The organism is Kitasatospora sp. NPDC005856, from assembly GCF_040629945.1.
Taxonomy (GTDB): domain Bacteria; phylum Actinomycetota; class Actinomycetes; order Streptomycetales; family Streptomycetaceae; genus Kitasatospora.
In genome coordinates this window covers 1-54,153 of record NZ_JBEXWT010000054.1, presented here as the reverse complement: position 1 = coordinate 54,153, position 54,153 = coordinate 1, and the positions used below count along the sequence as shown (strand labels likewise).

59 protein-coding genes are annotated in these 54,153 nt (G+C 73.1%); 26 read left to right on the top strand and 33 right to left on the bottom strand.

The features are described 5' to 3' along the window. Positions 1-54: 54 nt before the first annotated feature. The 3 genes from ABZ449_RS27495 to ABZ449_RS27485 form a co-directional block, all read right to left on the bottom strand. Positions 55-414, bottom strand: coding sequence for a hypothetical protein (locus ABZ449_RS27495; RefSeq protein ID WP_360351183.1), 360 nt, complete (start codon positions 412-414; stop codon positions 55-57). A gap of 235 nt (positions 415-649) precedes the next feature. Next, on the bottom strand, positions 650-841 hold the full coding sequence (locus tag ABZ449_RS27490; RefSeq protein WP_360351180.1) for a DUF397 domain-containing protein: 192 nt from the start codon (positions 839-841) through the stop codon (positions 650-652). Beyond that, a complete protein-coding gene (locus ABZ449_RS27485) occupies positions 838-1,695 on the bottom strand; it encodes a helix-turn-helix transcriptional regulator (RefSeq protein ID WP_360351177.1) in 858 nt (285 codons plus the stop codon). The genes ABZ449_RS27490 and ABZ449_RS27485 overlap by 4 nt, the downstream gene beginning before the upstream one ends. A gap of 248 nt (positions 1,696-1,943) precedes the next feature. Between ABZ449_RS27485 and ABZ449_RS27480 the strand changes: the two genes are divergently transcribed. Next, on the top strand, positions 1,944-2,336 hold the full coding sequence (locus ABZ449_RS27480; protein ID WP_360351175.1) for an ATP-binding protein: 393 nt from the start codon (positions 1,944-1,946) through the stop codon (positions 2,334-2,336). After that, positions 2,333-2,599 (top strand): hypothetical protein, encoded by a 267-nt coding sequence (locus ABZ449_RS27475; RefSeq protein WP_360351172.1) that lies wholly within the window; start codon positions 2,333-2,335, stop codon positions 2,597-2,599. Before ABZ449_RS27480 ends, ABZ449_RS27475 begins: the two co-directional genes overlap by 4 nt. A 105-nt stretch (positions 2,600-2,704) precedes the next feature. Here ABZ449_RS27475 and ABZ449_RS27470 read toward each other — a convergent pair whose 3' ends face one another. After that, a complete protein-coding gene (locus ABZ449_RS27470) occupies positions 2,705-3,688 on the bottom strand; it encodes a helix-turn-helix transcriptional regulator (protein ID WP_360351169.1) in 984 nt (327 codons plus the stop codon). Between the two features lie 169 nt (positions 3,689-3,857). Here ABZ449_RS27470 and ABZ449_RS27465 point away from each other — a divergent pair, with 169 nt between their 5' ends. From ABZ449_RS27465 to ABZ449_RS27455, 3 genes are all read left to right on the top strand, one after another. Then, positions 3,858-4,997 carry an alpha/beta hydrolase-fold protein gene (locus tag ABZ449_RS27465; protein ID WP_360351166.1) on the top strand — a complete coding sequence of 380 codons (1,140 nt, stop codon included), beginning with the start codon at positions 3,858-3,860 and terminating at the stop codon, positions 4,995-4,997. A gap of 40 nt (positions 4,998-5,037) precedes the next feature. Beyond that, positions 5,038-6,135 carry an RICIN domain-containing protein gene (locus tag ABZ449_RS27460; protein ID WP_360351164.1) on the top strand — a complete coding sequence of 366 codons (1,098 nt, stop codon included), beginning with the start codon at positions 5,038-5,040 and terminating at the stop codon, positions 6,133-6,135. Positions 6,136-6,601: 466 nt separating this feature from the next. Then, a complete protein-coding gene (locus ABZ449_RS27455) occupies positions 6,602-7,153 on the top strand; it encodes a ricin-type beta-trefoil lectin domain protein (RefSeq protein WP_360351161.1) in 552 nt (183 codons plus the stop codon). 229 nt (positions 7,154-7,382) lie between these two features. Here ABZ449_RS27455 and ABZ449_RS27450 read toward each other — a convergent pair whose 3' ends face one another. Continuing rightward, positions 7,383-8,222 (bottom strand): AraC family transcriptional regulator, encoded by an 840-nt coding sequence (locus ABZ449_RS27450; protein WP_360351158.1) that lies wholly within the window; start codon positions 8,220-8,222, stop codon positions 7,383-7,385. A gap of 144 nt (positions 8,223-8,366) precedes the next feature. Between ABZ449_RS27450 and ABZ449_RS27445 the strand changes: the two genes are divergently transcribed. Both ABZ449_RS27445 and ABZ449_RS27440 read left to right on the top strand, forming a co-directional pair. After that, entirely contained in the window at positions 8,367-8,753 is a 387-nt protein-coding gene (locus ABZ449_RS27445; protein WP_360351155.1) for a VOC family protein, read from the top strand. 26 nt (positions 8,754-8,779) lie between these two features. Next, entirely contained in the window at positions 8,780-9,196 is a 417-nt protein-coding gene (locus ABZ449_RS27440; protein ID WP_360351152.1) for an SRPBCC family protein, read from the top strand. 222 nt (positions 9,197-9,418) lie between these two features. Here the strand turns inward: ABZ449_RS27440 and ABZ449_RS27435 are convergent, their stop codons facing one another. Beyond that, on the bottom strand, positions 9,419-10,216 hold the full coding sequence (locus ABZ449_RS27435; RefSeq protein WP_360351149.1) for a maleylpyruvate isomerase family mycothiol-dependent enzyme: 798 nt from the start codon (positions 10,214-10,216) through the stop codon (positions 9,419-9,421). A 467-nt stretch (positions 10,217-10,683) separates the two neighbouring features. Next, positions 10,684-11,349 carry a hypothetical protein gene (locus ABZ449_RS27430; protein WP_360351146.1) on the bottom strand — a complete coding sequence of 222 codons (666 nt, stop codon included), beginning with the start codon at positions 11,347-11,349 and terminating at the stop codon, positions 10,684-10,686. A 111-nt stretch (positions 11,350-11,460) separates the two neighbouring features. Here ABZ449_RS27430 and ABZ449_RS27425 point away from each other — a divergent pair, with 111 nt between their 5' ends. Beyond that, positions 11,461-12,132, top strand: coding sequence for a TetR/AcrR family transcriptional regulator (locus ABZ449_RS27425; RefSeq protein ID WP_360351144.1), 672 nt, complete (start codon positions 11,461-11,463; stop codon positions 12,130-12,132). Between the two features lie 415 nt (positions 12,133-12,547). Here ABZ449_RS27425 and ABZ449_RS27420 read toward each other — a convergent pair whose 3' ends face one another. Beyond that, positions 12,548-12,769, bottom strand: a complete 222-nt coding sequence (locus ABZ449_RS27420; RefSeq protein WP_360351141.1) for a hypothetical protein — start codon at positions 12,767-12,769, stop codon at positions 12,548-12,550. Between the two features lie 438 nt (positions 12,770-13,207). Here ABZ449_RS27420 and ABZ449_RS27415 point away from each other — a divergent pair, with 438 nt between their 5' ends. Next, positions 13,208-13,411 (top strand): cold-shock protein, encoded by a 204-nt coding sequence (locus ABZ449_RS27415; RefSeq protein WP_030916923.1) that lies wholly within the window; start codon positions 13,208-13,210, stop codon positions 13,409-13,411. 388 nt (positions 13,412-13,799) lie between these two features. Next, the gene (locus ABZ449_RS27410; protein WP_360351139.1) at positions 13,800-16,070 is read left to right on the top strand and encodes a helicase C-terminal domain-containing protein; all 2,271 of its coding nucleotides are present in this window, start codon (positions 13,800-13,802) and stop codon (positions 16,068-16,070) included. A 312-nt stretch (positions 16,071-16,382) separates the two neighbouring features. Here ABZ449_RS27410 and ABZ449_RS27405 read toward each other — a convergent pair whose 3' ends face one another. Together ABZ449_RS27405 and ABZ449_RS27400 are read right to left on the bottom strand one after the other, a co-directional pair. Beyond that, positions 16,383-16,904 (bottom strand): peptidylprolyl isomerase, encoded by a 522-nt coding sequence (locus tag ABZ449_RS27405; RefSeq protein WP_360351136.1) that lies wholly within the window; start codon positions 16,902-16,904, stop codon positions 16,383-16,385. Between the two features lie 217 nt (positions 16,905-17,121). Beyond that, positions 17,122-17,469: a hypothetical protein gene (locus tag ABZ449_RS27400; RefSeq protein ID WP_360351133.1), complete on the bottom strand. Its 348-nt coding sequence runs from the start codon at positions 17,467-17,469 to the stop codon at positions 17,122-17,124. A 141-nt stretch (positions 17,470-17,610) separates the two neighbouring features. Here ABZ449_RS27400 and ABZ449_RS27395 point away from each other — a divergent pair, with 141 nt between their 5' ends. Continuing rightward, positions 17,611-17,814 (top strand): hypothetical protein, encoded by a 204-nt coding sequence (locus ABZ449_RS27395; RefSeq protein WP_360351130.1) that lies wholly within the window; start codon positions 17,611-17,613, stop codon positions 17,812-17,814. Positions 17,815-17,902: 88 nt separating this feature from the next. On the opposite strand, the gene ABZ449_RS27390 is transcribed toward ABZ449_RS27395, so the two are convergent. Beyond that, positions 17,903-19,303, bottom strand: coding sequence for an ALF repeat-containing protein (locus ABZ449_RS27390; protein ID WP_360351128.1), 1,401 nt, complete (start codon positions 19,301-19,303; stop codon positions 17,903-17,905). Between the two features lie 168 nt (positions 19,304-19,471). Here ABZ449_RS27390 and ABZ449_RS27385 point away from each other — a divergent pair, with 168 nt between their 5' ends. The 4 genes from ABZ449_RS27385 (at position 19,472) to ABZ449_RS27370 (ending at position 22,512) form a co-directional block, all read left to right on the top strand. Beyond that, positions 19,472-20,416 carry an NAD-dependent epimerase/dehydratase family protein gene (locus ABZ449_RS27385; protein ID WP_360351125.1) on the top strand — a complete coding sequence of 315 codons (945 nt, stop codon included), beginning with the start codon at positions 19,472-19,474 and terminating at the stop codon, positions 20,414-20,416. A gap of 174 nt (positions 20,417-20,590) precedes the next feature. After that, a complete protein-coding gene (locus tag ABZ449_RS27380; protein ID WP_360351124.1) occupies positions 20,591-21,040 on the top strand; it encodes a hypothetical protein in 450 nt (149 codons plus the stop codon). Next, positions 20,995-21,243 carry a hypothetical protein gene (locus tag ABZ449_RS27375; RefSeq protein WP_360351121.1) on the top strand — a complete coding sequence of 83 codons (249 nt, stop codon included), beginning with the start codon at positions 20,995-20,997 and terminating at the stop codon, positions 21,241-21,243. Before ABZ449_RS27380 ends, ABZ449_RS27375 begins: the two co-directional genes overlap by 46 nt. A 192-nt stretch (positions 21,244-21,435) precedes the next feature. After that, positions 21,436-22,512 carry a helix-turn-helix transcriptional regulator gene (locus tag ABZ449_RS27370; RefSeq protein WP_360351119.1) on the top strand — a complete coding sequence of 359 codons (1,077 nt, stop codon included), beginning with the start codon at positions 21,436-21,438 and terminating at the stop codon, positions 22,510-22,512. A gap of 26 nt (positions 22,513-22,538) precedes the next feature. Here ABZ449_RS27370 and ABZ449_RS27365 read toward each other — a convergent pair whose 3' ends face one another. Both ABZ449_RS27365 and ABZ449_RS27360 read right to left on the bottom strand, forming a co-directional pair. Continuing rightward, positions 22,539-23,081, bottom strand: a complete 543-nt coding sequence (locus tag ABZ449_RS27365) for an SMI1/KNR4 family protein (RefSeq protein WP_360351116.1) — start codon at positions 23,079-23,081, stop codon at positions 22,539-22,541. A 139-nt stretch (positions 23,082-23,220) separates the two neighbouring features. Beyond that, complete coding sequence (locus ABZ449_RS27360; RefSeq protein ID WP_360351113.1) at positions 23,221-24,066, bottom strand: class I SAM-dependent methyltransferase; 846 nt, start codon at positions 24,064-24,066, stop codon at positions 23,221-23,223. Between the two features lie 139 nt (positions 24,067-24,205). On the opposite strand from ABZ449_RS27360, the gene ABZ449_RS27355 reads away from it, so the two are divergent. Then, positions 24,206-24,943 (top strand): MBL fold metallo-hydrolase, encoded by a 738-nt coding sequence (locus ABZ449_RS27355; RefSeq protein ID WP_360351110.1) that lies wholly within the window; start codon positions 24,206-24,208, stop codon positions 24,941-24,943. Between the two features lie 119 nt (positions 24,944-25,062). On the opposite strand, the gene ABZ449_RS27350 is transcribed toward ABZ449_RS27355, so the two are convergent. Then, positions 25,063-25,893: an NAD(P)H-binding protein gene (locus ABZ449_RS27350; protein WP_360351108.1), complete on the bottom strand. Its 831-nt coding sequence runs from the start codon at positions 25,891-25,893 to the stop codon at positions 25,063-25,065. Positions 25,894-25,985: 92 nt separating this feature from the next. On the opposite strand from ABZ449_RS27350, the gene ABZ449_RS27345 reads away from it, so the two are divergent. Further along, on the top strand, positions 25,986-26,378 hold the full coding sequence (locus tag ABZ449_RS27345) for a helix-turn-helix domain-containing protein (protein WP_360351105.1): 393 nt from the start codon (positions 25,986-25,988) through the stop codon (positions 26,376-26,378). A gap of 121 nt (positions 26,379-26,499) precedes the next feature. Here the strand turns inward: ABZ449_RS27345 and ABZ449_RS27340 are convergent, their stop codons facing one another. After that, a complete protein-coding gene (locus ABZ449_RS27340; RefSeq protein WP_360351103.1) occupies positions 26,500-27,021 on the bottom strand; it encodes a hypothetical protein in 522 nt (173 codons plus the stop codon). 247 nt (positions 27,022-27,268) lie between these two features. Between ABZ449_RS27340 and ABZ449_RS27335 the strand changes: the two genes are divergently transcribed. Continuing rightward, positions 27,269-28,060 carry an isoprenyl transferase gene (locus ABZ449_RS27335; RefSeq protein ID WP_360351100.1) on the top strand — a complete coding sequence of 264 codons (792 nt, stop codon included), beginning with the start codon at positions 27,269-27,271 and terminating at the stop codon, positions 28,058-28,060. Between the two features lie 148 nt (positions 28,061-28,208). On the opposite strand, the gene ABZ449_RS27330 is transcribed toward ABZ449_RS27335, so the two are convergent. Beyond that, positions 28,209-28,760, bottom strand: a complete 552-nt coding sequence (locus ABZ449_RS27330; RefSeq protein ID WP_360351097.1) for a hypothetical protein — start codon at positions 28,758-28,760, stop codon at positions 28,209-28,211. Positions 28,761-28,926: 166 nt separating this feature from the next. Here ABZ449_RS27330 and ABZ449_RS27325 point away from each other — a divergent pair, with 166 nt between their 5' ends. Next, positions 28,927-29,412: a hypothetical protein gene (locus ABZ449_RS27325; RefSeq protein WP_360351094.1), complete on the top strand. Its 486-nt coding sequence runs from the start codon at positions 28,927-28,929 to the stop codon at positions 29,410-29,412. A gap of 96 nt (positions 29,413-29,508) precedes the next feature. Further along, the gene (locus ABZ449_RS27320) at positions 29,509-31,344 is read left to right on the top strand and encodes a beta-galactosidase family protein (protein ID WP_360351091.1); all 1,836 of its coding nucleotides are present in this window, start codon (positions 29,509-29,511) and stop codon (positions 31,342-31,344) included. Between the two features lie 109 nt (positions 31,345-31,453). On the opposite strand, the gene ABZ449_RS27315 is transcribed toward ABZ449_RS27320, so the two are convergent. The 8 genes from ABZ449_RS27315 to ABZ449_RS27280 form a co-directional block, all read right to left on the bottom strand. Further along, entirely contained in the window at positions 31,454-32,713 is a 1,260-nt protein-coding gene (locus ABZ449_RS27315; RefSeq protein ID WP_360351204.1) for an SLC13 family permease, read from the bottom strand. 154 nt (positions 32,714-32,867) lie between these two features. Next, positions 32,868-33,680, bottom strand: coding sequence for a DUF4253 domain-containing protein (locus ABZ449_RS27310; protein WP_360351089.1), 813 nt, complete (start codon positions 33,678-33,680; stop codon positions 32,868-32,870). A gap of 238 nt (positions 33,681-33,918) precedes the next feature. Next, the gene (locus tag ABZ449_RS27305; protein ID WP_360351086.1) at positions 33,919-34,929 is read right to left on the bottom strand and encodes an aldo/keto reductase; all 1,011 of its coding nucleotides are present in this window, start codon (positions 34,927-34,929) and stop codon (positions 33,919-33,921) included. An 877-nt stretch (positions 34,930-35,806) separates the two neighbouring features. Then, positions 35,807-36,391, bottom strand: coding sequence for a hypothetical protein (locus ABZ449_RS27300; protein ID WP_360351084.1), 585 nt, complete (start codon positions 36,389-36,391; stop codon positions 35,807-35,809). Between the two features lie 102 nt (positions 36,392-36,493). Continuing rightward, complete coding sequence (locus ABZ449_RS27295; protein ID WP_360351081.1) at positions 36,494-37,015, bottom strand: AAA family ATPase; 522 nt, start codon at positions 37,013-37,015, stop codon at positions 36,494-36,496. Between the two features lie 160 nt (positions 37,016-37,175). Continuing rightward, positions 37,176-37,676 carry a nucleoside deaminase gene (locus tag ABZ449_RS27290; RefSeq protein ID WP_360351078.1) on the bottom strand — a complete coding sequence of 167 codons (501 nt, stop codon included), beginning with the start codon at positions 37,674-37,676 and terminating at the stop codon, positions 37,176-37,178. Between the two features lie 150 nt (positions 37,677-37,826). After that, entirely contained in the window at positions 37,827-38,297 is a 471-nt protein-coding gene (gene cynS / locus ABZ449_RS27285) for a cyanase (RefSeq protein WP_360351075.1), read from the bottom strand. A 122-nt stretch (positions 38,298-38,419) separates the two neighbouring features. Further along, positions 38,420-39,007: a carbonic anhydrase gene (locus ABZ449_RS27280; RefSeq protein ID WP_360351073.1), complete on the bottom strand. Its 588-nt coding sequence runs from the start codon at positions 39,005-39,007 to the stop codon at positions 38,420-38,422. A gap of 126 nt (positions 39,008-39,133) precedes the next feature. Between ABZ449_RS27280 and cynR the strand changes: the two genes are divergently transcribed. After that, positions 39,134-40,042, top strand: coding sequence for a transcriptional regulator CynR (gene cynR, locus ABZ449_RS27275; RefSeq protein WP_360351070.1), 909 nt, complete (start codon positions 39,134-39,136; stop codon positions 40,040-40,042). A 485-nt stretch (positions 40,043-40,527) separates the two neighbouring features. Here cynR and ABZ449_RS27270 read toward each other — a convergent pair whose 3' ends face one another. From ABZ449_RS27270 to ABZ449_RS27260, 3 genes are all read right to left on the bottom strand, one after another. Next, complete coding sequence (locus ABZ449_RS27270) at positions 40,528-40,938, bottom strand: sigma factor-like helix-turn-helix DNA-binding protein (RefSeq protein ID WP_360351067.1); 411 nt, start codon at positions 40,936-40,938, stop codon at positions 40,528-40,530. A 126-nt stretch (positions 40,939-41,064) separates the two neighbouring features. Continuing rightward, positions 41,065-41,850: a helix-turn-helix transcriptional regulator gene (locus tag ABZ449_RS27265; protein WP_360351064.1), complete on the bottom strand. Its 786-nt coding sequence runs from the start codon at positions 41,848-41,850 to the stop codon at positions 41,065-41,067. Between the two features lie 18 nt (positions 41,851-41,868). Next, complete coding sequence (locus ABZ449_RS27260) at positions 41,869-42,117, bottom strand: hypothetical protein (protein ID WP_360351061.1); 249 nt, start codon at positions 42,115-42,117, stop codon at positions 41,869-41,871. A 491-nt stretch (positions 42,118-42,608) separates the two neighbouring features. Between ABZ449_RS27260 and ABZ449_RS27255 the strand changes: the two genes are divergently transcribed. The 4 genes from ABZ449_RS27255 (at position 42,609) to ABZ449_RS27240 (ending at position 44,429) form a co-directional block, all read left to right on the top strand. Next, complete coding sequence (locus ABZ449_RS27255; RefSeq protein ID WP_360351058.1) at positions 42,609-42,911, top strand: GNAT family N-acetyltransferase; 303 nt, start codon at positions 42,609-42,611, stop codon at positions 42,909-42,911. A gap of 160 nt (positions 42,912-43,071) precedes the next feature. After that, positions 43,072-43,632: a hypothetical protein gene (locus ABZ449_RS27250; RefSeq protein ID WP_360351056.1), complete on the top strand. Its 561-nt coding sequence runs from the start codon at positions 43,072-43,074 to the stop codon at positions 43,630-43,632. A gap of 34 nt (positions 43,633-43,666) precedes the next feature. After that, positions 43,667-43,945 (top strand): hypothetical protein, encoded by a 279-nt coding sequence (locus ABZ449_RS27245; protein WP_360351053.1) that lies wholly within the window; start codon positions 43,667-43,669, stop codon positions 43,943-43,945. A gap of 133 nt (positions 43,946-44,078) precedes the next feature. Then, entirely contained in the window at positions 44,079-44,429 is a 351-nt protein-coding gene (locus ABZ449_RS27240; RefSeq protein ID WP_360351050.1) for a hypothetical protein, read from the top strand. 40 nt (positions 44,430-44,469) lie between these two features. Here ABZ449_RS27240 and ABZ449_RS27235 read toward each other — a convergent pair whose 3' ends face one another. From ABZ449_RS27235 to ABZ449_RS27225, 3 genes are all read right to left on the bottom strand, one after another. Then, positions 44,470-45,495 carry an SDR family NAD(P)-dependent oxidoreductase gene (locus ABZ449_RS27235; RefSeq protein WP_360351047.1) on the bottom strand — a complete coding sequence of 342 codons (1,026 nt, stop codon included), beginning with the start codon at positions 45,493-45,495 and terminating at the stop codon, positions 44,470-44,472. A gap of 201 nt (positions 45,496-45,696) precedes the next feature. Further along, entirely contained in the window at positions 45,697-45,921 is a 225-nt protein-coding gene (locus tag ABZ449_RS27230) for a holin (protein ID WP_360351044.1), read from the bottom strand. A 196-nt stretch (positions 45,922-46,117) separates the two neighbouring features. After that, on the bottom strand, positions 46,118-47,131 hold the full coding sequence (locus ABZ449_RS27225) for a questin oxidase family protein (protein ID WP_360351041.1): 1,014 nt from the start codon (positions 47,129-47,131) through the stop codon (positions 46,118-46,120). Positions 47,132-47,228: 97 nt separating this feature from the next. On the opposite strand from ABZ449_RS27225, the gene ABZ449_RS27220 reads away from it, so the two are divergent. Next, positions 47,229-47,690: a hypothetical protein gene (locus ABZ449_RS27220; RefSeq protein WP_360351038.1), complete on the top strand. Its 462-nt coding sequence runs from the start codon at positions 47,229-47,231 to the stop codon at positions 47,688-47,690. Between the two features lie 18 nt (positions 47,691-47,708). On the opposite strand, the gene ABZ449_RS27215 is transcribed toward ABZ449_RS27220, so the two are convergent. From ABZ449_RS27215 to ABZ449_RS27205, 3 genes are all read right to left on the bottom strand, one after another. Next, positions 47,709-48,374, bottom strand: a complete 666-nt coding sequence (locus tag ABZ449_RS27215) for a hypothetical protein (protein ID WP_360351035.1) — start codon at positions 48,372-48,374, stop codon at positions 47,709-47,711. Between the two features lie 355 nt (positions 48,375-48,729). Next, on the bottom strand, positions 48,730-49,140 hold the full coding sequence (locus ABZ449_RS27210; protein WP_360351032.1) for a hypothetical protein: 411 nt from the start codon (positions 49,138-49,140) through the stop codon (positions 48,730-48,732). A gap of 5 nt (positions 49,141-49,145) precedes the next feature. After that, on the bottom strand, positions 49,146-54,153 hold a 5,008-nt coding region (locus ABZ449_RS27205; RefSeq protein WP_360351029.1), incomplete at its 5' end, for an RHS repeat-associated core domain-containing protein.

Sequence of the window (54,153 nt, the reverse complement as noted above, 5' to 3'; positions counted from 1 at the left end):
TTCCCAGAAAGGCGGCCCCGCCCGGCACGCGGGGCCGCCGGCAGTACTTCGTCCCTACCAGGCGTGCCAGAGCGCATCGTGACGGTGGCGGACCGGAGGGATGTCCGCACCGTCGATGTCGTGGCCGGCGCGGTGCAGTCCACGGATCCGCTGGGCGTCGAGCCGGCCCTGGAGCCGGGCACGGCTTTCGGCCGTGGCGATCTCGACGGAGAACGAGCCCGTCCTGCAGTCGAGCGCCACCGACCGCCGGAAGGTGATCCGATGCCGTGTCTTCTTGGGGGCGGGGCGGCGGCCTTCGCGGGCAGCCCGGCCCAGTTCAGCGCGGGTGTAGCGGAGGTCGTACAGGGATATGGACTCCGATGCGCGTTCCTGGACGCGGAGTTGCCTGGGAGTCGTGCGGACGGTTCGGGACATCAAGAGCCTCCGTGAGGCCCTCTGGGCTCTCCAGAGGTACCTACGGCGGGTGCGGTCTGGTCAGCACGACTCGGCCCCTCATCGGTCGGGAGGATCTACCCGGCAGCACGGTAGTCACGCGGAGGCGTGGAGGCCCGGGTTTTCCGCTCGCCCCCGTTGCGAGGCCAAGGCACTCCACACCGGAAAGGCCCGGGCGGCCCCACGCACTCCGCGGGGCCGCCCGGTAAGAAGCGCTTCAGGACCCGGCCGGAAAGTCGCCCGCCTGGACACCCGCGACGAAGGACTGCCACGCATCGGGAGTGAACGCGAGAGCCGGCCCGTCAGGATCCTTGCTGTCCCGGACCGGAACGATGCCGATGGCGCCCTCGGCGACCTCGACGCAGTCGCCACCAGAGGGGTTGCTGTAGCTACTCTTACGCCAGTTCATGCTCCGTACCCTTCTGTCACCAGCTTCTGCATCCAGGAGATGGAGTCCTCCGGAGCCATCGCCAGCGACGTTAGTTGGTTGAAGACAGTCTCGTATCGAACGATGTCTACCTTCTTCTCGATGTAGAGGCTGCTGCTGACCGACTCACAGAAGGCAACCTCGCCAGGCACGTCCGAGAAGGAGAGTATGCGGAAATTCGTGCCCATCGCCGCGTGAGCACCCACGCTGAACGGAATCACCTGGATGGTGATATTGGGCAGTTGCGCAAGCTCGACCAGGTGGCTGACCTGCTTCGTCATCACCTGAGCGCCGCCGACCTCGCGCCGGAAGGCGGCCTCGGAAAGCACGGCGTGTACGGCGAGTGGTTCCGGATTCCGGATGAGCTCTTGGCGTTGCAGCCTGAGCTTCACCCGCCGTTCGATGTCTTGGCCGTTGTTCTGCTCCGACCAGAAGGTCCGAAACACTTCGCGCGCGTAGCCGGCGGTCTGAAACAGCCCAGGAACCAACTCGGACTCATAGGAGCGAACCCGGGCAGCGTCGGCCTCAAGACCCACGTAGGTCTGGAACCAGTCCGGCAGTGTGTCCGTGTAGTCGTGCCACCAGCCGCGTTGTGTGCTGCGGCGAGTCAGCGAGATCATCTGCCGCAACTCGGCCTCGTCGCGCACGCCGTACAGTTCGAGCATCGCGCGAACATCGGATTCCTTCAGGGGCGTCTGACCCGACTCGATCCGCGACACCTTGGATGCACTGAAGCCGAGTTCGTCAGCAACCGACTTGGCCTGACGCCCGGTCCGTTCGCGCAATCGCCGCAGCTCGGAGCCGAGCCTACGGCGCAGCACAGTTGGACTGTCCACGCTCGCCGCTCCCTCTTGGTTGACGTCGGGTCACAGTCTGCCACCTCCCTGGGTGATCACACGAATCTTGCGACACCATGCAATTGCACGGAAGTGCGCTTGCACAATTTAGCCATTGCAGAGCATGCTACAGGGAGTAGCACTTCGGGTCTCCTGAGTGACAGAAGCCCGGCCTACTGCCGGGCATCCCCATGCCTCCGCCCGGCCCCGCATGGCTTCAAACTTCGTGCCTGGAAGGTGACTTCGCCATGTCCTCCCACTCCTCCACCGCCTGGCTGCCGCGCAGCCGCCGCGCTCCCGGCGAGGGGCGCCTGTACCTCGCCGAACTCCTCGGCTGCGCCCCGAACGGGGCCCGTTTCCTCGACCCGGGGCTCCTGATCGTCTCGGAGCTCGTGACCAACGCCCTCCTGCACGGCACGCCGGCGGGGCACCTCATCTACCTCGCCCTCGACCTCGACCCCGCGCGCCTGCGCATCGAAGTGCACGACGCCCGGCGGGACCGCGAGCCCGTCCTGCGCGCCCTCACCTTGGACGGGGAGGCCGGGCGCGGCCTCCACCTCGTCAAGTCGCTCTCCACCCGCACTGGTTGCTCCTCGCGCGAGCACACGGGCAAGATCGTCTGGTGCGAGGTGGCCGCGTGAGGGACGACCACGACATCCTCGTCGAACTGCCGGGCCACCACCCGCCCGCCGTCCACACCCTCAACGCCGACACCCTCGAACGGATCTGGGACTCGGTCTGCCACCTGCCGATGTCCCGCTTCCAGCACTACGTCCTGGAGCGCCGCCTCACCGGCCCCTGCGCCCGGCGCGACATCATCCGCGACCTCGCCGACGCCCCCGCCCTCTCCCTCCCCCTCGGCGAGCGCGAACTCCGCATCAGCTGGGCGGACACGGGCCGGTAACCATCCGGCCCGGACTCCGCCAAGCCGCTCCGACGGCGGCCGCGACCACTACCCCGCGTGAGAAGTCGGCCGATCCGACTTCTCACGCCGAACCGTACCCGCCGCTCACAGCCACCCCCGGCGCGCGGCCTGCACCCCCGCCTGGAAGCGGGTGGTGGCGCCCAGGTGCGCCAGCAGCGTCGACACCCGGCGCACCACGGTGCGCCGCCCCAGCCCCAGCCTGCGGGCGATGGCGTCGTCCGTGGCGCCGCCCGCCATCAGCGTCAGGATCCGCCGGTCGCGTTCGTCGATCCGCAGGTCCACCTCCGCCATCGACGCGGGCACCGCCAAGCGCCACAGCGTCTCGAACACCGCGCTCAGGGCGTTCAACAGTCCCGAGGGCCGGATCAGCAGCGAGACGACCCCCGGGCGGTCGTCGGCGGGCAGCGTGACGATGCCAAGGTCGTCGTCCCCGATGGCGAGCTTGAGGGGCGGTTCGTCCAACGTCCGGGCCTGCTCCCCCGCCTCGACCATCCGCGCCATGTTGGGCCCGACCACCGGGTCCTGGAACGCGCACCCCTGGTAGATCACCCGGTAGTTGACCCCCGCCGCCATCCGGCGGCGCTGCAGCACCTCCTGGTCGAGGTAGTGGGCGCGGCTGCCGGAGTACGGCGGCACGTCGATGACCCGCACCTGGTGACGGGCCGCCAGCTGGAGACGGCGGCTGGCGGCCAGCACCCCGGCGGGGTCGTCGACCACCTCCAGCGCGCCGTAGCTTCCGGTGTCGCGCCGCGCGAAGCGGTAGAGCCGCTCCAGTTCGGCGCCGGCCCGGCGGGCGGTGGCCTGGCGCAGCGCGTCGTGCTGCAGCACCGCCTCGACGACCCGGGCGGGCGGCAGTGCCTCCCAGGCGTGGTCGCGGTCGTCGGCGCTGTCGGTGGTGTCGAAGGCCACCGCCACGCCCTCGTCGGCGAGGTCGCGCAGGACGGCGAGCACGGCGTCCTCGTCCAGGCCGCTCTCCCGCGCCAGTTCGGGCACGCGGGCGCGGGGCCGGCCGACCAGGGCGTGGTAGACGCGGCCGCGTTCGGAGTCCGGTTCCAGCACGTCGTGCACGAAGCCTCCTGTCGTCGAGCGCCCCGGTCGGGGCCGGGGGAGGCTACCCGCGCGGGTGGCGCACATGCGCCGGTGGCCCAGGTGCGCCGCCGGAGGCTCTGGCGTCGGGGCGTCGCCCCTGGCAAGAGTTGTCGGTGATCAGTCAGATCACAGAAGATCGAGGACGCCCATGCCCCCTGCCCGGCTCCGGCGCGCCCGCGCGGCAGCACTCGCCGCCCTGGCCACCTGCCTGCTCCCGCTCGCCGCGCCCGCCGCGGCGGCCTCCGCCGCAGCGCCGTACGTCGCGCCCGCCGTACCCGCCGTACGCGCCGAGGCCGCCGAGGCCGACGCGCCGCCGCCCCTGACCGACGGCTTCGGGCTGACCCAGGTCGGCGCCGCCACCGGCACCGCCACCAACTTCGTCGTCACCGTCACCACCCCGCAGGTCGCCGGAGCGCACACCATCCGCATCCTGCTGCCCGCCGACTACGCCGCCCGGCCCGACAAGCGCTACCCGGTGCTGTACTTCCTGCACGGCGCCTCGGACAACCCGAGCGACCCGGCGCTGGCCTACCCCGCGCTGACCGCCGCCCAGTCGATGATCACCGTCATCCCGGACGGCGGCCTGCGCGGCTGGTACACCGACTGGCTCGACCAGAACACCGCCGCCGGCGCGCAGAACTGGGAGACCTTCCACCTCACCCAGGTCCTGCCCTTCGTCGACGCCAACCTGCGCACCCGCACCGACCGCGCCCACCGGGCCGTCGGCGGGCTGTCCATGGGCGGCTTCGGCGCCCTGCACTACGCCCAGGACCGCCCCGACCTGTTCGGCCAGGTCCTCACCATGTCCGGCGCCAACGACCTCTCCACCGACGAGATGATCATCCGCGGCGCCGTGGTCGCCACCCTGACCAACGTCGGCACCGTGCTCTGCGGCCCCAGCGACGGCCGCCCCTGCGGCCTGGACTTCGGCCCCACCGTCTCCAGCGACGCGATCTTCGGCACCCCGTACCCGGTGTTCAACGCCGACTGGCGCTGGAACGCCGCCGACCCCGTCGCGCGCGCGGCCACGCTCGCCCACACCGGCATCGCCGTCTACACCGGCAACGGCAACAACAACCCCGCCGACATGGAGTTCTGGGCCGAGGGCACCGCCAAGCGCCTCAAGCAGCGCCTGGACACGCTCGGCCTGCCGTACCGCTACGTCGACTACGGCGACGGCACCGGCTGGGGCGCCGACTGCCACGGCGGCCACACCCCGGGCTGCTGGGCGCAGGACCTCGCGGACTACGTCCCGCGCCTGGAGGCGGCCTTCGCCGCCGCCCCGTGAGCCCCTCCCGCCCCTCCTCTCCCCGACGAAAGGAAAACCCTTGCCCACCACGACACCCGGCCGCACCGCGCCCTGGCTGCGCCTGTTCGCGGCCCTCCTGGTCACCTGTTGCGCCGCCCTGGGCCTGACCGCTGCACCCGCCCGCGCGGCCGTACCCGCCTCTCCCGCCCCGCTCGCCGCCTGCTCCTCACCGCAGCAGTGCCTGACCATCAAGTCGCTCAGCAACGGGCGCCAACTCGACGTCCAGAACGGCAACACCGGCGACGGCGTCTACATCGTCACCAACTCCGCGCCCGGCTACCACCAGTCCTGGCGCCTGAGCGTGAACCCCGCCGACTCCACCTTCGCCATCGTCAACAACGACACCGGCAAGTGCGTCGACCTGGCCTTCTTCACCCCTGCGCTGCGCCAGCAGACCTGCGCCGGGCAGGCCAGCCAGCGCTGGTACTTCCAGCCCGCGCAAGGCGGCGGGGACGCGTTCATGATCCGCCACGCCGGCGACAACACCTGCCTGGACCTGCTGCTCGGCGGCAACTACGACGACGCCTGGACCGACCAGTACGCCTGCAACGGCACCGTCAACCAGCAGTGGTCCACCGGCTTCCCGACCGCCGCCCGCAACCTGGCCGTCGACCACGGCGCCAAGCAGTGCCAGAAGGACCCCTCCAGCTGTTCCTGGGCCACGAAGAGCGAGGCGCCGGCCGCGCCGCTGCCGCGCACCTGCGTCTCCGCGGTCTGGTTCAACAACACCAGCAGCGCCGTCCAGCAGTCCTTCGGAGTCACCGACGAGAGCGGCTGGTCCAACTCCATCGGCGCCGACATGGGCACCCAGATGTCCGCCGGCGCCCCCGGCAACGTCCTGACGGGGACGGTCAGTTCCTCGCTGAACTACACCAACGAGTGGCACGGGTCGAGGAGCGTCAACAACAGCGTGACCGTCACCGTCCCGCCCCAGGAGTACGGCTGGGTGACGCTCGCCAAGGTCGCCCGCAAGGTCACCGGCACCTGGACCTTCGACGCCCACGGCATCCCGTGGACGGCCGAGGACACCGTCACCGTCCCGCTCAGCTCCGACCCCACCGCCGGCGCCACCCTCTACATCGCCAACACCAGCGCGACGTTCAACAGCTGCTCCTGACGCTGCGCCCGCTCCACGGCCGCCGCCCGCGCACCGCGCCGGGCGGCGGCCGCGCCTTTCCCACCCCTCGCCCACCCCTCGCCCACCCCCTCCATCCCCTCCGCCCCGAAGCGCCCCCGCCCCTCCCGGACGTGCGGTGCCGCGCAACTCGCCGTACAGTGCCCCGGCTCACCCCACCCCCACGGCCGTGACCTGCGCCTTCATCCGAAGCTGCGAGCGGGCGGACATCTGGCTAGCCTGGTCGGGGTGGCTACGAAGCGCCACCGGGCACAGGAGGCCCGGCGGCCGGGGCGCAGCGCGAACCGCCCCCTCGGACACCCCCGGCGCGGCCCCGCACCGCGCCGCTCCAGGCGACCGGCGGGCCCAGGGGGACCCCGTGGACCCGCAGGGCTTCCGGCGTCATCCGCCGAGGAAGCCGCACGCCTCTCGGACACCCCACAAGGGAAAACACATGAGAGTGATAACCATGTCTCCTGCGAAGCGCATCGCGACCGCTGCCGTCACCGCCGTGCTGCTGGCCGGCACGCCCGGGCTGGCGCTGGCGGCCACCGGAACCGCCGTCTCCCAGGCCCCGCAGCAGACGACGGATCCGTCCAAGCAGACCGGGAACTGGAACCAGCTCCGGGTCTGGCCGCGGGGCGACGACTCGGCCAGGAACCTGGCCGCCGACCGCGGCGGCCGGGTCGTCGTGGCCGCTCCCGAGCGCAACAACGACCGCCAGCTGTGGAACCTGAGCACCATCGCCGGGAAACAGCTCATCAAGAACAAGGCGACGGGCACCTGCCTGACCGCGCCGAGCGGCTCCCGCGGCTCCGTCACGCTCCGGCCCTGCGACCAGAACGACAAGAACCAGCAGTGGAGCGTGCGCAACGTGGGGCAGGGCAAGGTCAGGATCTCCCCCGCCACCCACCCCGACCTCGCCCTCACCGACGGCATGCGCCTGGGCAGCGCCGTCGCCCTGCGCATGTACGACGGGGCGCGCTCCCAGCAGTGGAGCACGGTGCCCCCGGGCTCCTGACCCCGGCCGAACCGTCGGCCCCTCCCCGGGTCGGCCCCGCGGGGGAGGCAAGCCTGACGCCCTCCTGCCCGGCACTCACGTGGAAAGCGTGTCGGGGGCAGCCCCGCACGAGTTCGCATCTCGTCTCCTCCGCCTCTGCCCGCGAGGGTGAACGACGGCCCGGACCGCTCGGCGGTCCGGGCCTTCGTCGTCTCGTGGTCTCGGTTCTGTTCGAACCCGCTGCGGCCCGTCAGCCCACCGTCGCCTGGCGCTCGCCGCGTTCGCCGGGTGCCAGCAGGCGGCGCAGGGCGGTCGGGGTGTGGCCGAGGTGGCGGCGCAGGGTGCGGGTGAGGTGGGCCTGGTCGGCGTAGCCGAGGTCGGCGGCCAGGGCACTGAGGCTGGTTTCGCCGGCCTCCAGGCGGTCGAGGGCGCGGCCGATGCGCACGCGGTGGCGGTAGTGGGTCACCGAGACGCCGAGTTCTCGCGGGAAGGCGCGGCTCAGGCGGTAGGGGGAGGCGCCGAGTAGGTCGGCGAGGGAGACGAGGTTGGTCGAGGCGGGGTGCTCGTCGGCGATCGCCTCGCGGGCGGCGGTGACGAGCGCGCGGTCGCGGGCCGAGGAGCCTGCCGTGGGCGTCGGCCCGGGCACCGTGCGGGCGACAGTGGTCGCGAGCAGGGTGAGCAGTTCCTCGGTGACGGCGTAGTCGACGTCCCCGGAGCGGGCGGCCGTGAGCATGCGCCGGTGGGCGAGGTCGAGCGTGGGGTCGACGTAGACCGTCCCCGCCGACGGCCCGTTCCCGTCCCCGGCCAGGGAGCGCCAGAGCGCCGGCGTCACGCTGATCGACGTGCAGTGGTCGCCGCCCGCGGGATGGGCGAAGCTCTCCTCCTCCCCCGGGGTGCCGACGTAGGCGAGGCTCGTGTCGAGGTCGGCGGCCGCCCCGGCGGCCTGGCGGCGGAAGCGGCCGCGCCGTACCAGCACCACCCGGTAGTCGCCGCGGACCTCGGGAGGTGACCAGCGGGTGTGGTCGCTGCGGCAGGCGACCACGCTGATGTCGAAACCGGGCCGGGCGGCGACGGGTTGGATGGAGAGCACGGTCCGTACGGTACGGGGCGGGTCCGACAACCCCGCCCCCCGCAAGGATGTTCAAGACCTGGGCGGGGCGGCCCGGCGAGGATCTTCCCCGAAGCCCGCGGGGCTTCCGGTCGTTCACGATTCCGCGATGTCAGGAGTTCGCTCATGCCCGCTCTCGAACAGCTCACCACCATGGTCGTCAACTGCGCCGACCCGGTCGCGCTCGCCGACTTCTACCAGAAGGCCACCGGCTGGGAACTCACCCACAGCGACCCGGACTTCTCCTCCCTCAGCGCGGGCAGTGCGGGACCGGGGCTGTCTTTCGTCCGCGTCGAGGGCTACCAGGCGCCCGGGTGGCCCGAGGGGAGCACCCACCTGCACCTCGACTTCACCGTCCCCGACCTGGACAGCGCGGTCGGGGAACTGCTCGCCCTCGGGGCCTCCCAGCCCGCCTTCCAGCCGGGCGAGGGTCAGTGGGTCGTCCTCACCGACCCCCAGGGCGGCCCCTTCTGCCTGATCCCCGCCACGACCGCCACGACCACCACCAACTGACCGTCCGAGACGAACGGAGATTCCCCGTGGCAACCATTCATCGAGATGTCCCGATCGACGCCGCCCCCGAAGAGATCTGGGCGGCGATCCGCGACTGGGGTGAGGTCCACCACAAGCTCGCCCCCGGCTTCGTCACCGACACCCGCGTCGAAGGCGACGTCCGACTGGTGACCTTCGAGGATGGCACGCTGGTGCACGAGCTCATCGTCTCGCTGGACGACGACGCCCGGCGTATCGCCTACGCGGTGGTGGGCGGCTCCCTGAACGTCTTCCACCACCACGCCTCCATGCAGGTGTTCGCCGAAGCCGGCGGCCGCAGCCGCTTCGTCTGGATCATCGACGTACAGCCGCACAGCCTGGCGGAGCCCATCGCCGCGATGGTCGACCAGGGAATCCGGACGATCCGGAAGACACTGGAGGCCACGGCCGCCCCCGCCTCCTGATGGCTCCGGGGTCCTGCGCCGGGCCGGTGGCGGGGACGTGCGCGGTGTAGAGCCGCTGGAGCGGACGGTCGGGTGCGAACCCGCCTGGACAGTGCCGAGGAGCATGGGAAGGCGTGTTGGGGGCCACCCCGCGCGAGTTCGCATCACGTCTCCTGCGCCGGCAGAAGGTCAGGACCGCTCGACGGCAGTGCCGTTGCGCGAGCCAACCGCCCCCGCTACGTCCTAGTGCCCCGGCTCCCAGGCGCGGAGCAGGTCGAGCAGCCCTGCGTCTCCGTCAACGTGCAAGGATTCGGCCGGGATACGGTCGTACAAGTAGATGACCAACTCACTGGCCGTGCCATGGACGGAGGCGCCGGCTGCGTCCGAGTCCTCGCCGGCCGCGCCGGTGGGCGCGGGGATGCGGGCGGAGCGTGCGCCGTCGCCGTCGACCGTGAGGCGCCAGGAGCGGCCCTCGGCGGCGTGGAAGTCGAAGGCCGTGGGCTTGTGCGGCCAGGCGCTGGGCGTCGCGACGCAGGTGAACAGGAACTCCTCCACACCGTCGAGGGCCACCTCGACCGGCAGCGGCTGCGGGGCGCCCCCGGCGAGCTGGGCGTCGTACGTGTGCACCGCGCTCTCCTGGGCCCGGTGCCGGGCGACACCGCCGGAGGTCCGCGGCGTCTGCAGGCCACTCCACCACGCCCAGCAACCGCTCTCCGGTCCTGCCTCGCGCAGGGCGCTCAGCAGCAGCTGCGTCGACGCGGCCAGCCAGGCCACCAGGGCCTCACGCTCCCGCGGCACTTCCAGAGCGGCGCGCGCAGCGGCGGCCTCGGCCGGGGGAGCGTCGGCAGGCCCCGCGCCGACGATGGCGGCCCAGAAGCGGTCTCCCCCACCCAGGTGCTTCACCAGATCGAACAGCGTCCACCCGGGGCAGGTCGGCACCTGCGCGTCGAGACTGGGCGCGGCGGTGACCGCGGCGCGGAAGGCGGTCGACCGTTCATCGATCAGTCGCAGCAGGTCGGGGAACTCAAGATTCTTTTCCACGCCGGATGTCTATCACCGTGCTCCGGTGGTCGGACAGCGATTTTCACAGCCGCCGTCGGCCGGCCCTTGCGGACGACGTCCTCGCCTCCCACCGCTCGGGTGACAAGCTGCGCACCGCTGCGAGGACGCTGGTGGTGACGGTACGCCAGGCGTCGCGCCCGTGGGTGCTCCGGCCTCGCCGCGCGGCCGGAAGCCACCGGCACCCGGCGGAAGGCGCCCCGCCCGCCGTCCGGCCGGACGGAGCGAAGCGGGTGCGGCACCGCCGGATCGGCCGCAGGCCGGTGCCCCACCGCCCGCCTGGAGCAACGGCATTGCCGCTCGACGGTCCTGGCCTTCGTCGTGTGTCGGGGAGGCGATCCGCCGTGGAGCCCTGGGGCCGCCGTGGAGCCCTGAGGCTGCCCCGTGGTGCAGCGGGGGCCGCCGATCCGGGCTTCCCGCCGTACCGCGAGCGGCCGCAGCGCCCCGGGTCAGGCCGTCCGGCCGGCTGCCGGGCGGACCTGGCGGCGAATGGCCCACGCCGCGGCGGCGAGGGCGAAGCCGTAGACGGAGACCAGCCCGTGGCCGTTGTCCTGGGCGAGCCACATCGCGAGGCCGAGCACCGGGACGCCGGCCGCCAGGGCGATCTCCTTGGGGAGGCGGGTGCGGGCGAGGAGGGCGAGGGCGAGGGTGGCGCCGAGGAAGTAGGTGGCGCCGGAGCTGCCGGCGAAGTTGCGGGGGTCGCTGCTGGGGCCGTCGCCGAGGCCGAGCAGGGTGTCGATCCGGCCGGGCAGCACGATGCCGGCGAGGAAGAAGGCGAGGGTCAGCGGGCCGCCCCAGTACCACTGGGCGAGCGCGGCGACTGCGGCGAGGGTGACGAGGTTCCACAGGCCGCCGAAAAGGCCGCCGTTCTGCATGAACACCGAGGTGTACTCGCGCCACCAGCCGGACTTGGCCGGGTCCGCGTCCAGCGCGTCCATGGCGCCAGACCACACCAGCTGGAGCAGCACGCCGCCGACGGCGACGGCGGTCAGGGCGATCGCCGCCCACGGGAGCGGCCGCGAGCGCAGCGTGCCGCGACCGACGACGCCCAGCCCGCAGTTGACCGCCATGACCATCAGCGCGGCCGTGGTCACGTTGAAAAGGATCGCCCCCATGGTCCTGCTCCTCCCCCGCCCCGGCGTTTTCCAACGCCGTTAGAAAACCTGTCGGAGCGAAGCTAGCACAGTTTTCGAACGGTGTTGGAAAACGCTGTTACGGTGGACCGCATGAAGCTCACCAAGGACCGCATCGTCGACGCGGGCATGGCCGTCTTCGCCGAGGTCGGCTACCACCACCTCTCCATGCGCCAGGTCGCCGACCGGCTCGACGCCCACGCGGGCAGCCTCTACTACCACGTGCGCGGCAAGGACGAACTGCTCGCCCTGATGGCCGACCGGGTCTGCCGCCAGGCCTACGACGCCGGCACCGAAGCCCTGACCGCCCTGCCCGCCGGCGCCACCTGGCAGGACCGCGTCGAGGCCCAGGCCGCCGCCCTGCGCCGGAGCATCAAGCAGCACCCCGGCGGCGCCCAACTCCTCGCCGAGAGCCCCGGCACGCTCAGCACCGGCGCCCTCTCCCTCATGGAACGCCTGCTGGGCACCCTCCTCGACGCCGGGCTGCCCGCCGAGCACTGCGGCATCGCCGCCGACACCCTGCTCAGCCACATCACCGGCTTCGTGCTCCAGGAGCAGAACCAGCCGGCCGCCCCGCCGACCGTCACAGCCGAGCTCCACGCCGAGCTGTGCGAGCGATTCCCGCTGGTCATGGGCGACTTGATCCCCCGCATCAGCCAGGACGAGAAGTTCACGCGAAGCCTCCGCCTGCTCTGCACCGGCTTCGCGGCGCTCTCCCGGTCGATCCCGCCCCGCCGGCCGGTGCCCCGTTCGGACTCCGCTTGAACCCTCGGACGGCGGGAACCGGGCTCGCATCGAGATCGTTTCGAACGATGTTCGAATGAGGGGACGGCCGCGCGCCGGCCGTCCCAGGGAGGGAAACCGTGCCGAAGGACGGCCGACCGGTCTCGTTTCTGGTCGCGTTCACCCCCGTCCGGCCCGGTTCGGCAGCTGCCCAGCGGTTCGCTCCGTAGCAGGTCAGGACGGGTTCGAGCCCTGACGGATACCGTTCGGGAGAATGGGAAAGCGTGTCGGGGGCGCCCCCGCACGGGTTCGAATCCCGCATCCTCCGCCTCTGCCCGGCAAGACGGTTGAAGGCCCCTACCGGGAACCCGGTCGGGGCCTTCTGCGTGTCGTGGCCCCGGTTCTGGTGCCACCATGAAGCAGGCGGGCGACGGAACGCCGCCCGCGGCGGTGCGGGTCAGAGGTTGTACATGCCGGCGTACGGCTGGACGACGCGCTCCTGTCGTGATCCGAAGTCGACCAGTACCGCGGTGTCGCCCTCGACGCCGATGACCCGGCCGAGGCCGTAGGAGTCGTGGGTGACGCGGTCGCCGACGGCGAAGTGCTTGCGCGGTGCTTCGGTCCTGGCTTTGAAGGGGCTGGTGGGCAGGTGCCGGCGGACTGCTTCAGGTTTCTTCATCCAGGCCAGTATGCGCCGCGGGGACCGGGGTCGGGCCACCCCGGGCCACCCGAATTCCGTGGCGCCCGAAACGCCGGGCGCGCCGCCCGGAAGCCGGCTTCAGGGGGCTCCATCGACCCGGGAGCACCCCAAGAGGCGACCAACTCACTGCCGCGCGAAGCAAGTTGACCGATGCGGCGACCCAGGTCGCGACACCGGGGCGGTCCCGCCGAAAAATCGGAGTGGAGATTTCCGCCCACCGCGGGCTCGGGGCTGCTACAGTCGAGGTAGTTGCAGTAGTGGTTCCCATGAACTTTGTGTGCGCCTGCTCATGTATCGCAGGCGCATTTTTGTTTTCCGGCATGTTTTCGGACGTGTTTTCCGGGCGGGCGCTCATCGCGGTGACTCGGCATCCGTATCGTGCGAATGCCGGAAAGTCCCTTGAAGGAGATTTTTTACATGGCTAATGGCACCGTGAAGTGGTTCAACGCGGAAAAGGGCTTCGGCTTCATCGAGCAGGAGGGTGGCGGCCCGGACGTCTTCGCCCACTACTCGAACATCAACGCCAGCGGTTTCCGCGAGCTGCTCGAGGGCCAGAAGGTCGAGTTCGACGTCACGCAGGGCCAGAAGGGCCCGCAGGCCGAGAACATTCGCCCGCTGTAGTTCCCACCGCCGCGGCACCCGCCCGGCGGCGAAGGGCCCGCACCGCATGCATCATGCATGCCCGGTGCGGGCCCTTCGGCATGTCATCACTCGTCCCCGACCGTTCCGGAACGGACCGGACCCGCCGAGGACGTTTCCCGCGCTGGACACTCACCCGCCTTCGTACGTCATCCTTGTGCTCCTGGCCTGCTCCGGCAGGCAATCGACGTCCTCCTCTGTGGTGAGGTGCCCCATCGGTAAGAAGAACGGATCGGCACTGGCCGCATGGCTTCGCGGTCTCGACGCGGCCGAGTTGGAACGGCTCCTGGCGGCTCGCCCGGATGCTGCGGCGGCTCCGGAGCCGCGGTCGGTCGGGGAACTGGCGGACCGCCTCCAACGTCCGGCGTCGGTGGCGCTGGCCCTGCCCCGGCTCACCCTGCCGTGCCTCCAGGTGGCGGAGGCCGCCGCCGCGCTGACGACCGTGTCGCGGGACGATCTGGCGGGCCTCCTGGACGCGACGCACGGTGACCGCGCCCACGGACTGGACGCCGTCCTGGAGGCGCTGGCCGATCGTGCTCTGGTGTGGCCCGCCGACACCGGGCTGCTGCACATGGCGGCTCCGCTGCGAAACGCGTGGCGCTCGCCCCTGGGGCTCGACGCGCCGCTCCTACGACTGGTCACGGGCTCGAACTCCGAGGAACTGGGCCGCATCCTGGCGAAGCTCGACGTCAAACCCGCCGCCAACAGGAAGGAGACGCGGCTGGCGGCGCTGATCGAGCATCACAGCGATCCGGCTCGGGTCGCCGCGCTGGTGGCCACGGCCCCCGCGGCCACCCGGAAGCTCCTCGAGCGGCGGGCAGCCCAGGCTCCGGAGCGAGCGGGCTTCATCGTGTTCGGGGCTCCGGTCGACTCCGCTCCGGGCGAACAGTGGGCGCTGGAGCGGGGGTTGCTGATCCGGGACCACAACCGGTACGGGCCGTCACGCATGCCCGCGGAGGTGGCACTCGCACTGCGCGGCACCGACTGGCACGCCCCGTTCACGCCCCTCCCGCCCGGCGTGCGATCGGTGCCTGCCGCGGTCCCGGACACCGAGCGGGAAACCACAGCCGCCTCGATGGCGTTCGCCGCCCATGCCGCGTCCGTCCTCGGGGTGTGCGCCGCCGCTCCCCCGGCCCGGCTGAAGGCCGGTGGGGTCGGTACCCGCGAGCTGTCCCGGATCGGCAAGGCGGCACAGTGCGACGAGATCGTGGTGCGCCTCGCGCTCGAGGCGGCGAGCGCGGCCGGACTGCTGGCCCGGGACGGCGACCGGATCGCGGCGACCGCCGACTACGACACCTGGGCAGGGGAGGAACCGGCCGATCAGCTCGCCGTCCTCCTCCGGGCCTGGTGGACACTGCCGCTGACCCCGGGCGAGAGCCGTGACGAGGACGGGAAGGCCCTGCCGGCACTCGCCGGGACACCGGCCCGCGGGGACTGCCTCCAGGCTCGGCACGGACTGTTCGAGGCCGCGGCGCAGCTCCCGGCGGGCGAAGGCGCGGCGGACCCGGCGGAACTGGGGGTGCTGCTCGGGTGGCTGCGCCCGCTCGTCGACCAACTCCCCCAGGACTCCACGCCGTTCGCCACCCTCGTCCGCGAAGCGGAGCTGCTCGGCGCACTCGCCCTCGGGGCCCTGTCCCCGATCGGGGCCGCCCTGCTCGCCGACGACACCGAGGCGCTGACGGAGGCCTGTCGGCGGCTGCTGCCCGCCGCCAGCGCGAGCGCCCGGTTCGGCAGCGATCTGACGGCCGTGGTCACCGGAACGCCGTCGACGGCCCTGGTCACGCTGCTGGACTCCGTCGCGGACCGGGAGACCGCCGGTGCGGCGTCCGTCTGGCGGTTCAGCCCGGTCAGCGTCCGCCGTGCCCTCGACGCGGGCCTGACCCCCGACGCCTTGACGGCCGATCTGGCCGACGTCGCCGTCGAACCGCTCCCCCAGCCGCTCACGTACCTGATCCACGACGCCGCGCGCGGCCACGGCCGGGTGCGCGTCGCGTCCGCGGCCTGTGTGATCCACGGCCAGGAGCCCGCCCTCCTCGCCGAGCTGGCCGCCCATCGCAAACTCGCCCGGCTCGGCCTGCGACAGCTGGCACCGACGGTGCTGATCAGCCGGACCCCGCCGGACAAGACGCTCGCCGCGCTGCGGTCCGCCGGCTACGCCCCCGTCGCCGAGAAGCCGGACGGTGCCGTCCGGATCGAACGGGCCCAGCGTCACCGTGCGGCGAGCCCGGTCCCGTCCCCGCGCCCGCCCGGAGAAGGGTCCCGCCCGCGACGGACGGACGGCCGCACCACGGACGCTCGGGCGGCCGTCGATCTGCGCGCCCTCGCCACCCGTCTGAAGGACGCCCCGCCGGAGGTTCCGGAGCCCGACCCTTACGACGGCCGCCCCTACGACAGCGACACCGAGGAGATCATCGCCGGGTACGCGCGCAACCTCTCCTTCACCGACATCCGCCAGTTGGCCCACGCCGTCGACGAAGGCCGGGCCGTCACGATCGAGTACGTGGCCACCTCGGGCACCACGACCGTCCGCACGCTCAGCCGGCTCGAACTGGACGCCCCCTACCTCCATGCCTGGTGCCACCTGCGCGATGACGACCGGATGTTCACCCTCTCCCGTATCCACGAGGTGATGCCCTCGTAGCCCCGGGCGGGATCGGCAGCGTCTCGAAGAGGGAGCAGAACGACGGTCCATGCGGTGGCCCCCAAGGACTGCTGACCGCAAGGGCGGTTCCGCGACTCGACGCGTGTCCCGGGTGCGGGGAGCACCCGGGACACGCGACGACCCCGGGTGAGGGCAGGCGGGCGGCTGATGGGACGACGCGAGGCTCCGCCCGATCCCGCGCGGGCAGTGGCCGAGCGGTTCACCGCAGGTCTCCGAGCGGCGCGGGTTCAGGCCGGGGGAACCCACACGCGGACAGCTCGCCGGGGCGACCCGCTTCTCGGCCTCACCCGGTCAGGAGTGCTCGATCTCGACGGAGGTGATCACCACGTCCTCGAGCGGGCGATCGTTCTCGGTGGGGGTGGCGGCGATCGCGTCGACGACGGCCTTGGAGGCGGCGTCGGCGACCTGGCCGAAGATGGTGTGCTTGCGGTTGAGGTGGGCGGGGGTGCCCACCGTGATGAAGAACTGCGAACCGTTGGTGCCCGGGCCGGCGTTGGCCATCGCGAGCAGGTACGGCTTGGTGAAGAACAGCTCCGGGTGGAACTCGTCCGCGAAGGAGTAGCCCGGGCCGCCGGCGCCGGTGCCGGTCGGGTCGCCGCCCTGGATCATGAAGCCCGCGATCACCCGGTGGAAGAGCGTGCCGTCGTAGTACGGGCCCTTGCCCGGCTCGCCGGTGCGCGGGTCGGTGTACTCCCGGGTGCCCTCGGCGAGTTCGGCGAAGTTGCGGACCGTCTTCGGCGCGTGGAACGGGAACAGCTCCAGGCGGATCGGGCCCGCCGTGGTGTGCAGGGTGGCGAACCGGGCAGTGGCCACGGGTGACTCCTCGGGTGCGGTTGATGCGGTTGATGCGGTTGGCGCGGTTGATGCGGTTGATGCGGTGATGCGGCTGGTACGGCCGGCCCGGTGATCGGGACCGTCCGGCCACCGCATCCTGGCACAGCCCCCGGGCGCGCGGCCGAACCGGGTGGGCGGTCCACGATCGGCGCCCGGCCGATCGCGGGCTGTGCCCGACAGGTGTTCAGGCTGTCCGTCACCCCTCGGTGGCGGCGCCCTGGCGCTCCTCGCCGGTGTCGAAGTAGCGGTCCAGGTAGGCGTCCCCGTCGAGGCGGCTCTCCCGCAGCAGCGAGAAGACCTCGTCCCCGTCGCCCGGCCGCCCGTCCGTGGCCAGGGCGTAGCACTGGGCCAGTTCCAGGTAGCTGTGGCCGTTGTCGTGCGCGTAGGTCCGGGCCTCGTCCTCGGCCCGCTCGATGGCCTCGTCCATCGACCCGGCCCGCCACAGTGTCAGCCGCTCCTCGTAGAGGGGGTTGTCGGAGGTGTCCCACCGGAAGACGCAGCGGACCGCGTACCAGGACTTTCCGGTGGCCGTGTTCGTCGGCATGGTGATCTCCTCCGTCCGTGGGGCCGGACCTGCCAGCGTGATCATCCGGCCCGTTCACGGATTTCCCGTGGGAGTCCGGCCGGAACCGGTTTGTGCCCGCATCAGGTGATTCCATGGAGCAGGACGTCGGGAGAAGGGCGGGTGGTCGTGGTGGTCGGTGCGGTTCTGGTGGGCGTGCTGGTCCTGGTCGTCGCGGGGTGCGGCTGTGTGGTGTGGGCCGACCGCGGTGGGCCGCGCTGGGCGCGTGTGGTCGCGGCCCTCACCCTCGGCGCCGGGAAGGCGGTGCGCAGCTACCAGCGCAACCGGCCCCGCCGCCAGGTGGGCGGCGGCGGGGACGGTGACTGAGCCGCCGGTCGGGGGCGGGCGGTAGCGGGATGTGGCGCGTCCCCGGCCGCCGGGGTGTGTGGTGGGCGGCCGGGGACGCGAGGGGGTGTCAGCTCTCGGTGGAGGTGGAGGTGGAGCGGCGGCGGGCGGCCACGACCATGGCCGCGCCCGCGGCGAGGGCCGCGGCGGCGCCGCCGGCCTCCCAGCCGAGCCCGTCGGTGCCGGTGGCGGCGAGGGCTCCGCTGCCGGTGGTGGTGCCGGTGCCCGTACGGGTGCCGGTGGTGGTGGTGGTGCCGGTACCGGTGCCGGTGGTGGTGGTCTGGGTGAGGCCGGCGGGCTGGACGGTCTGCGGCTGCTGCCCGGCACCGTCGGTGCCCGCGCCGGTGCCGTTGCCCGTAGCCGCGCCGGTGCCGTTGCCCGTGCCGGGCTTGGTCGCCGCGGCCTCGTCCTCGGCCTTGGCCTTGGCCCAGCCCTCCTTGAGGAAGGCCAGGACGTCCGCGTAGCTGCCCTCCCAGGCGGCCAGGGCGGCCTTCTTGACCGCGGGGCCGCCGGTCTCGGCGATCTGGGAGACCTTCAGGCGGTTGTCGCTCTCGCGCAGGACGGGCAGCTCGACGGTCAGGAAGCGCCGCACGGCCTCGGCGTTGCCGTCCATGGCCTTCTGGGCGGCCGCGGCGGTGGCCGGGCCGGTCTCCTTGTCGGCGATGACGCGCAGCACCTCGACGCGGTCGTCCTCGAACTGGGCCTTGGCGAAGCCCTCGTTGAGGAAGGCCTCGACGGCTTCGTCGGTGCCGGCGTCCAGCGCCCGGCTGGCCGCCTCGCGCACGGCCCTGCCGCCCTTGTCCATGAGCTGGGCGAGCTTGACCCGGTTGTCGTCGCCGCGCTGCTTGGGCAGCTCGACGGTCAGGAAGTGGCGCAGTTCGGCGGCGCCGCCCTTGAGGGCCTTCTCGGCCGCCTCGCGCACGCCGCGGCCGATCTTCGGGTCGGCGAGGATGGCCTCGACCTTGGCGCGGTCCTCGTCCTCGGCGCGGGCGGTGTACTGGCCGGTCTTCAGGAACTCGGCGATGGCGTCGTCGCCGGCGCGCAGGGCGGCCGTGGCGGCGGCCTTCACGGCCGGGCCGCCGGTGGCGAGGATCTGGAAGGTCCTGACCCGGTCGTCGATCTTGCGCTGCTCGTCGAGCTCGACGGTCAGGAAGTGCCGCAGCTCGGCGGCGCCGCCCTTGAGGGCCTTCTCGGCCGCCTCGCGCACGCCGGGGCCGCTCGCCGGGTCGGCGAGGATGCGCCGCACCTCGGCGCGGTCGCGCTGCTCCTGTGCGTCGCCGTCCTCGGGGGTGGCGTCCTTGACGGAGTCCGAGGCGGTGTCGGGACCGGAGACGCCGGTCGGCTTCGGGGCGTCGGAGGCGGAGGCCGTGGAGGGGAAGAGGACGGCGGGGGCCAGGACCGCGGCGGCGACGACGGCGGACACCCGGGGCAGCTTCATCGAGAGCAGACCTGCTTCGTGTGAAGGGATCATGAACGACCCACAGCATAGATCCACTTCTACGATCGCCATACCGATTATGTGGCGGCCCCGGCCTCCCTCCGACCTGCCCTGACCTGCCCCGATGTGTCCGGCTTCGCCTCCGGCACCGGAGCGCGCCACGCCTCCTGACGGTCCCAGGCCGCCGCTAGGGTGTGGCGGATGAGCTTCCACCTGGTCGTCGGACACGGGCCCGCCGGGGCCGCCACCGCCCGCCTGCTGGCCGAACAGGGCCACGAGGTCCGGGTCGTCACCCGTACCGGGCGCCCCGCCGGGCCGGACGTCCCCGGCGTCGAGCACCTCGCCCTGGACGCGAGCGACCCCGCGGGGCTGGCGCGGGCCGCCCGCGGCGCCGCCGCCATCCACGGCTGCGCCGCGCCGCCGCTGCCGCAGTGGGCGCGGCTGTGGCCGGCGCTGAGCGCCTCGCTGTGCGCGGCGGCCGAGGAGAGCGGCGCGGTGCTGGTCATGCTCGGCAACCTGTACGGCTACGGGCCGGTGACCGGTCCGATGACCGAAGGCCTTCCGCTCGGCGCGACCGGCCCCAAGGGGCGGGTACGGGCGGCGGCCTGGGAGCAGGCGCGGGCGCTGCACGAGGCCGGGCGGATCCGGGCGGTGGAGGTGCGGGCCTCGGACTTCTTCGGCCCCGGCGTCACCGACGGCGGCCACCTGGCTTCGCGGGTGATGCCCCAGGTGCTGAAGGGCCGTCCGGTCGCGACGCTCGGCGACCCGGACACCGCGCACAGCTGGACCTACCTGCCGGACGTGGCCCGGGCGATGGCCGAGACCGCCGGCGAGGAGCGGGCCTGGGGCCGGGCCTGGCACGTGCCCACCGTCGCCGCCCTGTCGGTGCGCGCGATGGTCGACCGGCTGGCCGCCGAGGCCGGCGCCGGACCGGTCTCGGTGCGGCGCCTGCCGGCGGCCGTGCTGGCGGTGGCGGGGCTGGTGTCCCCTCTGCTGCGCGAACTGCGGGAGGTGCGTTACCAGTTCGACCGGCCGTTCGTGGTGGACTGCTCGGCGTACGAGGCCGCGTTCGCGGTGCGGGCCACGCCGCTGGAGGAGCAGCTGCGGGCGACGGTCGCCTGGTGGCGCGAGCGCGAGCGGCCGTAGCCGCGGCTGAGGCCGCGGAGGCGCCGGAGCGGGGGTGCCGGAGCGGGGGTGCCGGAGGGGGTGCCGGAGGATCCTAGAAAACACGGATACCCGCGATTGACCGGGTACTGACAGGCTGACGGTGGCGGACGACCGGCCGTCCGCCACCGTCGTCTCCCCCTCGCCAGCACCGGCATGTGCGCCGTCAACGACGCCCTCCAGAACTGGCAGGTCACCCCGTTCAACGCCTCCGGCGAGACGGCGAAATGGGACATGATCGGGGTGCGGCCGAAGAACGAGAGCAGCTCCAAGTACCTGGACAACCGCAGGAAGAACTTCGGCGGCTGGACGCTCTACATGGTCGACTGCTTCGACAGCCCCTACCAGCAGTGGGACATCGACAAGGCCTCCTACGCGGCCGTGTTCGGCCCGATCGGCGCCCACAAGGGCATGACCTGGGCCAACCTGGAGCAGCGCGCCGACGACCTGGTGCACGTCGGCTACGAGGGCAGAGCGACCCGTACAACGGCGACACCTGGGCCGGCTTCCAGCTGCCGGTGCTGTGCATCAAGAAGGACGGCCGGCCCGCGCCGGTGGGCATGCCGCCCACGCCCGGCTCCCACGCCTGGGGCGGCGGTGAGCTGAAGGCCACCGCGCCGGTGGCCGGCACTTCGCTGACCAGCCAGGCCGTCGCCGACCAGCTGTGCGCCTCCTCCTTCGGCGCCGACTTCCGGATGACGGAGTTCCACGACGCCGGGGGCTGGGGCATGTGGGCCAACGGCACCCTGCCGACCGGCACCCGCTTCTGGACGGCCATCAACGACCAGCCGGCCAACCCGTGGAGCTGACCTCGCCGTCCGAGTGACGCGGGGGGCGGTGAGCCGGGCACACGGACCACGGGGGGAACCGGGGAACCGGGGAACCGGGGAACGGGGCGGGCGCGCCGAGCAGCGGCGCGCCCGCCCCGCGTCCTGCTCCGCCTGCGCCCTTCCTCGTCCGTTCACCGGACGCCGGACCCCGGCTTCCGTAGTATTCCGTCCGTGGCCAAACGACGTGAGATCGAGCGGGAAGTCCTGGGATCCATCGGCGAGTTGGCGGCCTCCGGATTACCGGCGGCCGAGCTGTTCCGCCAACTGCACGCCGTGCTGCTGGAGCCGCTCGGCTTCGACGGCGGCTGCTGGCACGGCAACGACCCGGTCACCGGGTTCCCCACCTCCACCGTCGCCGACGGTCTCGACCCCGCCCAGTTCGAGCAGGCCGTGCACCTGGAGCTCCAGGGCGAGGACGCCACCACCTTCACCGCGATCCGCACCGCCGGCCACCGGGTGCAGACCGTCGACCGGGCCACCGACGGCCGCCCCGAACGCAGCGTCCGCTACCGGGAGTTGCTCCACCCCTGCGGCTACGGCGACGAACTGCGGATCAACTTCGACCTCGGCGGCGGCCGCTGGGCCTCGGCGGCGTTCATGCGCGAACACGCCCGCGGCCGCTACGACCTGCCCGACCTGCGCCTGGCCGAACGCGTCGCCGCCCCCATCGGCGCCGCCCTGCGCGACACCCACCTCGCCGCCCTGCGCGACACCCGCCCCCAACAGCCCGCGCACACCCCGGCGGTGGCGGTCCTGGACGGGTACGGGCGGCTGCGCTCGGCGGACGCCGCGGCCCGCGAACTGATCGGACGGATGGCCGAACCCATCACCCACACCAGCGGGGTGCCCAGCGGTTTCCTCACCGTCGCCCGCCTGGCCGCCCGCCGCGACTCCCCGGCCGAGATGCGGGTGTGCACCCCCGACGGCCAGTGGCTGGCCCTGCACGCCTCCCCGCTGGACGGCCGCCGCGGCGGCGTCGCCGTCGTCGCTTCCCCGGTCTCCGCCGTCCAGCGCCTGCCCCTGGCCCTGCTCGCCCACGGCCTGTCCCCGCGCGAACAGCAGGTCGCCCTGCACGCGGTGCGCGGCGCCAGCACCAAGGACATCGCCGCCCACCTCCACCTGGCCGTGCCCACCGTCCAGCAGCACGTCACCGCCATCCTCCACAAGACCGGCGTGGGCAGCCGCCGCGAACTCGTCGCCCTCCTGATGGCCGACCACCTCCCCACCCTCGGCCTGCCCCCGGCCTGACGGCGCACCGCCCGGGCCCGCCGCTGCTACGGAGCCCGCCAGTGGACGAAGCGGGGCGGCTCCTCGCCCCAGGTGACGACGGCGCCGACGGGGCTCGGGCCGATCCCCCCGGAAATCACCCCGTGGAGGAACTCGACCATGCCCATGTCGAAGACCAGGGGCGCGCCCCCGTTCCGGTCCAGGACGAGGACCGGCCACTCGTCGGGGTCGTCGCCGACGGCCAGCCACCCGAGGGTGTCCGCGGTGCAGGATCCTCCCCAGGCGATGATGTGCTCGGCGGAGCGCACCTCGTCGGTGGGCTCGCCGTCCTCCTCGAAGAGCCAGCGCGCCTCCTCCGTCATGTCGCGCATGCCCGGCTGCGGGGCGTCCGGCGGCATCAGCTCGTCGGGGGCGAACACGCCGAGGGACCGATCGATCTCCCCTTTCCCGTACCGCGTGACGAACTCGGTGTAGTCGCGCGGGAATCGGAAACCCCACGCCTGCTCGACCGCGGCCCAGTCGCCGGATTCACCGGCCCCCTCGGGCGGGGGCATGAGCTCCAGAAGCCTGCTGATGTCGAATGCGCGCATCACTGATCCCCTCATGCGTGCGGGGGCACCGGGGCGAACCCGCGCGCCCCGCCCCTGGCGCGCCCCCGGTCGACACCGCCGCGAGGCCGGGTCCACCCCACCTCGGCCGCGAGCCGCTCGGTCCACCCGGACACGGTGATCACCGGGCTGTCCGACGGCTCTGCGGGGGTGACACCGCCCGCAGCGAGTAGAGGACCGGCAGGTGGGTGTCGCCGAACGGGAACCGGTAGGTGCCGTCGGGCCCCTGGGGCAGGATGCGGCGTGCGTCGAACGCGGCCTCGGTGTGTTCGACGAGCCGGTCCACGATCAGTCCCGCTCCGGCGGCCGCCGTCACGATCTCGCCCACCGAATGCGGGTACTGCACCACTTCCTGCGCGGCCATCGGCAGGTTGGGATCGGCGTACGTGCCCGTCACGGCCTCGCGCTGGGGCTGCCCGCCGCCGTAGGGCCAGTCGGCCACGAGCGGCTCGTAGCTCGCCAGGGTCTGGAACGCCGGATGCAGGTCGACCAGCACCAGCCTGCCGCCGGGGCGCAGCGCCGTCGCCGCACCGCGCATCCACGCGTCGAGGTCACCGATCCAGCACAGCACCCCGTAGGTGGCGATCACGAGGTCGAACCGGCCGGCCAGGCCGGACGGCAGGTCCTGCGTGTCCGCCTCGATGAAATCGGCCGCCAGACCGGCGCGCCGGGCCAGCTCGCGCGCCCGGGCGATGGCCACGGGCGAGAAGTCGACCCCGGTCACCCGGGCCCCCAGACGGGCCCAGCTCAGTGTGTCCATGCCGAAGTGGCACTGCAGATGCAGCACGTCCCGGCCGGCCACGTCACCGGCGAGCTCCCGTTCGATCCCGTGGAGCGTCTGGCGCCCGGCCAGGAAGGAGTCGACGTCGTAGCACACGTCGTCAGGGGTCGTCCCGTGCACCTCGGCCCGGGTGTCCCAGAGGGCGCGGTTCGCGGCGAGCCCGTCGTCGAGCGGTTGTCCGTTCATGTCCGCAGTCTGACAGGGCCCCTCCCGCCGGTCCCCGTGCGGGCCGGGCGCAGCGGCGGGGGCCCGGGGCCGGTTCGGGTTCGGGTCCGGGTTCGGGTCCGGGTTCGGCCGGTGGAAGCGCCCGTGAGAGCATCGGCCGGTGCGCAGACTGACGGTCCTGGGGACGTGTGGCGCCTGGCCCGAGGCCGGGCGCGGTGCCAGCGGGTTCCTGCTGGAGTACGACGGGTTCCGGCTGGTGCTGGACCTCGGCTACGCGACGTTCCCGCGGTTGTCGGAGCACTGCGCGGGCGGGCGCGTCGACGCGGTGGTGATCACTCATGAACACCCCGACCACTGCGCCGACCTCAGTGCGCTGTGTCGCGCGCGCTACTTCGCCGAGGAGCGGGGTGCCCGCCTGCCGTTGTACTGCACTCCCGGAGTGATCGGGCGGGTCCAGGCGATGGAGCCGACCGAGGACCTGCTCGACGTCTTCGACGTGTACGCGCTTCCTTCGAGCCACCGGGTGGGGCCGTTCCGGCTCGATGCGGTGCTGCTGCCGCATCATGTTCCGCACGCGGGCGTGCGGTTGACCGCGCCGGGCCTGACCGTCGCCTACAGCGGTGACGCGGGAGCGGACCCGGCCCTGGCCGAGCTGGCCGCGGGAGCGGACCTGTTCATCGCCGGAGCCACGCTCCAGGGCCCGTGCGCCGACGGCGGCGACCCCCACCTGATGAGCGCCGCGCAGTCCGGGACGTGGGCGGCCCGTTCCGGGGCCCGGCGCCTGCTCCTCACGCACTTCTGGCCGGGCAGCGACCGCGCGCGTTCGGTCGCCGACGCCCGCGGCCGGTTCTCGGGCGAGGTGATCGCGGCCGAGGAGGGCATGGTGCTCTCGTTCTGAGAGTCCGTCCGACCGTTTCCGCCGGGATCGCACGCCCGGCACGCACGCCCGGCACGCACGCCCGGCACGCGCACGCACGCCCGGCACGCACGCACGGGTGGGGCCTGCCCCGGTCAGTCCTAGCGGAAGGCGGCGACGTTGCGGGCGGCCCAGTCGGAGAAGGGGCGCGGGGCGCGGCCGAGGACCTGCTGGACGTCCGGGCTGATGCGCAGTTCGGCCGGGTTCGGTGCGCCGAGGATCTCCAGGGTGTCGTCGGCGAGCGCCGCCGGCATGGCCTGGCTCATGGCGGCCCTGGCCTCGGCGCGGGTGAGTTCGTGGAACCGTACCGGCGAGCCCAGCGCGTCGGCGATCGCGGCCGCCTGCCGGCGCGGTGTGATCACCTCGGGGCCGGTCAGCTGGTACACGCTGCCGGCGTGCCGGTCGTCCAGCAGACAGGCCGCCGCGATGTCCGCCGGGTCGACGATCGGCACGCCGACGTCGCCGAAGGGCGCGGCGACGAGCCCCTGCGTGCGGACGGATTCGGCCCACCAGAGAGCGTTGGAGGCGAAGCCGCCCGGCCGCAGGATCGCCCACTCCACACCGGATTCCCGCAGCGTGTCCTCGAGTTCGCGCATCGCGATCCGCGTCGACCCGAAGGGCCTGGTCACCACGCCCTGGCTGGAGAGCAGCACGATCCGCCGGACCCCGGCGGCCGCGGCCTCGCCGATGAGGTCGGCGGGGTCGGCCCCGGCGGCGTGCAGGTCGCCGGGGAGCAGCAGGAAGAGCGCCGCCGCCCCGGCCAGTGCGGGCCTGAGCTCGGCCGGCCTGGCCAGGTCGGCCGCCAGGTGGCGGACGCCGTCGGGCACCGCCGCCGGGTGCCGCGACACCGCCGTCACCTGCTGCCCCGCCCCGGTCAGGGCCTGCGTCAACGGCCGGCCGATGTTCCCGGTCGCCCCGGTCACCACGATCATGATCAGCTCCTCGTCAGATGTCCTCGGTGGCTCCGACGTTAGGAGGACGGGCTAACTCCTGGTAAGGGCATACCTGGAGGTAAGCTCATGGCATGGCGGGAGGGGTGCAGTACAGGGGGACCGAGGCGGGCGGCCGGTATGACGTGTTTCACACCGACTGCCCCGCGCGCGACGTGGTCGACCACGTCACCAGCAGGTGGGGCGTCTGGGTGCTGATCTCCCTGCGGAGCAACGACCTGCGCTTCTTCGAGCTGCGCGAGAGCATCCACGGCATCAGCGAGAAGATGCTCGCCCAGACCCTGCGGGCTCTGGTCCAGGACGGCCTGCTCTGGCGGAAGGTCGAGCCGACGACGCCGCCCCAGGTCTCCTACGGCCTGACCGAGTTCGGCCGTGAGGTGAGCGAGCCGCTGAAGGAGTTGTTCGACCGGATCACCCGACGGCTGCCGCCGGGCGGCGGCGCGGACCGGGACCCGCCCGGTCGTTGATTGTGCGGCAGGTCGGCGTGAGCTGAGGGACGCGGCGCGGGAGCGGATGGAACCGTTGCCGCCGAAGCATGACAGCGCCGGCCGGCCCTGGCGAACCCCCTGAGCGCAGGAGCCCTGGAGGTCAGGCCGACGGAGAGGTGCCGATCGGCCTCCATGCCGGTTCCATGTGCGGCCATCCCGGGGGCACCGCCGTCCCGGTGATCACCCCGGTGAGGAGCTCCAGGAACCCCGCGTCGTAGAAATGCACGCCGGCCAGCTGACGGAACACCAGGAGTATGCGCCAGGAGGTGCCCCCGCCCGGCACAAAGAAGCATCGGTCCCCGTCCCAGTTCGAATATGCCCAGGGCACCACCGACGCCGGGTCGACATTTTCCCTGCCCAGCTCGTCGGAAAAGTGTCGAGACAGCTTCTCGAACGCCCTGCGGCCGCTCTTCATGAAGTCAAGAAGCGACTCGTCGTCGCACGGGTGCGGCACGAACAGGTGCCCCCTGATCAGCCCGCCCCCGTAGCGTTCGGCGAATCCCTTGAAGTCGGCCGGCAGTCCCCTGCCGGCCCATGCTTCGATGTCCTCCCAGGCTTCGGGCGGGACCCTTCCGGACCTGGCCTCCACGCCGATCAGCTGACGGAAGTCGAATGCAGACATGGCTCAGCACCCTAGTCCTCCAGCAGCGGATCGCGATCACGGCTACCGGTGAACTCGCCTGCTCCCGCTGCTGCCCACCCTGCTGTCGCGGGGCTGCTCCGAGTCGGTGCCGTCCGGTACGCGGTGGAGGTCTTCGGCGGTTCGCCCGTGAACTCCTGGAATTGTCGTATTGGGTGAGGGAGTTGATGATCCGGCTGGTACCGTCGTGGTCCGGTTGGTCCGGGTTTGCCCTGAAGGAGGAGGAGTCATGGCGCTTCTGCCGCAGTGGGCGCGCAACGCCGCGATGCCGCTGTACGAACGGCGCGTTCTGAAGGGCCTGGAGGGTCTGCCCCGGCCGCAGCACGTCGGCATCATGCTGGACGGCAACCGGCGCTGGGCGCGGGCGAACGGGCACGGCCACGACGTCGTCGAGGGCTACCGCGTGGGCGGCGCCAAGGTGGAGACGTTCCTCGGGTGGTGCGCCGAGGCGGGCGTCGGCCACGTGAGCCTGTTCATGCTGTCCGACGACAACCTGTCCGGCCGCCCCGCGCACGAACTCGTCCCGCTGCTGGACATCATCCAGGACACGGTCACCGGACTCGCGCAGCCCGGAAAGCCGTGGCGGGTCCAGATCATCGGCTCCGTGGACCTGCTGCCCGGTGAGCGCGCCCTCGCGCTGAAGGAGGCCGCGTCCGCCACCGTCGGGCGCCCGGGTCTCCTGGTGGACGTCGCCGTGGGCTACGGCGGCCGGCGGGAGATCGTGGACGCCGTGAAGACGGCGTTCCGCCGCCACGTCGCCGGCGGAGGTGATCCGGCCGAGTTCGCCGACGCCCTCGACACGGACGACATCAGCGCCAACCTGTACTCGCCCGCGGGTGCGGACGCGACCGACCTGGTCATCCGCACCAGCGGTGAGCAGCGCCTGTCCGGGTTCCTCCTGTGGCAGTCGGCCTACAGCGAGTTCTACTTCGTGGATGCGAACTGGCCCGCGTTCCGCAAGGCCGACTTCCTGCGGGCGCTGCGTGCCTTCGCGCAGCGCGACCGCCGGTACGGCAAGTAGGCGGCGGGCTCGGCCGGCGGGGCCCACGGGCGCATCCGCTCGTGGCCGGGGGCCGCCTCCAGCCCCGCCGGCCAGGCCACGGCCGGGGCGCGATCAGCACCCGTACGGCCTTGTCACCTCACGGCCGGCGGAGGTCTCCGATGCGGCGCTAGAAGGCGTGGAAGGAGACCTTCCTGTCGCCCTTCGGCAGCGAGGCCGGCAGGCCGGGGACGGCGATCCGTCCGGAGTACAGGCCTTCCAGGAAGGACACGGCCCCCTCGGGGTACGACCACCAGCCGCCGCCGCGGCCCCGGACCACGACCGGCCATGCGTCGGGGTCGGCGGCCGCGGTGTGCCAGAGGATCTCGTCGCCGTCCGGAGTTCCCGCCCACGCCAACAGCGCGGGCCGCTCCCCCGCCCCGTCCCCGGTGGCGTACTCCGCCGGGATCTCCCCTTCCCGGAGGTCGTCCTCCATGGTCTCCCGGTCGGAGCGGACGCCTGAGACGAACTCGTGCTCCGATCCCGGCACCGGGGTCGACACCAGGACGAACTCGTCGACCGAGAAACCGGGGCAGCGGGTGGACAGTTCACGGTAGTCGGAGGGCAGGCCGGTGCCGATCCCTTCGCGGATCGCCGCCCAGTCGATGTCGCGACCACCGGCGGCGGCTTCCAGCCCCGGAAGCCGGAGCATCAGCCGATCGATCGCCCGCGGCACGTCCATGGCCCACCTCCGTGATGTCCGCACGCCTGCCGAGTGGAGGAGAGCCCTCGGCCGGGCCCTGCACGTGGCGGACCCTCTGACTACCGCACCCGCACCGCCGGGCGCAACACCGGTGCCCATGCCCCGACGGGGGGCGTTGTCGCAGGTGGGGCCTAGGGTTCGGGGCATGAACATTCCCGAGGTCATTCCGATCCGCCACGAGCCCGGCTACCGCACGGACACCATCGGCCGGTATGAGGGCGGCCAGTTCTACGCGTCCGTCGTCGCGGCGTTCCCCGAGGGGTGGAGCGGCGACGACTGGCAGGCCGTGAAGCGCTGGCACGCCGTGCTGCACCGGTTCGACGAGGCCGGCCGCCACCTGGACTCGCGCATCGAGTCCACCGGCACGACGGCGGACGGCGAGCGGCAGGCGATCGCCGCGGCCGATCTGCTGCTGCAGCAGTGGCTGGACGCCCTGCCGGGGCGCCACTACCAGGGCATCGCCATCGCACCCTTCGAGGTGCGCTTCGAGGGCGCCCTGTTCGGCCTGGTCCTGGAAGTGGACGAGGACGAGGAGGAGGACGACGAGGACGAGGAGGGCGGCGTCTGGATGGAGCTCTACCCGGACGGCCTGGGCTTCACCGCCCCGTGGGACGGCTGCTACGACACCTGAGCACCAGCGGCCCGCGCGGCCCGTTCCTCGCTAGGCTCGACGGTGCCGGGGCCTGCGGGGCCCTCGGCGCCTGTGGCGGGAAGCGGGAGTGTGCGCATGCTCGGGTACGACGCGGACGGGTTCGTGCGGGACGGGGTGCCGCACCGGGTGGTGGCCGGGGCGGTGCACTACTTCCGGGTGCATCCGCGACTGTGGGAGGACCGGCTGCGGCGGGTGCGGGCACTGGGCGTGAACACGGTCGACACCTACGTGCCGTGGAACTTCCACGAACTGCCCGACGGCACGGTGGACTTCACCGGCTGGCGGGACGTGGCCCGCTTCGTGCGGCTGGCCGCCGGCCTGGGGTTGGACGTGATCCTGCGCCCCGGCCCGTACATCTGCGCGGAGTGGGACTTCGGCGGGCTGCCGGCCCGGCTGCTGGCGGTGGACGGGCTGCGGCTGCGCTGCGCGGACCCGGCGTACCTCGCCGAGGTGGACGGCTGGTTCGACGCGCTGGTACCCGAGCTGCTGCCGCTGCTGGCGAGCCGGGGCGGGCCGGTGGTGGCGATGCAGGTGGAGAACGAGTACGGCAGTTACGGCGACGACGCCGCCTACCTCGCCCACCTGCGCGACGGCCTGGTGCGCCGCGGCGTGGACTGCCTGCTGTTCACCACCGACGGCGCCCACGACACCATGCAGCAGGGCGGCACCATCCCCGGCCAGCTCGCCACCGCCACCTTCGGCTCGCGCGCCCCCGAGCGGCTCGCGGTGCTCCGCCGCCACCAGGGCGAAGGCCCGCTGACCGCCATGGAGTTCTGGATCGGCTGGTTCGACCAGTGGGGCCTGCCGCACCACGTCCGCGACCCGAAGGAGAGCGCCGCCTCCCTGGACGAGCTGCTCGCCACCGGCGCCTCCGTCAGCCTCTACATGGCGCACGGCGGCACCAGCTTCGGCCTGTGGGCCGGCGCCAACCACAGCGGCGCCCACCCCCTGGACGCCGGCTACGAGCCGACCGTCACCAGCTACGACTACGACGCGCCGATCGGCGAGGCCGGCGAGCTGACCGAGAAGTTCCACGCCCTGCGCGAGGTCATCGGCCGCCACCTGCCCCTGCCGGACGGCGAACTGCCCGACCCGCCGCCCCGGGTGGCGCCCCAGCGCCTGGAGCGGGCCGACGGGCGGGCACGGCTGGCCGAGGCGCTGGACGCGCTGTCGCAGTCGCGGCGGCACGCGGCGCCGCTGCCGATGGAGCAGGTCGGACAGGACCGCGGCCTGATCCACTACCGCACCCGCGTGCCCGGCCCGCGCCCCGAACTGCCGCTGCGCATCGACGGGTTGGCCGACCGGGCGCAGGTCTTCGCGGACGGCCGCCCACTCGGGGTACTGGATCGCAACTCCCCCGGCGCGACACTGCCGCTGGCCACCGGCTCCGACGGGGTCGTGCTGGACATCCTGGTCGAGGCGCTGGGCCGGGTGAACTACGGCCCGCAGATGGACGACCGCAAGGGCATCACCCGCGGCGTCTCGCACGGCCACCAGCGGCTGTTCGACTGGCAGATCCGGCCGCTGCCGCTGACCGACCTGTCCGCGCTGCGCTTCACCGACGGCGACGAGGCCCACGGCATCGAGGCGCACGGCGCCGGGGAGGACGACGCCGAGACCCGCGACGGGGAGCCGGCCTTCCACCGCTTCACCGCCGAACTCCCCTCCCCCGCCGACGCGTTCGTCGCCCTGCCCGACTGGGGCCGCGGACTGCTGTGGCTCAACGGCTTCCTGCTCGGCCGCCACTGCGCCGCCGGCCCCCAGCGCACCCTCTACGCCCCCGCCCCGCTGTGGCGGGCCGGCGCCAACGAACTGGTCGTGCTGGAACTCGAACGCCACGGCACGGTGGTGGAGTTGCGCGACGAACCGGACCTCGGCCCGGTCACGGCGGCACCCAGCTCCGAGTACTGACCGGCCGGGTACTGGCCGGCCGGGTCGAACGGTTCCGCTTCCGGTCCCGACGACGGGATCGGTGCGGGCGCCGGCCCCGGCCGGGTCCCGGTCAATCCGGCCACCCCGGTCAGGTCCCGATCAGGCGCAGCGAGGCCCACAGGGCCAGGACGGCGGCGGTGAGGGTGGCGGGGACGGCGAGCAGGCCCAGGCGGGTGAACTCGCGCAGGTCCACCGGCACTCCGCGGTCGCGGACGATGCCGCGCCACAGGAGGGTGGCCAGCGATCCGGCGTAGCTGAGGTTGGGGCCGATGTTCACCCCGAGCAGGACCGCGAGGACGGCTCCGGGCCCGGCCGGGGCGGCCAGGGGTACCAGGGCGAGGGTCGCGGGCAGGTTGTTGATGACGTTGGCGAGGACGGCGGCCAGGGCGGCGGTGGCGAGCAGGGCGGGCAGGGTGGTGCCGGCGGGGACGAGGTGGGCCAGGGCGGTGGCCAGGCCGTTGTCGACGACCGCGCGCACCACGATGCCCAGGGCGAGGACGAAGGCCAGGAACGGCAGGGCGGCGGAGCGCACCACCGTCGTGGGGGTGGCGTGGCCGCGGGCCAGGGCGCGCACGGCCAGGACGGTGGCGCCGGCGGCCGCCGCCCAGGCCGGGTCGACGTCCAGGGCGGAGGCGAGGACGAACCCGGCGAGCGTGCAGCCGACGGTGGTCAGGGCGAACAGCGGCATGGCGGGGGCCGGTCCGGCCTCGGTCGCCCCGGTGGGGGCGGTGTCCAGGTCGGTGGCGAAGGAGCGGCGCAGGACCAGGTACTCGACGCCGACCGCCGCGAGCCACGGCAGTGTCATCAGGGCGGCGAAGCGGGCGAAGCTCAGGCCGCTGGCGGTGAAGGCGAGCAGGTTGGTCAGGTTGGAGACGGGCAGCAGCAGCGAGGCCGTGTTCGACAGGTGGGCGCAGGCGTAGAGGTGTGGTCCGGGGCGGGCTCCCAGGCGGGCGGCGGTGGCGAGCACGACGGGGGTGAGCAGGACGACGGTGGCGTCCAGGCTGAGCACCGCGGTGACCACCGAGGCGACGGTGAACACCTGGACCAGCAGTCGGCGCGGGCGTGCGGCGGCGCTGCGTGCCATCCAGGCCCCGCAGGCGCGGAACAGGCCCTCGTCGTCGCAGAGTTTGGCCAGGACGAGGACGGCGGCCAGGAAGCCGATCACCGGTCCGAGGCGGGCGGCCTCGGCCGTGGCGTGGTCCGGTGGGACGGCGCCGGTCGCCACCAGCAGGGCGGCGGCCGGCACGGCGGCGGCGGCCTCCGGCCAGCCCCAGGGGCGGGCGACGGCGCAGACCAGGACGAGTATCAGCAGGCCTGCGGACAGGGCTTCGGCGCAGGCGGTGTTCAGGGCGGGCTCCTCGGGCGGGGGTGTGGTCGGTGCTCGGGCCCGGTTCGCGGCCCGGCGCAGCATGCCACACCGGTGGGCCGCGGGTGCCGGCCGGGTCCGCGGGCGGCGGTCGGGTCCGGGGGCGGCCGCGCCGGACCCGCGCCCCCGGGTCAGGTCAGTCCCACCAGAAGGACCACTGGTGGGCGCCCACCAACTGCCCGGCGTACTCGGTGAGGCTGCCGGTGCCCTGGAAGACCAGGTCGGGGCAGAAGGCGGTGTGCTCGGCGGCCAGCGGGAGCGCCTCGGTGAGCGTGGCGGGCGGCACGGGGACGCTCAACTCCAGGGTGTCGAAGCCGGCTTCGACGACCTGGGCGCCGAAGCGGCGTTCCCAGTCGGCGAGTACGGCGGCGATCTTGTCGATGTCGGCGTGGTTCGTGGGGCCGCTCCAGCCGCACACCGCGAGTGCGTGGGCGCCGCTGTCGGCCCGTACCAGGCCGAGGCGGGTGTCCTTGAGGGACTGCAGCATCTCCGCGAGTTCCCGGGCCTCGCTGCCGGCGGCGCCGTCGGGGACGGTGGCGGCGGGGGCGGGGCCGGGCCAGGTGCGGCCGTAGGGGGCGAGGGCTTCGTCGAGTATCTCGGCGTCCTCGCTCACGTCGCCGTCCTCGTCCTCGTCGACGTGCTTCCACCAGGTGCTCAGCAGGGCGGCCGGGTCGTAGAGGTCGGGCATGGCGGCGTCGGTCGGGTACAGCTCGCCGGAGAGCCAGGGCCGGTAGTCGGGGCCGGTGCGGTCGAGCGGGGTGAGCAGCAGGGGCCACAGCCCGGTCTGCGGGTGGGCTCGGTGCAGCTTCCGGAACAGCCCGGCGGGGGCGGGGGCGTCGCTGATCCACAGCAGCGGTTCCCGTCCGTCGTCCTCGGCGACCGTGCGGCCGGGCGGCAGGTCGAGGGGCAGGGTGGCGAGGGCGGCGGCGAGGTCCGGGTGCGCGGTCATGCGGCTCACCGTAGGGGCGGGCACCGACACCGGGCGGCGGACGGTGTCGGGCGGTGGCGGGCGCCCCGCCCGGAGCCGGGCGGCCCCGCCCACGGGCGCCCGGCGCCCGGGAAGTCGGACCTGCCGACTTCCCGTGCGGCACGCCCCGAGCCGCCCGGTGCCCGCTCGGCGGCGGGCACCGGTCAGCAGGCGGCGGCCCTCAGGACCAGCCCCCGCCGCGGGCTCCCCCGTCGGCCCCTCAGGACCAGGGCAGCCCCGCCCGCGTGCGCCAGTACGCTTCGGCGGGCTCGGCCATGGTGGCGAGGGCGGCGAGGTCCTCGGAGGTGGGGCGCAGGCCGGTGGCGGCGAGGTTGGAGGTGAGCTGGTCGGGGGTGGCGGCGCCGGAGAGGACGATGTCGGCCCAGGGCTGGGCGGTGGCCGCGGCGAGGGCGAGGGCGTCGGGGGTGGTACCGGTGCGGTCGGCGAGGGTGCGCAGCGGGGCGGTGTCGGGGCCGGTGGCGTTGCGGCCGGCGAGGCGGCCGTTGGCCATGCCTTCCTTGACGACGACGAGCCGGCCGGCCGCGTGGGCTTCGGCGAGGGCGGGGGCGGCGGAGGTCTCCAGCAGGTTCCAGGTGGCCTGGACGGCGGTGAACAGCGGCCGTCCGTCGGCGGTGACGGCGAGGGCGCGGCGGATGGTGTCGCCCTGGGCGGGGCCGCTGGTGGACAGGCCCACCCGGACGCCGTCGGCGGCGAGGGCGGCGAGGCGCTGGTGCAGGGCGGGGTCGGTGAGGGCGGGGCTGTCGGGGGTGACGGAGTGGACCAGGTAGACGTCCAGGTGGTCGCCGAGCAGGGCGCGGGTCTCGTGGATCTGGCGGTCGTAGACGGCGGTGGAGTGTTCCTTGACCTCGTGGGCGGCGACTCCGCTGGTCTGCCAGCCGGCGGTGTAGGTGTAGCCCCATTTGCTGCCGACCGTCACCTCGGCCGCGGCCCGGGGGTGTTCGGTGAGCCACTGGCCGAGGAACTCCTCGGCGCGGCCGTAGGAGCGGGCGGTGTCGAAGTAGCGCACGCCGGCGGCGTACGCGGCGTCGAGCAGGGTGTGGGTGCGTGCGCGCAGGGCCTCGACGGTGCGTTCGGCGGGCAGGTCCGCGTCACGCCCGAGGTTGATGTAGCCGGGCCGGCCGACGGCCGCCGTGCCCAGGCCGAGGCGCGCGGGGTGTGGGCGCGCGGCGGCGGGGGCGGGGGTTGCGGTGGCGGCGGGGTCGGTCGGCATGGCGGGCTCTCCTCGGGCGCGACGGTTCTCACCTGGGACTTTAGCCGCGCTGCGGGGCCGGGCCGTCAACGGCCGTTGATCGTGCCGCTGATCCAGGAGGCGTAGGCGGGAGCGGCCCGTCCGATGCGACGGCCGGACCACCGGCATTGCCGGCCATCAGCCCGAACAGCCGTGACGGCCCGCCAGTGAACTGACGGACCGCCGCGGAAGATCGAGGTTGGCGCCACCGGATGGCTCCGGGGTCACCTATGTTGGCACGCGTAGATGAACTTTCCGCCGGCGCCTGCGTTCAGGTCCACGGGAATGCGCTCCCACCCTGCCTCAGGCTGAATGTTGGGAGAGTCACCCGCGATGACCTTGAGATCCCTGACCGGCGTTTCGGGGCCGCCACGGCGAGTGCAGAAGTAGATGAACTTCCCTCCCGATCCCTGGTTCAGGTCGGGAAGGATGCGCTCGTACCCCGGCGGAGCGGGCACACCGTCGTCATCGCCCCAGACGACCGTCAGATCGGTGATGGGGTTCGGGGTGTCCGAGAGCTGGTAGGCGAGGTAGAGATACGAGCCACTGCCCCCCAGTTCAGGTCGATGGGATCCTTCTGGTAGCCGGGGACCGTCTGGTCCCCGATAAGGACGATGACGTTTTCGACTGCAGACATGAACGTCCCCTCACTGGAGCCCAGCTGCCCCGTTCCGGATGATTCCTCTGGTCGCGGAATCATCGCAGGCACTCCTGGGCCGGGAGATCGCTTTCGCCGACGGGGCCACTGATGTCATCCGACCGGCCGCACCGGCAGTTCGAAGCCGGTGGTCACCGCCCCGCACCGACCGCCGCGCCGCTCACCTGCCGCTCGTCCCCGCTGCGGACGCGCCCTGGCCGGCTACCGCGGCTCGAACATAGCCCGCCCCCTCTGCCCCGGCAGCGGCGCCGTCACGGGGGCGGTGCCGCGCCCGCGTTCACGCTCGGGCGCGGGCTCGGACGCGGGCCTGGACGCGGGCTCGGAGGTGGACGCGGGTTCGGGCCAGCCCGAGGAGGAGGTGCGCACGGCCTGGACGGGCGCGGCGATCGGCGTCCCCAGCGGACGGGCGGCGCGCACCGGCGCCGCGGTCCGCTCGGCAGCCCGGGTGACGGCCGGGGCGACGGCCTGGTCCAGGCGCAGCACGAAGTTGACGTAGTCGAGCGGCTTGCCCGGCCAGTGACAGTCGTTGCTGGTGAGCAACTGGCTGCGCAGGCCGTCGTGTTCGGTGAGCGGTCCGGGGGTGGTGCGCAGGTTGGGCTGCCAGCTGCGGCCCCACAGGTGGTGTTCCAGGGAGAGCGTCCAGCTCTCCTCGTCCACCTCGATGGTGGCGCCGACCCGCCCGGGCAGCACCCGCAGCCCGTACGCGCCGCGCACGACGGCCCGTTGGTCGAAGTCGGCGCTCTTGCCGACGACGGTGATCCGCCATGCACCGTGGAACCTGAGCATGCCTGTCTCCTGACGCCTCGGCGCCCGCTCCGAGCAGGGGCGCCCCTTCCACGTCTACGGATCCGGCCCCGCCTTCGGCTCAACGGTGTTGCGGCCGGCTCCTCAGCCGGTGACGGCCGCCGCGATCCGTCGGGCGGCCTGGGCGGGCGTGAGGTGGGTGGTGTCGACGACCTCGGCCTCGGCGTGCAGCCAGGTGCGGGCCGCCTCGGCGTAGGGTTCGAGGTGCCTGAGACGGAAGGCGGAGGGGCCGAGGACGGTGTCCCCCTCGATCCGACCGCGCAGGGTTTCCTGGTCGGCGTGGAGGACGAAGTGCCGCACCGGGATGGCGTGTCGGGCGAGGCCCGCGCCGATCTCGCGCCAGTACGCCTCGACCAGGACGGTCATGGGCATCACGAGGGTGCCGCCGGTGTAGTCGAGTACGCGGTGGGCGGTCTCGACCACGAGCTGACGCCACGGCGGCCAGTGCTGGAAGTTGTCCGTCTCGGGCAGCCCGGGTGTGATGTCCATGAGGGTCTCGCCGACCTTCTCCGCGTCGAACACCCTTGAATCCTGGATCAGTTGCTGCACGAGTGTGCTGGTCGTCGTCTTGCCCGCGCCGTGGGTTCCGTTGAGCCATACGATCACGGGCCCGATGCTAGCGCCCGCCTTCTCTTCGCACTCACACCTGCGGGACGGCGGGGGCGGCGGGGCGGGGCGATCGGGACACGGGCGCGGCCGTGGCTGCGGGCGGCCAGGAGCCGGCCGTCGTCCGGGTGGGCCCGGGCCGCCTTCTCGATCACCCGGTTCACGCGGCCCTCGGGGCGCCCGCCACGCGGCGCTCACCGCCGTTGCGCTCCTGCCAGAGGCGGTACACGTCGACGGCGTCCTCGCGCGGCTCGTGGCGCGTCGGCAGCCGGCGCTCCTGCCAGGGCTTGGCGAACTCGCCGTAGAAGGTGTCCAGTTCGAAGTACTTGCGGTCGTCGACGTAGTGCGGCTCGTAGGCGTCGCGGGTGGTGAGGAAGACGACCTCGTCCGGCGAGCAGTAGTAGAGCGAGCCCAGGCACATCGGGCAGGGGTGGGCGAGCACGTAGATGGTGGTGCCGGTCAGGTGCTCGGTGCCGAGCCTGGTGCAGGCCTCGCGGATGGCGAGGATCTCCGCGTGGGCGGTGGGGTCGCCGCTCTGGGCGACGCGGTTGGGGCTCTCCGCGAGGATCCCGCCGTCCTTGACGATGACGGTCGCGAACGGGCGGCCGCCCTCGGTGACGTTCTGGCGGGCGATGTCGATGGTGCGCTGGACGAAGTCCATCAGGGCCTCCGGGGTGGGATCGGGAGGTGAGGGGGGGCGGGCCGGGTGGGGTCCGGGCCCGCCCCTCGCTCGGGGGAAGCTCTCGGGGGAAGCTCTCGGGGGGATCTGCCGGAAGGGGCCGGCCGGAAGGGCCGGGTCGGGACGGACCGGTCAGAAGGGCTTGGTCGGCAGGTACTTGCCGTCCAGGGTGATGACCGCGCGCTCGCCGCCCTCGGGGTCGGCGACCTTCTTCACGTCGAGCTTGAAGTTGATCGCGGAGATGATGCCGTCGCCGAACTCCTCGTGCACCAGGGCCTTGAGGGTCGTGCCGTAGACCTGGAGCATCTCGTGGAAGCGGTAGATGGTCGGGTCGGTGGGGATGGCGCCGGGGATCGAGCCGCGGGTGGGGACGGTCTGCAGCAGCAGCGCCGCGTCCTCGTCGAGGCCGAGCAGTTCGGCGACGGCTTCGGCGGACGCCTTGGGCAGGGCGTGCTGGCCGAGGACGGCGGCGGTGGTGAAGGCGACCGACAGGCCGGAGGCCTCGGCGATCCGCTGCCAGGAGAGGTTCTTGCGGATCTTGGCGTCGACGGCGGCGGCGGCGAGCGTCTGGCGGGCGGTGGGGTCGAACTGGGCGTGCACCATGGTGGTTGCGTCCTTCTCTCGGGTGGGGGCCACGTCACCCCGCGGACGGGGGCACGGCGGCCGGGTGGCGATGAGGGGGTACCGGGGGTACGGGGAGTGCGGGAGGTACGGGGCCGGGGGTGTCAGGCGGCGAGCACGGGGGCGCCCGCGGCGAGGACCTCGACCCGGCCGGTGGGGATGTCGTAGACCCAGCCGTGCAGGGCGACCCCGCCCTCGGCGAGGGCACGGGCGACCGAGGGGTGGGTGGCCAGGTTCGCCAGCTGGGCGAGCACGTTCTGGCGGACCAGGGCGGGGACGTCCCCGTCGGCGGCGGTGCGGGCCACGGAGGCGTCGGCGTGGCGCAGCCAGGTGGCGACCGCGGGGGCGCGGCTGAGGTCGTGGCCCTCGGCGAGGGCGGTCATCGCGCCGCAGGCGGAGTGGCCGCAGACGACGATGTCCCGCACGCCGAGTGCGGCGACGGCGTACTCGATGCTGGCCGCGACGCCGTCGGCCTCGGGTGTGTGGGCGGGCACCAGGTTGCCGGCGGTGCGGATGACGAACAGGTCGCCCGGCTCGGTGCCGGTGATCAGCTCGGGGACCACGCGGGCGTCGGAGCAGCTGATGAACAGGGTGTCCGGGGTGTGGTGCGTGGCCAGGCGGGCGAAGAGCTCCGCCTTGGCCGGGAAGACGTCCCGCTGGAAACGGGCGACGCCGTCGGTGAGGTCCTGCACTGGTCACTCCCTTCGGGTGGTGGCCGACCCCTGTGGGCCGGCGAGATCCACGATGCATGACCTGCTCCTATAGTGTCCAAGAGCTGTAATCCATGGAAGCCATTGGTCGGATCTATAGTTCTTGGCATGGCTGCTCTCGAACTGCGTCACCTGCGCTACCTGCTCGCCGTCGCCGAACACGGCGGTTTCACCCGCGCCGCCGAGGAGCTGCACGTCTCCCAGCCCACGCTCTCCCAGCAGATCCGGCAGCTGGAGAAGACCCTGGGCGTGCAGCTGCTGGACCGCACCGGCCGTACCGTGCGACTCACCGACGCCGGCGCCGTCTACACCGACCACGCCCGGCGCGCGCTGCGCGACCTGGCCGCCGCCGAACGCGCCGTCCACGACGTCCAGGACCTCTCCCGCGGCCACCTGCGCCTGGGCGTCACCCCCACCTTCACCGCCTACCTGGTCGGCCCACTGTCCGCCGAGCTCCGCGCCCGCCACCCCGGCGTCGGCCTCACCCTGACGGAGAACGCCCAGGACCGCATCGAGGCCGCCCTGCTCGCCGACGACCTCGACGTCGGCATCGCCTTCGCCGGCGCCCACCCGCCCGGGATCACCGCCACGGCGCTGTTCACGGAGAACCTCAGCCTCGTCACCGGCGCGGCGCGCGCCCGGACGCTGCCCGACCCGCTACCGGTCGAAGCCCTCAAGGACGAACAACTCGCGCTGCTCAGCGGCGACTTCGCCACTCGCGGCCACATCGACGACTACTTCGCCCACCACCGGGCCGCCCCGCGCATCACGGTCGAGGCCAACTCCGTCCAGGCTCTCACCGAGATCGTCCGGTGCACCGACCTGGCCACCGTCCTGCCCGACGCCCTCGCCCACGACCACCCCCACCTCGCCCCCGTCCCCCTCGCCCCGCCCCTGCCCAGCCGCACCGTCACCCTCCTGCACCGCGAGGGCGCCTACCTCAGCGCCGCCGCCCGCGCCTTCACCCGTCTCGTCCACGACCTCGCCCGCACCCGCGCCTACCCACCGGCCCCGTAGGACGGGGGCGCCTACCGCATCACCACCACCGCCACCCACGACCACCCCCGCCGCACCCCGCAGGACGGGCCTCCCGGGCCGCCCCGTCCTGGCCGCGCCAGGCCCGAGGCACCGGGGCCGGTGGTGCGGCGGGCCCGTCAGGACGCGCGATCCTCGCGGGCAGTCCCCGGGCCGGGACATCGGCTCCGGGCCGGTCGTGACTGCCACCGGTCTTCGCACTCGGGCCCCGGGGCGGTCCGACGGCGAAGCGTCAAACGTCGCTGAGACGGGTCGGTGGAGGGCTCTGGGCGGCCAAGCGGCGGGCGGCCGGCGGGCGGGCGGCCGGCGGGCGGCCGGCCGACGGCGGGCGGCGACTCCGGCAGGCGGACAGGCGGTCGAGCGACGAGCGGCCGACTCCGGCCGCAACGGACGCTCGCCCTCCACCCACGCCCGCGGCACACCCGCCGAAGTGCCGCGGCTTCACCGTCCGACAGGCCGACGGCCGGTCAGCGGCGGGCGGCGGCCAGGGAGCGGAGCTGGACGTGGACGGCGGCGGGTTCGGTGCCGGTGAGGGCGGCGATCTCGGCGGCGGACAGGTCGAGGACCAGGTGCAGCAGCAGGACGTCCTGCTGGGTGGCGGTGAGGTGGGCGACCGGGCCCAGCGGCCGGGGGCCGGCCAGGGTGCAGACCCGGCGGCGCACCGCCTGCCAGGCGCAGGCGGCCGGGCTGGCGGTGGCGAGGGCGTCGAGCCAGTGGCCGCCGAGTTCCTCGAAGGCGGCGCGGACGGCCAGGGGCGCGTCGGCGGGCGGCAGGAGCAGTTCGGCGTAGTCGAGGTAGTGGCGCAGGTGGAGGTCGTGCAGCGCCCACAGGCCCAGGGCGGGCCCGGGGGCGGCCGAACGGCGTGGTGGTGTCGGCATGGTGGTTTCCCGAGGTGGCGCGGGTGAGTGCGGGGGCGCGGGTGAGCGCGGGGGCGCCGGTGGGCACCGGGGCACGCCCTGGTCCGCGGCCGGGGCGCGGGTGGCGCGTCCCGGCCGCGGACCGGGTCACACGAGCACCGACGGGTTGTCGTCGGTGCCTTCGCGGCCCGCCGCGGCGGGGTGACCGGGGCCCTCGTCCCGTTCGGCGGCGAGGCTGGTGCGCAGGGTCGCCCACAGGCGGAACAGGATGTCCGTCGGGGTGCCGGCGCTGGAGGACTGCATGGCGCGGACGAACTCGGCGTGGTGCGTGCGCGAGTTGACCGGCAGCGGGGTGCGGGCGTTGTTCGTCCGGTCCCAGGCCGCCGCCCACAGGGCGCGGCGGGCCTCCCTGACCCCGCAGACCTCCATGTAGGCGAGGAAGACGGGTTTGCGCAGCGGGGCCTCGCCCTTGAGGACCAGGGCCAGCGTGCTGGAGGGCAGGCGTCCGCCCCGGTCGCGGGCCCTGCGGTCCAGTTCCCGCAGGGAGGGCCAGTCGGCCTTGCGGCGCATCTCGTGCATCGCCCGGCGCAGGTCGGCGAAGGAGTCGACCTGTTCGGGGTCGACCCGCCGGGGTGCGCGCAGCCTCCGGCTGCCCGAGGGGCGGGGCACGTGGGCCCAGTAGTTGGCCTGGATCCACTTGCGCCGGGCGGTCTTGAGGTCGCCGCCGCATTCGCGGACGACGGCCTCGACGACCTTCCAGCTCGGTACGGAGCGCCCACCGGCTGCCCGTTGCAGGGTGGTGGGGTGGTAGTTGGTCCGAGCGGCGAGCTGACGGTACGTCAATCCCGCCTGCTCACGCTGCTGTCGCAGCCAGACGGCCAGCCGGCCCAGCGCCGGCTCGGTCGCCTCGATCGGATTCTCTCGGCGTCCCATCGCGGGCAGGTGCTCTTCCTAGACCCGCTCCCGTCGGAGCCTGACGGCCAACAGGCATCCGCCGGTGGCCAGTTCGAGCGCGGCCCCGGCCGACATGCCCGTCGCCACCAGGGCGGCGGCCAGCGCGACCGTCAGGACGACCACGACGACGACCACGGCCGTCCCGCCGGCCGCGAGCGGCCGGTACGGGCGCGGGCGCGGCGGTGCCGGTTCCGCTGCCGCGCAGTGGGTAGGGGTGTGGGCGCGCTTGTTCCGCTTCCTCGCCATCGAGGATTCCTCCATATCACTGTCCACTCCAACTGGCGGGCAGTTGTGCGGTTGGCGTCGCACTGTGTGCCCGGTGGGCACACTCTGTCAGGCGTATGAGTGAATCCCAATCGGTTCGGTGAACATCGCGCGGATTGATGCGCCACGGTCCCGGCCCCTGGCCGCAATCTCGTGAACGCCCTATCAGAAACGCACAGTTCAACGAAGTGAAACCGAATTTTGATGCGCCTTTGTGCAGCCTGCCCTTGTGAGGGTTCCTGGCTGGATGTGACGATTTGCAGCGGCGTCACCCGGACCCGCGGGTCCGGAACCCGGGGCGCTGTGCACTCCAACAACTCGGGAACATCGGAAGCGGGCCGTGTTGGCGCATGGGTCCGTCCGAACAGCAGAGACCGCCCGGCCCTGGTGGCCCGAGCGGTCTCTGTGCGTTCCGGGCCCGGATCGGCGCCGGGGCGCGGGCCCGCGCGGACGTCGCGTTCCACCGCGACGCCATGTCCGGGGACCGCTCCTGGTGGCGCACCGCCCGTACGCCCGGCGGCGAGGTGGTCGGCTTCGCCGTCCCCTCGCGCAACCACGCCTCCCCCGTGGTCGGCTACCTCGGGGTGCTGCCCGAGCACCGGGGCCGCGGGTACGCGGCCGAGATCCTCGCCGAGACCACCCGGATCCTGGCGACGGAGGCCGGTGCGCGGCGGGTCCGCGCGGACGCCGACCTGACGAACACCCCGATGGCCGCGACCTTCGAGCGCCTGGGCTACCGCACCGACGCCCGCCGCCTGGTGCTGTCCGCGCGGTGAAGGCGCCTGTCACTACCCCCAGGCCATCATTTGAACACGTTCAAAGCATGTGGCAGGCTGGCTCCGAAATCGCACTGGGCGGTCACTGCGCACTGCCCCCTGCTGGGGCGCACGCATGCGGCGGCGCTCCCGAACCGAGGGGCGGGACATGGACAGGGACATGGACACAGCGGACGAGAGACCGGCCGGCACCGACCACGCCGGGCGGCCGACACCACCGCCCGGCGGGCCGGCGCGCCGAACGGCCCGCCGGCGCACCTGGCTCCTCGGGCTGACGGCGGCAGTCGTCGGCGCCCTGGTCCTCGCGTGCACGGATTGGGCCGGCGCCGGCGGCGACGCAGCCGTGATCCGGCAGGCCGAGCTGGTCGGGGACTGGAGCAACGCGGCCGGCGCCACGATGCACGTCTCGGACGACCACGGACTGACCGCCAGTGGGATCCGCCACGCGGTGCCCGACTACACGTGCACGCCGACGCTGACCGCCGGCACGTGGCAGTTCTGGGTGCGGAACGGCTCGCCGAACAGCTACACGGCTTCGGCCTCGGCGACCGAAGGCACCTCGTTCACGATATCGGCGACGCACAACGGCGGAACCCGGTGCGACCTCGAAGCCCAGGTCCAACGGGACGGCCACGGCTTCGACATCTGCCTCGTCCTGGACCCCGACCAGACCTGCACGGAGAAGGAACTCCTCCGCAAGGACCCGGCCCGGCCCCGGTGAGCTCGTGCGGTCCCGCAGCCGTAGAGTGCGTCCCGTGTCCGATGAACGGAGAGAGCCGCACGCGCCCGGAAGCGCGGGGCCTGCGACCTACGAGAGCGTGCGCGCCGCGATCCTGCTCTCGCTCGACTTCGCCAACCTGGACATGGAGTTCCCGCGCATCGCGCACCGACTGGGGCAGCTGCCAGCGACGGACCGCGACCGCCTCCTGCGCGAACTGGAGGCGATCGCCGCCACCGGCACGGTCCGCGGCGTCGACGCGACGTACCTGCTGGACGACCTCGGGCTGCGCCGTGTCCACTGGGAGCGGCCCTAGGGTCCGCAGGCCCCGCCCGGCCGGTCTGCGGGCTGTGGCAGGATGCCGTCCATGACGTGCGTGCGAAGGGCCAGTGCCTCGTAGAACACCTGCTTCGCTTCGGTCGCGGGCACGCGGCCGGGGAAGCCCCTGGGTGCGGTACCGCGATGTCCCCGGGCTGTCGGGAGCGGCGAACGCCGCCGTCCGTGTGCTCGAACGGGAGCGGTTGTCCCCGGGCGTCGTGGCGGTGGCGCTGAGCGTGTGGTCCGTGCGCGTCCACGGCACCGGGCGCCGGTGGAGGCCGTGGGAGGCCGAGTTCACCTGCCCTTGCTGCGGCGAGGGCTGGGCCCGCGACAAGCTGCAGGAGGCCCTGTTCATGCTTCCGCCGCGGGCCGCCGGCGAACTCGGGGCGCTGGTCGGACGACTGGACGCGGTGCTCCTGGGGCGAACCCGTCACGAGCCGGCGGCGGATCCCTCCTTGGCGTGGTGGCACCGCCGGTGCTGACCGCGCCCTGTCGCCCACGGGTTCGCAGGCTCGGGCACCGTCACCGGTCGCGGCGAGCGTCGTCCGGTTCCGGGCCCGACCGGCCGGGGCCCCGGGAGTCGTCGCACGTGGCGGGCGCCGGGTCGAGGCCGGTCAGCTCGCGGCTGGCCGCCCACAGCCGCCCGGCGGTCGCGGTGTCGGTCAGGTGGCTCCAGAGCGGTTCGGCCCTGGGCGCGCCGCGCAGCCCGAACGCGCGGGGGCTCCACATCCGGCCGCCGCGCACGGCCGGGTCGAGCACGGCCGGGTCGAGCACGGCCCGGACGGCGGGCCAGGCGGCGGCGTCCTTGCCCTGGACGACGAGCCCGAGCGGCAGGTGGCGCAGCCGCTCGCCGGTGGTGCGGACGTGGACCGGCGGGCGTGAGGGGGTGAGGGAGTCGAGGGCGCCGCCGGGGTGGACCAGCAGGCTCGGCGTCGTGCTGCCGGCGGCGCGCAGGCGGCGGTCGAGTTCGACGGCGAAGAGCATCTGGGCCAGTTTGGAGCGCGCGTAGGTGCGCTTGGGGCGGTAGTCGCGCGTGCTCTGGAGGTCGTCGAGGTCCAGGTGCTCGGTCTTGGCGGCGAAGCTGCCGGTGGTGACGATCCGGCTCCCGGGTGTGGCCGCGAGCAGGGGTGCCAGGTGGTGGGTCAGGGCGAAGTGCCCCAGGTGGTTGGTGGCGAACATCAGCTCGTGCCCGTCGACGGTTTCGCGGCGCGGCGGATGGTCGAGCGCCACGCCGGCGTTGTGGACGACCGCGTCGAGGCGGTCCAGCCCGAGCGCGTCCACGGAGGGGCCGAGCGAGGCGAGGTCGGCCAGGTCCAGCGGCAGGTGCCGCACCCTGGCGCCGGGGACGCGCGAGCCGATGGAGGCGATCGCCGCCTCGGCCCGCGCCCGGTCGCGGCTGCCGAGGACGACCGTGGCCCCGGTGGCGGCGAGTTGCTCGGCGACGAAGTACCCGATGCCCGCGTTGCCGCCGGTGGCCAGGAAGTTCCTCCCCTCGGCGCGGGGCAGCCGGTGGACGTCCCACGGCGGGGGCGGGGGCAGGGAGGTCATGGCGGGCTCCTGGAACTCGGAGTGATCCGGGGTGCGGGCGCAGCCGCGCGTCGCAGCCCGTCGCGCCCGGTTCCCAAGATCCCGGAGGCCGCTCACATCCCACCGGCAGCTCACCGTCCGCGCTGTCGGCCCACCGGCACGGGGCGGATCCGGCCCGTGCGGGCCGTCGGCCCCGCCGACGTCCCGCGCGGGCCGGTCCCGCTACTCGCGGGGGCGGCCCAGCAGGGCGGCGGAGGCCGGGTCGCCGACGCGGGTCGCCACCGCGCCCTTGAGTACGCTCAGCGCGGCCGGCAGTGCCGCCACCGCCGCCGCCTTGAGCGCGCCGATCGAGGTCAGGTCGAACTTGTCGGCCAGCAGCAGGCCGAGGAACGCCGCGGCGTACGTGGCGACGGTGCGCTCGACCAGGTCGAGGATGAACTTCCGCATGGTCAGGACTCCTTCGTGGCGGAGGCGGTGGGGTGCACGGTCACGGTCTGCGCGCGACGGTCGCGCGGGCGTCGGGGTCGGCGTCGGAGGCATGCGGCATGCGCCGTCGGGGAGTTGCCGCCCTCATGTACACGTTCGCGTCGTCGGATCCGACGACGGTCCCGGTGGACGAATCCGGCGGCCCCTCCCGCGCGCCTCATCCCAGCGGGGTGCTCAGCTCCACGGCCCGCAGGGCCGCCGCCAGGGCCCGCGCGTCGCCGACGTCGAGGGCGGTGTCCGCCAGCTTGACGACGTGTTCGTCGCCGTGCGCCAGCGCCCGCTGGAAGACCTCCTCGGGGGTGAGCGCCCCGGGCGGCACGTAGGCGACCGGCTCCGCGGGCGTGTACATCGCCGTCACCGCCGCGCAGGCCGTCCAGGCCGCCCGCAGGCTCGCCGGCCACAGCGCCTGCGGGAGGGCGGGCAGCGTGCGCAGCACGGCGTTGGGGGCGGTGGCCGCGTGGACGAGCATCGTCTCCTCGCCGTGGCCGTAGGCGGCGTACCGGTGGGTCGCCGCCCGTACCAGTTCGGTGAGGCGGCCGTGCGCCTGCCCCGGTTCCGTCGTCTCGCCCCCGGTCCACACCGGCAGGGCCGTGACGCGGCCGAGCCGCTGCGGGAAGCCCCCGTCCTGGACGGCGATGGCCGGCACCGCGTCGAGGGCGGTGGCCGCGCCGTCGGCGCCGGGCAGTCGTGCGGGCACCGCGGCCGGCCGGTGGCGGGCGACCCAGTAGCCGAGGCCGTGGGCGAGTTCCGCCAGGCGGGGTCCGGTGCTCTCGCCGGCCAGCAGCGTGCGCACCGCGTGCCCCACCCGGATCACCGGGTGCGTGGAGCCGCCGTACAGGCCGGGCAGCAGCCGGGGCCACCAGCGCTCCAGCACCTCGCGCCAGGGGTGCTCCGCCAGCTCCCGCTCGAAGTGGCCGATCCAGTCGGCCGCACGTGCCGGATCGCCCAGTGCCGAGCGCCAGTTGGCGTCCGTGACCGGCTCGACGCGGGGCGGGAAGTCCTCCAGCTTGCGCGCGTACCGGTCGAGCCAGCGGTGCACGGCACGTGCCTGTCCGCGGGCGGTGAGGGCCTCGACGGCCATCGGCGCGTGGTTGGTGAGCCGTCCGAGCCGTTCGGGCCCCGTGGTGTGCAGTCGTTGGAGCGCTTCGTCCAGAATCCCTGTCGTGTCCACGGGCAAGGACCGTAGGCCGGATGCCGAAGCGGCGTAACGGGCCGCGGACCTACGCCCGGAGCGAGGCCCGCCCCACCTGCCCGTCTACCCTTGCGGGATGACCCAAGCTTTGCTGAACCGCTACCGCAACGCCGTGGAACCCCTACTGGAGCCGGGCGAGCACCTGTTGGACGTCGCGACGGTGGTGCCGGTGGCCGGGGCGCGCGGCGTCGGGGACGGGGCGGGGGCTCGGGTCGGCAACAAGCTGGGGCAACTCGGCGCGGTGTCGGGGCAGTCGGGCAGCCTGGCGAGCGGCTTCCCGGCGACGACGGGCGAGGTGCGGACCAGGCTGCTGGCCGTCACCGACCGCCGGACCGCGTTCGTCACCGCGCTGGACGTCCGCAAGGCCGGCCGACTGCTGTGGCACGCCCCGCGGCACGCGGTCCTGCGGGTGGAACGGCGCCCGAGGCTGCAGGCGATGGCACGGTTCCGGCTGCACTTCGCCGACGGCTCCGCGGTGTCGCTGTACACCATGCGCCGCCGCACGATCGAGTCCCTCGCCGACCACCTCGGACGCTAGGTCCCGCCTTGGGAGATCTCAGTAGGTGTACTCGAATCCGCGGTACTCCTCGCCGTGGCCGAACAGGGGATCGACCTTCGCCATCCCCAGGTACCGCCGGAAGGCCGGGTCCCAGTCGTGTTCGTGGAGCTGTTCGACGGTGCGTCGGTAGCGCTCCGAGGTGATCGGCGGCCCGGCTTCCGCCGCCATGCGCGCGGCACCGGTGAGCGCCAGCCAGGCCTCGTGCTCCAGGACGGTGATCAGGACGAAGGCCGCCGCGCGCACGGTCACCTCGGGATCCTTCAGCTGCGCGTAGTAGGTCTCCAGGCCCGCCCGCACCGCGTCCGTGACGCGCCGGTCGAAGCCCCCGGCGCCCGGACAGTCCTCCGCCCACAACGGCCCGCCGGCCCCCAGGTACACCAGGAACCCCAGGGCCACCGCCCGCACCCCGGCCCGTGGCGAGGAGGCGAGCCGTACCAGGTGCGGCGCCACCTGTGCCGCCGGGAACAGGTAGCCGCCGGAGTGGTCGTGGAAGACCAGGCCGTACAGGCGGTCGGCCCACCTGCGGGCCTCGGCGTGGTCCTTCGCCCCGGCCAGCCCGCGCAGCACCTCGGGAATGTCCACCCCACGGCCCGGGTAGTGGTCGGGTCCGCTGCACAGGTGCGCCCAGCGGGCGGGGTCGATCTCGTCCTCGGGGAGTTCCATCGGGCCAGGGTAGAGGCCGTGCGGAGCGGGGCGCGTCTGCCCGGCAACGCCGGCCTTTCGCCCCCGGCTGCCCTGGCGCCCCGACCGTGAGAAGGAGGCACCAAGATGATCTCGGCGACCCACCCCACGGTAAGGACCCCGGTGCCGAGGCCGATGGTCGGCCCGCCGCGTCCGATGCGGCGGCGGGAATGACTGGGTGCACGCATGCCGTCTCCGGGTGGGTGGTGCCGTTGGGGCAGCGGTGCGAGGGAGTGGAGCGCGCCGTGGTGGACGCGGCCCGCCGCCATCGAGGTCGGTGGGGTGCTCCCGACGGTTGTGGGGCCTGCCGGAGAACCGGCAGGCCCCACAGGTCGGGTCAGACGCCGATGAAGGCCGGGTCGATGCCGAGTGTTCGGAGATCCCGTCGGACGGCGGTGGCGAACTCGTTGATGGCGGAGACGAGGTCAGGCCACGGGAGGGGCGCGCTGTCCACGTCCGGCGTGAACATCGATCCCACGGTCCAGCCTGCCAGGCCGTGCCGGATCCGGACTGCGCCCGGGTCCTCGAAGGAGATGGACGCGAACAGGAAATCTGCTGCCTGGTGCTCACCCGGTGAGATCCAGCGGAGCAGTTCCCGGGCGAGTTCAGCAACCGGGAAGCAGGACTCCGTGTAGATCACCTCACCGGCATCGGTCACCGTGAACTCGGCCTCGATGTTGACGAGGTAGTCCGCGAGCGTGGTTCCCTGCAGGTCGCTCGTGCTGATCTGGGTATAGGACATCTGCATGCACGTCACCCCACGTTGTACGGGAAGGCGTTGATCACCCGTCCGTCGTTGGCCACGATGATCCTAATCCCCTGCTGGCCCTTGGTCCCGATGGGCCGTTTCATGTCGACCTCCATCTTGAAGGTGTCGTCCAAGCCGTTCGGCTTGAACGTCGCTCCCTCGGAGCGGAGAGCCTCGGCAACCCAGGATTGGGCCTCCGCAATGTCGTTTGTGTCGAACTTGGCGAACTTCCCTCCGAAGTTTGCGAGGTGCTTGTCCTTGATGAAGATCTTCGACGGATCCTGGGCCGCCTTGAATGCGGCTTCCGAGCTTGCGGCCAACTCGCAGCCGTTGTGCTCGCACGTCTTGGCCGCGTCGGCTATCGCGTCCGATTCCTTCGCCGTGAAGCGCAGGGCGTCGTCTCCGGTCCGGCCGGCGCCGGCGGCGAGCTTCGTGCCCTCCTCGGCGAGCTTGGCGCCCTTGGCGAACTTGCCGACCGGCAGGACGCCCGCAGCCGCCCATGCGCAACTGGCCTTGTCCCCGTCGAGGCAGCGCCGGGCGTCGTTCACTCCGCTGAGCTCGGCCGCGACGTGGGCGACCGCGTGCCAGGTGGGGTTGCCCGTGGACTTGTACGAGTCCCAGGTGTTCTCGACCGGGGGCCGGCGCCTGATGGGCTTGGCGTTGAAGCTGACCTTCTGGTGGACGACGATGACGTTCTTCTGGCCCATGTAGCCGATGGTGACGTCCCGGGACCAGTTCCAGCCGCCGTCGCCGTCGGGCGCCCAGTACTCGCTGGTCCCGTCGGGCAGTTTGTTGCCGAAGCCGCCGACCGAGCCGTCGGGGCGCAGGCCGCTCGGGTCGCTGAGGGTGAGCGGGTTGTTGTTGCTGTAGGTGTAGCCGGCCAGCGACTGGGGGTCGGTGCCGACGAGCACCGGGTCGACGCTGATGAACCGGCCGGTGGCAGGGTCGTAGTCGCGGGCGCCGAGGTGGGTGAGGCCGGTGGCTTCCTGGACGCCGCCGAGGAAGCCCCGGCTGCCGGCCCAGGTGGTCGGTGCGGCGCCGCGGGTGCCGCCGAAGGGCAGTGAGCGGCGCTGGTCCAGGGCGCCGGTGGTGGCGTCGATGCCGACCTCGGCGGTGCCGTGGTGGTCGTTGACCTGGAAGGTCAGTCTGTTGTCGTCGGTGCGGACGGCGGTGGCCGAGCCGAGCTGGTAGTAGCGGGTGGCGGTGGCCTTGGCGGCGCCCTTGACCAGCTTCAGTTCGGTGTCGCCGAGGAAGAGCGTCCAGTTCTCGGCCGCCGGGTCGGCGGTGTCGAGGGTGTGGCCGAGCAGGCGGGTGCCGCCGGCGTCGTACAGGTAGTCGGTGGTCTTGTTGGTGGTGGTGACGGTGGTGTCCGCCGTGGTCTTGACGGCCTCGGTGAGGCCGGCGAGGCGGCCTTCGGTGTCCCAGGTCAGGGACTGGTCGCTGGTCCGGTTGCCGGAGGGCGCCAGGTGCCGGCCGGTGGTGTGGCCGGTGGCGTCGTAGTCGTAGCTCTCCACGACCGGTGCGCCGACGGTGCCGGTCACGGTGGAGGTGGAGGTCAGGCTGTGCGGGCGCGCGGCGGTCGGGGCGGGGTAGGTGTAGCTGGTGGTGCTGTCCTGGCCGGTGTTGCCGGTGGGGTCGTGCCGGGTCTCGCCGGCCCGGGTGCCGTCGGTGTTGTAGGTCCAGCTGGTCCAGTACGGTGCCGGGCCGCCGAGGGCGGAGCCGCTCGGGGCGGGCGCGCAGTCGGCACCGGCGGGCGTGAACGCGTCGGTGAGGCGGGCCAGGTAGTCGTACCGGAAGCACTGCCGGTCGGTACCGGAGCGCGAGGTGTCGGTGACCGAGGTGACGTTGCCGGCCTGGTCGTAGGTGTAGGCGGCGGAGCGCGCGGCCTCGGTGACGCCGTACTGGTCGGTGCGGCTGGAGGTCAGGCGCTGGGTGCCCCACTCGTAGCCGTTGGTGACGTAGACGTCCTTGCCGGCGGTGCCGTTGCTGAGCGTGCTCTGCAGGGGCTTGCCGGTGAGGCTGTAGGTCTGGCCGGTCTGGTACTTCGTCAGGCCTTCGGCGGCGGTGGGACGGTTCAGGGCGTCGTAGGTGAGGGTCACCGACTCGGCGGGCAGGTTGCCGGCCGCCGGGTAGCTCTTGGACCTGGCCTGGCCGTCGAGCCGGTAGACGGTGCCGCCGATGTAGTTGCCCGCCAGGGCCTCCTGCCCGGGGACGGAGGGGACCGTCACCGTGGTGCGGGTGGGCCTGGCGAGGGCGTCGAACAGCGAGTAGGCGGTCTTGTACTGGTAGGTGGTGCCGCCGACGGTGCTGTAGCGGGTGCTGGAGGACAGCACGCCCTTGTTGCCGGACGGGTCCCAGGCCTGCGAGGTCAGCAGCGGCCCGGTGGCCGGACCGTCGTGGGTCTCGATCAGCCGGCCGAGGTTGTCGTAGACGTTGCTGACGCTCTTCCCGCGCCCGTCGGTGGTGCCGGTCAGCTCTCCGCGGTCGTTGTAGGACTGGACGGTGGCACCGGTGTCCGGGTCCGCCGTCTTGATCTGGCGGCCGAGCTGGTCGTAGAGCCAGGTCCAGACGGTGCCGGCCGGGTTGGTCAGCTTGGTGAGGTGGCCGAGCGGGTCGTACGCGTAGGTGGTGGCGTCGTAGGCCCCGATGGGGGTGGCCGCCTTGTACTGGCGCAGCTCGGTGGTCCGGCCGGCGGCGTCGGTGATGGTGGTGGTGGGGGTGCCGCCGTTGGGCGGGGTGACGGTGACCCGGTCGCCACCGTACTCGGTGAGCGTGGTGGCGAGCGGGGTGCCGACGCCGTTGCCCGCGCGCACCGTGGACTTCACGACCCGCCCGAGGCCGTCGTACTCCGCGGCGTTCTGGGTCTCCACGCCCGTGGTGTCGTCCACGTTGCGCAGGACCGCCGACGGGGCACCGGTGGCGTAGTAGGAGGCGTAGCTGAGCACGGCCTGGCCACGGTCGCCGTAGAAGGTGTCGGTCAGGACGCGGCCGCCGTTGTCCCCGGGGGACTGGGTCTGCCGGGTGCGGCCGAGGCCGTCGTACAGGGTGAAGGAGCTCCGCTGGGAGCCGTCCTCGTTGAGGGTCTTGGTGGTGACGGCGCTGATCTGGCTGTCCGCCAGGGTGTAGGCGTACTCGTAGTCGGGGGTCTGCCCGGTGCCCTTGGCGCGGTCGGGGAGCCAGACCTTGAGGGTGCGGCCGAGTGCGTCGTAGAGGAGGTCGGTGCGGCGGTTGTTGGTGTCGAGGTTGTCGACGGCCAGGCCGCGCAGCAGGTCGTAGTCGGTGGTGCTGGTCTGGGTGGTGGTGGCGTCTCCGGCCTTGGCGGGCGGGGTGGTCGCGACCGACTTGGTGGGCCGGCCGGTGGCCGGGGTGTAGGTGGTGGTGTTGGTCCGGGCGTTCGGCGAGGCGGTGGTGACCGGGTTGGTGGCGCCGGTGAGGTCGTAGACCGTGGTGGAGGCCAGGCCGGTGCTGCTGACGGTCCGCCCATAGCCGTCGTAGGCGGCGGTGTTGTCGAGGTAGGTGGCGCTGTTGCCGGTGCGGGTCTTCAGGGTCTGGGTGAGGGTGACGTCGCCCTTGGTGGGCGCCGCGCCGAAGCCCTGCCCGTCGTAGCGGTAGCGCTTGTCGTTGAGGACGGCCGAGGTCCCGTCGGCCTGGGTGTCGCGGTTGACGGTCGCCCCGCAGTTCGCGGCGACGGTCTCCTCCTGGACCTTTCCGTCGAGGATCCACGCGGACACGTTGTCGGCGTAGGTGATGCGGGCGCACTGGTCGTCGCCGCCGGCGGCGACGTCACCGAGGTCCTCGATCACGGTGTTGCGGCCGTAGCCGTCGAAGGTCAGGTTGCGTCGGGTCTCGCGCCAGGCGGCGCCCGCGCCCTTGTCGAGCGAGGTGAAGGACCGGGTGACGGAGGTGCCGATGATGTTGGCGGTGGTGGTGCCCCAGTCGCGGACGCGCTTGGCGGTCTCCTGCTTCCACGGGGTGTTGACGTTCTTGCCGAGGATCACGCCGCCGGGCTTGTCGTACTGCTCGCTGCGGTACTCGTAGCCCGCCCAGGCGTTGTCGTCGGTCAGGACGGTGCCCTGGCCGTCGTCGACGGTGACGGCGCGCTTGCCGTTCTTGTCGGTAGGACTGTTGCGGTCCTGGTCCATGCCGCGCAGGAAGTAGTGGTCGGCCTGGGTGGTCGTGCCGGTGACGCCGCCGGTCTCCACCCGGGTGCGGGCGTAGCCGCGCCACTGGGACCAGGTCTTGAGCTTGTCCTTGGTCAGGCCGTCCTCGTCGTCGAAGTGCCAGGCGGCGTCGCCGAGGTAGGTGTAGTGGGTGACCATGTCGGGTGCGCCGCCGGTGCGGTCGGTGGCGATGACCGCGTCGACGACGTACTTGTTGAACCACTCCGTGGTGACCGGGCTCTCCTCGGAGGCCTGGTACATCTGCGGGAAGCACCGGGTGGTGTTGGACTGCGGGGTCGGCAGCGCGTTCCAGTCACACGCGGCGGCCGAGTAGTTGACGTCGATCTGGCCGCCGAGCTCGTCGGTGACGGTGCCCAGGCGCTGCTTGATGAACGGCATGCGGCCGTCGCCGACCTTGTCGAGCCGGTTGGCCATCTGCTTGTAGGCGAAGGTGGTCTTCGGCAGCGCGACGGAGGGGGTCGCGGAGGAGCCGGTGTGCTTGATCGAGTCCAGCAGCAGCTGGTAGTCGAAGTCGGCGGTGCCCCACTTGTGGGTCAGGTCCCAGGTGTCGACGGTGGCGTAACTTCCGTCGCCCTGCAGGGTCTTGGCCGCGATCTGGGTGAGGCGGGTGCGGGTGAAGAAGGTCGGCGAGTACTGCGTGGTGCAGTCGCTGCCGTCCTTGCAGTTCTGGTCCCACGGGGTGTCGTACCAGTACTGCCGGTTGGTGTCGATCTTCGCCGGGTCGCACGTGCCGGCCGTGGTCTCCAGGCAGCGCTCGGCGGTGCCGAAGTCGACCCGGCCCATCGGCTTGACGGTGGCCGAGTGGAGGTCGCCCTGCTGCTGGCCGTACTCG

Bases quoted from the DNA above. Each gene is read 5' to 3' on its own strand.
- ABZ449_RS27490 (WP_360351180.1), bottom strand. From the start codon at position 841: ATGAACTGGCGTAAGAGTAGCTACAGCAACCCCTCTGGTGGCGACTGC.
- ABZ449_RS27480 (WP_360351175.1), top strand. From the start codon at position 1,944: ATGTCCTCCCACTCCTCCACCGCCTGGCTGCCGCGCAGCCGCCGCGCT.
- ABZ449_RS27380 (WP_360351124.1), top strand. From the start codon at position 20,591: ATGTGCGCCGTCAACGACGCCCTCCAGAACTGGCAGGTCACCCCGTTC.
- ABZ449_RS27465 (WP_360351166.1), top strand. From the start codon at position 3,858: ATGCCCCCTGCCCGGCTCCGGCGCGCCCGCGCGGCAGCACTCGCCGCC.
- ABZ449_RS27495 (WP_360351183.1), bottom strand. From the start codon at position 414: ATGTCCCGAACCGTCCGCACGACTCCCAGGCAACTCCGCGTCCAGGAA.
- cynR (WP_360351070.1), top strand. From the start codon at position 39,134: ATGGCTGCTCTCGAACTGCGTCACCTGCGCTACCTGCTCGCCGTCGCC.
- ABZ449_RS27390 (WP_360351128.1), bottom strand. From the start codon at position 19,303: ATGATCCCTTCACACGAAGCAGGTCTGCTCTCGATGAAGCTGCCCCGG.
- ABZ449_RS27290 (WP_360351078.1), bottom strand. From the start codon at position 37,676: ATGGACTTCGTCCAGCGCACCATCGACATCGCCCGCCAGAACGTCACC.
- ABZ449_RS27330 (WP_360351097.1), bottom strand. From the start codon at position 28,760: ATGGACGTGCCGCGGGCGATCGATCGGCTGATGCTCCGGCTTCCGGGG.
- ABZ449_RS27265 (WP_360351064.1), bottom strand. From the start codon at position 41,850: ATGGGACGCCGAGAGAATCCGATCGAGGCGACCGAGCCGGCGCTGGGC.
- ABZ449_RS27425 (WP_360351144.1), top strand. From the start codon at position 11,461: ATGAAGCTCACCAAGGACCGCATCGTCGACGCGGGCATGGCCGTCTTC.
- ABZ449_RS27350 (WP_360351108.1), bottom strand. From the start codon at position 25,893: ATGATCGTGGTGACCGGGGCGACCGGGAACATCGGCCGGCCGTTGACG.
- ABZ449_RS27365 (WP_360351116.1), bottom strand. From the start codon at position 23,081: ATGCGCGCATTCGACATCAGCAGGCTTCTGGAGCTCATGCCCCCGCCC.
- ABZ449_RS27220 (WP_360351038.1), top strand. From the start codon at position 47,229: ATGACCCAAGCTTTGCTGAACCGCTACCGCAACGCCGTGGAACCCCTA.
- ABZ449_RS27335 (WP_360351100.1), top strand. From the start codon at position 27,269: ATGGCGCTTCTGCCGCAGTGGGCGCGCAACGCCGCGATGCCGCTGTAC.
- ABZ449_RS27345 (WP_360351105.1), top strand. From the start codon at position 25,986: ATGGCGGGAGGGGTGCAGTACAGGGGGACCGAGGCGGGCGGCCGGTAT.
- ABZ449_RS27375 (WP_360351121.1), top strand. From the start codon at position 20,995: ATGCCGCCCACGCCCGGCTCCCACGCCTGGGGCGGCGGTGAGCTGAAG.
- cynS (WP_360351075.1), bottom strand. From the start codon at position 38,297: ATGGTGCACGCCCAGTTCGACCCCACCGCCCGCCAGACGCTCGCCGCC.
- ABZ449_RS27325 (WP_360351094.1), top strand. From the start codon at position 28,927: ATGAACATTCCCGAGGTCATTCCGATCCGCCACGAGCCCGGCTACCGC.
- ABZ449_RS27420 (WP_360351141.1), bottom strand. From the start codon at position 12,769: ATGAAGAAACCTGAAGCAGTCCGCCGGCACCTGCCCACCAGCCCCTTC.
- ABZ449_RS27250 (WP_360351056.1), top strand. From the start codon at position 43,072: ATGGACACAGCGGACGAGAGACCGGCCGGCACCGACCACGCCGGGCGG.
- ABZ449_RS27415 (WP_030916923.1), top strand. From the start codon at position 13,208: ATGGCTAATGGCACCGTGAAGTGGTTCAACGCGGAAAAGGGCTTCGGC.
- ABZ449_RS27235 (WP_360351047.1), bottom strand. From the start codon at position 45,495: ATGACCTCCCTGCCCCCGCCCCCGCCGTGGGACGTCCACCGGCTGCCC.
- ABZ449_RS27230 (WP_360351044.1), bottom strand. From the start codon at position 45,921: ATGCGGAAGTTCATCCTCGACCTGGTCGAGCGCACCGTCGCCACGTAC.
- ABZ449_RS27400 (WP_360351133.1), bottom strand. From the start codon at position 17,469: ATGCCGACGAACACGGCCACCGGAAAGTCCTGGTACGCGGTCCGCTGC.
- ABZ449_RS27260 (WP_360351061.1), bottom strand. From the start codon at position 42,117: ATGGCGAGGAAGCGGAACAAGCGCGCCCACACCCCTACCCACTGCGCG.
- ABZ449_RS27340 (WP_360351103.1), bottom strand. From the start codon at position 27,021: ATGTCTGCATTCGACTTCCGTCAGCTGATCGGCGTGGAGGCCAGGTCC.
- ABZ449_RS27215 (WP_360351035.1), bottom strand. From the start codon at position 48,374: ATGGAACTCCCCGAGGACGAGATCGACCCCGCCCGCTGGGCGCACCTG.
- ABZ449_RS27445 (WP_360351155.1), top strand. From the start codon at position 8,367: ATGCCCGCTCTCGAACAGCTCACCACCATGGTCGTCAACTGCGCCGAC.
- ABZ449_RS27320 (WP_360351091.1), top strand. From the start codon at position 29,509: ATGCTCGGGTACGACGCGGACGGGTTCGTGCGGGACGGGGTGCCGCAC.
- ABZ449_RS27360 (WP_360351113.1), bottom strand. From the start codon at position 24,066: ATGAACGGACAACCGCTCGACGACGGGCTCGCCGCGAACCGCGCCCTC.
- ABZ449_RS27210 (WP_360351032.1), bottom strand. From the start codon at position 49,140: ATGCAGATGTCCTATACCCAGATCAGCACGAGCGACCTGCAGGGAACC.
- ABZ449_RS27270 (WP_360351067.1), bottom strand. From the start codon at position 40,938: ATGCCGACACCACCACGCCGTTCGGCCGCCCCCGGGCCCGCCCTGGGC.
- ABZ449_RS27385 (WP_360351125.1), top strand. From the start codon at position 19,472: ATGAGCTTCCACCTGGTCGTCGGACACGGGCCCGCCGGGGCCGCCACC.
- ABZ449_RS27305 (WP_360351086.1), bottom strand. From the start codon at position 34,929: ATGCCGACCGACCCCGCCGCCACCGCAACCCCCGCCCCCGCCGCCGCG.
- ABZ449_RS27255 (WP_360351058.1), top strand. From the start codon at position 42,609: ATGTCCGGGGACCGCTCCTGGTGGCGCACCGCCCGTACGCCCGGCGGC.
- ABZ449_RS27430 (WP_360351146.1), bottom strand. From the start codon at position 11,349: ATGGGGGCGATCCTTTTCAACGTGACCACGGCCGCGCTGATGGTCATG.
- ABZ449_RS27310 (WP_360351089.1), bottom strand. From the start codon at position 33,680: ATGACCGCGCACCCGGACCTCGCCGCCGCCCTCGCCACCCTGCCCCTC.
- ABZ449_RS27455 (WP_360351161.1), top strand. From the start codon at position 6,602: ATGTCTCCTGCGAAGCGCATCGCGACCGCTGCCGTCACCGCCGTGCTG.
- ABZ449_RS27300 (WP_360351084.1), bottom strand. From the start codon at position 36,391: ATGCTCAGGTTCCACGGTGCATGGCGGATCACCGTCGTCGGCAAGAGC.